The organism is Thiohalocapsa sp. (genome assembly GCF_022340605.1).
In the GTDB taxonomy this organism is placed as follows: Bacteria; Pseudomonadota; Gammaproteobacteria; order Chromatiales; family Chromatiaceae; genus Thiohalocapsa.
On sequence record NZ_JAJDNQ010000047.1, the window covers coordinates 1 to 50,088 of the forward strand.

Annotated in this window: 41 protein-coding genes and 1 pseudogene; 26 read left to right on the forward strand and 16 right to left on the reverse strand. The window is 69.2% G+C overall.

The genetic code is table 11. From position 1 onward, the window contains the following. From LJE69_RS05975 to LJE69_RS06000, 6 genes are all read right to left on the reverse strand, one after another. A partial coding sequence (locus LJE69_RS05975) for a glycosyltransferase (RefSeq protein WP_296922623.1) occupies positions 1-1,574 on the reverse strand: 1,574 nt, incomplete at its 3' end. Between the two features lie 137 nt (positions 1,575-1,711). Then, complete coding sequence (locus LJE69_RS05980) at positions 1,712-2,062, reverse strand: hypothetical protein (protein ID WP_296922626.1); 351 nt, start codon at positions 2,060-2,062, stop codon at positions 1,712-1,714. Between the two features lie 187 nt (positions 2,063-2,249). Beyond that, positions 2,250-5,273 carry a hypothetical protein gene (locus LJE69_RS05985; RefSeq protein ID WP_296922629.1) on the reverse strand — a complete coding sequence of 1,008 codons (3,024 nt, stop codon included), beginning with the start codon at positions 5,271-5,273 and terminating at the stop codon, positions 2,250-2,252. An 88-nt stretch (positions 5,274-5,361) separates the two neighbouring features. Then, a complete protein-coding gene (gene argA, locus LJE69_RS05990) occupies positions 5,362-6,705 on the reverse strand; it encodes an amino-acid N-acetyltransferase (RefSeq protein WP_296922632.1) in 1,344 nt (447 codons plus the stop codon). Between the two features lie 125 nt (positions 6,706-6,830). Further along, positions 6,831-8,282, reverse strand: a complete 1,452-nt coding sequence (locus LJE69_RS05995) for a sigma-54 dependent transcriptional regulator (protein ID WP_296922634.1) — start codon at positions 8,280-8,282, stop codon at positions 6,831-6,833. 195 nt (positions 8,283-8,477) lie between these two features. Beyond that, positions 8,478-10,142: an ATP-binding protein gene (locus tag LJE69_RS06000; protein ID WP_296922638.1), complete on the reverse strand. Its 1,665-nt coding sequence runs from the start codon at positions 10,140-10,142 to the stop codon at positions 8,478-8,480. A 103-nt stretch (positions 10,143-10,245) separates the two neighbouring features. On the opposite strand from LJE69_RS06000, the gene sucC reads away from it, so the two are divergent. The 3 genes from sucC (at position 10,246) to LJE69_RS06015 (ending at position 13,013) form a co-directional block, all read left to right on the forward strand. Continuing rightward, positions 10,246-11,415 (forward strand): ADP-forming succinate--CoA ligase subunit beta, encoded by a 1,170-nt coding sequence (sucC, locus tag LJE69_RS06005; protein ID WP_296922641.1) that lies wholly within the window; start codon positions 10,246-10,248, stop codon positions 11,413-11,415. A gap of 165 nt (positions 11,416-11,580) precedes the next feature. Further along, entirely contained in the window at positions 11,581-12,453 is an 873-nt protein-coding gene (gene sucD / locus LJE69_RS06010; protein ID WP_296922645.1) for a succinate--CoA ligase subunit alpha, read from the forward strand. A gap of 221 nt (positions 12,454-12,674) precedes the next feature. Then, a complete protein-coding gene (locus tag LJE69_RS06015; protein WP_296922647.1) occupies positions 12,675-13,013 on the forward strand; it encodes a P-II family nitrogen regulator in 339 nt (112 codons plus the stop codon). A 332-nt stretch (positions 13,014-13,345) separates the two neighbouring features. Here the strand turns inward: LJE69_RS06015 and LJE69_RS06020 are convergent, their stop codons facing one another. Next, on the reverse strand, positions 13,346-14,164 hold the full coding sequence (locus LJE69_RS06020) for an outer membrane protein assembly factor BamD (protein WP_296922650.1): 819 nt from the start codon (positions 14,162-14,164) through the stop codon (positions 13,346-13,348). Between the two features lie 132 nt (positions 14,165-14,296). Between LJE69_RS06020 and rluD the strand changes: the two genes are divergently transcribed. The 4 genes from rluD to gshA all read left to right on the forward strand — a co-directional run bounded on the left by rluD (position 14,297) and on the right by gshA (position 20,067). Continuing rightward, the gene (rluD, locus tag LJE69_RS06025) at positions 14,297-15,220 is read left to right on the forward strand and encodes a 23S rRNA pseudouridine(1911/1915/1917) synthase RluD (RefSeq protein WP_296922727.1); all 924 of its coding nucleotides are present in this window, start codon (positions 14,297-14,299) and stop codon (positions 15,218-15,220) included. Then, the gene (gene pgeF / locus LJE69_RS06030; RefSeq protein WP_296922653.1) at positions 15,207-15,971 is read left to right on the forward strand and encodes a peptidoglycan editing factor PgeF; all 765 of its coding nucleotides are present in this window, start codon (positions 15,207-15,209) and stop codon (positions 15,969-15,971) included. The genes rluD and pgeF overlap by 14 nt, the downstream gene beginning before the upstream one ends. A 182-nt stretch (positions 15,972-16,153) precedes the next feature. After that, positions 16,154-18,397 carry a carboxy terminal-processing peptidase gene (locus LJE69_RS06035; protein WP_296922656.1) on the forward strand — a complete coding sequence of 748 codons (2,244 nt, stop codon included), beginning with the start codon at positions 16,154-16,156 and terminating at the stop codon, positions 18,395-18,397. Between the two features lie 2 nt (positions 18,398-18,399). Further along, positions 18,400-20,067 (forward strand): glutamate--cysteine ligase, encoded by a 1,668-nt coding sequence (gene gshA / locus LJE69_RS06040; RefSeq protein WP_296922659.1) that lies wholly within the window; start codon positions 18,400-18,402, stop codon positions 20,065-20,067. A gap of 323 nt (positions 20,068-20,390) precedes the next feature. Here the strand turns inward: gshA and LJE69_RS06045 are convergent, their stop codons facing one another. Together LJE69_RS06045 and LJE69_RS06050 are read right to left on the reverse strand one after the other, a co-directional pair. Next, positions 20,391-21,257 carry an SDR family oxidoreductase gene (locus LJE69_RS06045; RefSeq protein WP_296922662.1) on the reverse strand — a complete coding sequence of 289 codons (867 nt, stop codon included), beginning with the start codon at positions 21,255-21,257 and terminating at the stop codon, positions 20,391-20,393. A 2-nt stretch (positions 21,258-21,259) separates the two neighbouring features. After that, complete coding sequence (locus tag LJE69_RS06050) at positions 21,260-21,736, reverse strand: YbhB/YbcL family Raf kinase inhibitor-like protein (protein WP_296922664.1); 477 nt, start codon at positions 21,734-21,736, stop codon at positions 21,260-21,262. A 91-nt stretch (positions 21,737-21,827) separates the two neighbouring features. Between LJE69_RS06050 and LJE69_RS06055 the strand changes: the two genes are divergently transcribed. From LJE69_RS06055 to LJE69_RS06095, 9 genes are all read left to right on the forward strand, one after another. Further along, complete coding sequence (locus LJE69_RS06055; protein WP_296922666.1) at positions 21,828-22,202, forward strand: FmdB family zinc ribbon protein; 375 nt, start codon at positions 21,828-21,830, stop codon at positions 22,200-22,202. A gap of 173 nt (positions 22,203-22,375) precedes the next feature. Next, entirely contained in the window at positions 22,376-24,154 is a 1,779-nt protein-coding gene (gene aspS / locus LJE69_RS06060; protein ID WP_296922669.1) for an aspartate--tRNA ligase, read from the forward strand. Positions 24,155-24,260: 106 nt separating this feature from the next. After that, positions 24,261-24,413, forward strand: coding sequence for a hypothetical protein (locus tag LJE69_RS06065; RefSeq protein ID WP_296922671.1), 153 nt, complete (start codon positions 24,261-24,263; stop codon positions 24,411-24,413). Positions 24,414-24,446: 33 nt separating this feature from the next. After that, positions 24,447-24,929, forward strand: coding sequence for a dihydroneopterin triphosphate diphosphatase (nudB, locus tag LJE69_RS06070; protein WP_296922673.1), 483 nt, complete (start codon positions 24,447-24,449; stop codon positions 24,927-24,929). A 41-nt stretch (positions 24,930-24,970) separates the two neighbouring features. Then, positions 24,971-25,366 (forward strand): DUF1640 domain-containing protein, encoded by a 396-nt coding sequence (locus tag LJE69_RS06075; RefSeq protein WP_296922675.1) that lies wholly within the window; start codon positions 24,971-24,973, stop codon positions 25,364-25,366. A gap of 67 nt (positions 25,367-25,433) precedes the next feature. Further along, on the forward strand, positions 25,434-26,603 hold the full coding sequence (locus LJE69_RS06080; protein WP_296922678.1) for an efflux RND transporter periplasmic adaptor subunit: 1,170 nt from the start codon (positions 25,434-25,436) through the stop codon (positions 26,601-26,603). 200 nt (positions 26,604-26,803) lie between these two features. Next, positions 26,804-27,517, forward strand: a complete 714-nt coding sequence (locus LJE69_RS06085) for an ABC transporter ATP-binding protein (RefSeq protein WP_296922681.1) — start codon at positions 26,804-26,806, stop codon at positions 27,515-27,517. 661 nt (positions 27,518-28,178) lie between these two features. Continuing rightward, positions 28,179-30,815 (forward strand): SUMF1/EgtB/PvdO family nonheme iron enzyme, encoded by a 2,637-nt coding sequence (locus tag LJE69_RS06090; protein WP_296922684.1) that lies wholly within the window; start codon positions 28,179-28,181, stop codon positions 30,813-30,815. A 387-nt stretch (positions 30,816-31,202) separates the two neighbouring features. Next, the gene (locus LJE69_RS06095) at positions 31,203-31,565 is read left to right on the forward strand and encodes a hypothetical protein (protein ID WP_296922687.1); all 363 of its coding nucleotides are present in this window, start codon (positions 31,203-31,205) and stop codon (positions 31,563-31,565) included. A gap of 118 nt (positions 31,566-31,683) precedes the next feature. On the opposite strand, the gene LJE69_RS06100 is transcribed toward LJE69_RS06095, so the two are convergent. Further along, positions 31,684-33,759, reverse strand: coding sequence for an acyltransferase family protein (locus tag LJE69_RS06100; protein WP_296922730.1), 2,076 nt, complete (start codon positions 33,757-33,759; stop codon positions 31,684-31,686). Positions 33,760-34,028: 269 nt separating this feature from the next. Here LJE69_RS06100 and LJE69_RS06105 point away from each other — a divergent pair, with 269 nt between their 5' ends. The 7 genes and pseudogenes from LJE69_RS06105 to LJE69_RS06135 all read left to right on the forward strand — a co-directional run bounded on the left by LJE69_RS06105 (position 34,029) and on the right by LJE69_RS06135 (position 38,709). Continuing rightward, on the forward strand, positions 34,029-35,234 hold the full coding sequence (locus LJE69_RS06105; RefSeq protein WP_296922689.1) for an ABC transporter permease: 1,206 nt from the start codon (positions 34,029-34,031) through the stop codon (positions 35,232-35,234). Between the two features lie 133 nt (positions 35,235-35,367). Continuing rightward, positions 35,368-36,576: an ABC transporter permease gene (locus LJE69_RS06110; RefSeq protein WP_296922692.1), complete on the forward strand. Its 1,209-nt coding sequence runs from the start codon at positions 35,368-35,370 to the stop codon at positions 36,574-36,576. A gap of 1 nt (position 36,577) precedes the next feature. Further along, entirely contained in the window at positions 36,578-36,793 is a 216-nt protein-coding gene (locus LJE69_RS06115; RefSeq protein ID WP_296922694.1) for a hypothetical protein, read from the forward strand. 226 nt (positions 36,794-37,019) lie between these two features. Next, the gene (locus LJE69_RS06120; protein WP_296922697.1) at positions 37,020-37,805 is read left to right on the forward strand and encodes a hypothetical protein; all 786 of its coding nucleotides are present in this window, start codon (positions 37,020-37,022) and stop codon (positions 37,803-37,805) included. Positions 37,806-37,881: 76 nt separating this feature from the next. Then, positions 37,882-38,175: a hypothetical protein gene (locus tag LJE69_RS06125; protein WP_296922699.1), complete on the forward strand. Its 294-nt coding sequence runs from the start codon at positions 37,882-37,884 to the stop codon at positions 38,173-38,175. Then, a pseudogene (locus tag LJE69_RS20950) lies at positions 38,172-38,294 on the forward strand (Uma2 family endonuclease); the annotation flags it as partial. The gene LJE69_RS06125 and the pseudogene LJE69_RS20950, both read left to right, overlap by 4 nt. A gap of 229 nt (positions 38,295-38,523) precedes the next feature. After that, positions 38,524-38,709: a hypothetical protein gene (locus tag LJE69_RS06135; RefSeq protein WP_296922701.1), complete on the forward strand. Its 186-nt coding sequence runs from the start codon at positions 38,524-38,526 to the stop codon at positions 38,707-38,709. Between the two features lie 39 nt (positions 38,710-38,748). Here the strand turns inward: LJE69_RS06135 and LJE69_RS06140 are convergent, their stop codons facing one another. From LJE69_RS06140 to LJE69_RS06150, 3 genes are read right to left on the reverse strand one after another with little or no spacing between them, the layout of a single operon-like run. Beyond that, positions 38,749-39,003 carry a type II toxin-antitoxin system Phd/YefM family antitoxin gene (locus tag LJE69_RS06140; RefSeq protein ID WP_296922704.1) on the reverse strand — a complete coding sequence of 85 codons (255 nt, stop codon included), beginning with the start codon at positions 39,001-39,003 and terminating at the stop codon, positions 38,749-38,751. A 25-nt stretch (positions 39,004-39,028) separates the two neighbouring features. Beyond that, complete coding sequence (locus tag LJE69_RS06145) at positions 39,029-40,447, reverse strand: DUF58 domain-containing protein (protein WP_296922706.1); 1,419 nt, start codon at positions 40,445-40,447, stop codon at positions 39,029-39,031. After that, a complete protein-coding gene (locus LJE69_RS06150) occupies positions 40,447-41,448 on the reverse strand; it encodes a MoxR family ATPase (protein ID WP_296922707.1) in 1,002 nt (333 codons plus the stop codon). Before LJE69_RS06150 ends, LJE69_RS06145 begins: the two co-directional genes overlap by 1 nt. A 472-nt stretch (positions 41,449-41,920) precedes the next feature. Between LJE69_RS06150 and prpB the strand changes: the two genes are divergently transcribed. Both prpB and LJE69_RS06160 read left to right on the forward strand, forming a co-directional pair. Beyond that, a complete protein-coding gene (prpB, locus tag LJE69_RS06155) occupies positions 41,921-42,808 on the forward strand; it encodes a methylisocitrate lyase (protein WP_296922711.1) in 888 nt (295 codons plus the stop codon). A gap of 361 nt (positions 42,809-43,169) precedes the next feature. Then, positions 43,170-43,811, forward strand: a complete 642-nt coding sequence (locus tag LJE69_RS06160; protein WP_296922713.1) for a TusE/DsrC/DsvC family sulfur relay protein — start codon at positions 43,170-43,172, stop codon at positions 43,809-43,811. 400 nt (positions 43,812-44,211) lie between these two features. On the opposite strand, the gene zwf is transcribed toward LJE69_RS06160, so the two are convergent. The 3 genes from zwf to glgX form a co-directional block, all read right to left on the reverse strand. Then, positions 44,212-45,756 carry a glucose-6-phosphate dehydrogenase gene (zwf, locus tag LJE69_RS06165; protein WP_296922715.1) on the reverse strand — a complete coding sequence of 515 codons (1,545 nt, stop codon included), beginning with the start codon at positions 45,754-45,756 and terminating at the stop codon, positions 44,212-44,214. A 314-nt stretch (positions 45,757-46,070) separates the two neighbouring features. Beyond that, entirely contained in the window at positions 46,071-47,084 is a 1,014-nt protein-coding gene (gene gnd / locus LJE69_RS06170) for a phosphogluconate dehydrogenase (NAD(+)-dependent, decarboxylating) (RefSeq protein WP_296922718.1), read from the reverse strand. A 91-nt stretch (positions 47,085-47,175) separates the two neighbouring features. Beyond that, the gene (gene glgX, locus LJE69_RS06175) at positions 47,176-49,248 is read right to left on the reverse strand and encodes a glycogen debranching protein GlgX (protein ID WP_296922721.1); all 2,073 of its coding nucleotides are present in this window, start codon (positions 49,246-49,248) and stop codon (positions 47,176-47,178) included. Between the two features lie 262 nt (positions 49,249-49,510). Between glgX and LJE69_RS06180 the strand changes: the two genes are divergently transcribed. After that, on the forward strand, positions 49,511-50,088 hold a 578-nt coding region (locus LJE69_RS06180), incomplete at its 3' end, for an NUDIX hydrolase (protein ID WP_296922724.1).

The window sequence follows — 50,088 nt, forward strand, 5'->3', positions numbered from 1 at the left end:
CGTGGAATGCCATAGCGGCGCATGAGGGTCAGCGCGGAGTCCAGCCGCCGGCCGGTGGCGATGCCGAAGCTGGTGCACTTGCGGTTCTCGCGGATGACGCGGATGAATTCCGCCAGGGCGTCCAGATCGCCAAGCAGGTTCTGGTCCAGGTCGGTGAAGATGGCCCGGTCGTGGTAGAGCATGGGCCGGCGCGTCACCGGCGCCCGCGGCGGCGGTTCCACCCGCTCCAGCAGCGGCATCACCGCCGCCATGTAGCTCTCCGCATGGGCCGGCCACGAGTAGTGCTTCTTGACCCCTTCGATGCCGTTCTTCGCGAACTGGCGCCAGCGGTTGCGGTCGCTCAGCACCTTGAGCAGGGCCTTGGTGATGTCCTTAGTGTCCAGCGGGTCCACCAGGATGCCGTTGCTGCAGTGCTTGACGATGTCGATGGGGCCGCCGTCCTCGGTGGCGACGATGGGCAGCCCGCTGGCGGCAGCCTCGATGAGCGTGAGCCCGAATGGCTCGGTGAGCGCGGGATTGATGAATACACCGCGGGAGGCGGCCGCCAGTTGGTAGAGCACCGGCACCTCGTCGGCGGTGTGGTGCTTGGGGTAGGCGACGCGGCCGTAGAGGTCGTAGAGATCGATGAGGATCAGGATGTCCGTCAGCACCTGCTGTGCGCCCGCGTCCAGCTCGCGGATGTCGTCGCGGTTGCCGGCGACGACGACCAGATTCGCCGCCCGTTGCAGCTCTTCGGACTCGCCATAGGCATCGATGAGCGTGGCGATGTTCTTGCGCTCGTCCGGCCGCGACAGCGCCAGCACCATCGGCTTGCTCGGCTGGTGCAGGAAGCGGCCCAGCTCCTGGGTCATGGCGGCGCGCTGCTCGCGCCCGTCCGGTGGATGGAAGCGCTTCAGGTCCGTGCCCGGCGGGATCACGCTCATGCGCTCGGGCTGGTAGTGGTCGTAGAGCCCGTACTGCTCCTCGATCTCCTGCGTGGTGCTCGTGATCACCAGCGCGGCGGCGCCGAGGGTCTCTTCCTCCGCGTTGATGCGCCGGTCCATGTTGTAGCGCGCGTCGATGGTCTCCTGCTTGATGCCGGAGGCGAGCAGGCGCTGGCGCTTCACGCGGCCCAGGGAATGCCCCGTGTGCACCAGCGGCACCCCGAGCTGCGCGGTGATGCGCGTACCCACGTAGCCGGCGTCGGCGTAGTGGCTGTGCACCAGTTGCGGGAAGGCATCCTGCTCGCGCAGGAAGCCGAGCATGTTGTCCGAGAAGGCGTCCAGGTGGTCCCAGAGCTGCTCCTTGGGCAGATAGCCCGCGGGCCCGGCCTCGATGCGTACGATGCGTGCCCCGTCGCCGAGATCCTCGACGGGCTCGGCGTAGTCGCCGCTGACGTTCGGGTCGTCCACCAGCCGGGTGAACAGGTCGACGCGGTCCACGTCGGGCCGGGCCGCCAGCGCCCGGGCCAGCTCCACCACGTAGAGGATCTGCCCGCCGGTGTCCGCATCGCGGCCGAGCTCCAGGTTCTGCCCGCGGATCAGGCCGTGGACGCTGATCAGGGCGAGGTATGAGGCCGGGGCGGGGTTGGTCATGAGCTTGCCGGGTTGCAGTCGCAGGCCACCAGCCTACCGTCTGCGGGCTCCCGGCTCCAGTCGTATGGCCCACGCAGCCGCTGAGTCGCCGGTCCGGACGGTCGCCGCGCGCGACCGCGACAGGGCGCTGCCGCGGCTCAGACCGTTGCGAAACAGCGCTCCGGGTCCAGGCCGTGACTCACCAGGTGCGGCGCGGACAACAGCGACTGCATTTCCTCGGCCACCCGCCGGTAGCTGAGATACTGCGCGCCGATACGGTAGTTCTGCTGCACCTCGATCTCGGGATGGCGGAAGTGCGCCTCGGGGATGATGTGGCGGCGCTCGGGCGGGCGGTCGTCGCAGAGCCCGGCGATGTAGAAGCAGCGGTGGCCCATGGCCTCAAGCACGGCTGCCCATTTTTCGATTTCGAGGCTGACACCGTCGGTGCCCCTGATGCGGGTGGACACGAAGCCGATGCGCTTCGGGCCGTTCTTCTTGCGGGTGATCATCTGCACTGAGGCCCATTGCAGTGCCCGGCGGGGCCGCCGCCGCGGGCGGGCAGATGCCGCTGTCAGTTCCCGAGTGGATAACTGGGTGGCGCCGCCGCGGTGCGGAGTGTATGCCGGATGGCTGGGTTGCGACAGCGGTGACGGGCAGCAGTCTCGGCTGCCTATGCAACGTCCGGGGGAACGCTGGTCAGGGGCCGCCCTCGGCGAACGGCGCAAGCGAGCCGGCAATGGCCGGCTCGTGTCTCCGGTGGTGCGCCTCGGCGCTTGGCCGAGGGCGCAGTGACCGGTGCGCGTCCGTGCGCGGCATGGCCGTAAAGCTGCCGGCCTCGCCAACGGCCGGGATCTCGCCGGGTGCGGCGGTCGGCATCTCGGCCAGCGCTGGGATTTGCGCCCGCAGCACTGCATCGGCCGCAGCCGTTGCTGTAACCCCACCGGCGTCGGTCGGCCTCGATTTGTGCTCAGGCATGGCCACCCTCATCAGTGCGCCCTCACTGCGTTGTGACAGGGTGCCGGTTGCATCGAGCCGCCCGGCGACGACCTCGATCGGCGGCGAGGCTTCGCCGGGGCGATAGGCATCGAACTTGGCCCGTGCATCGAAAATGTCGAAGCGCCGCTGGTCCCCGCGCACTGCAAGCAGGCCCGACAGGCGCCGCCAGCGCGCGTAGAGGACGCCCTCGTGCCCCGCGGGCTCGGCGACGCCTTTGACGCCCAGGTTCAGCTCCTGGCTGCCTAGCATGGCGTGGGACACCAGGCTGCGGCTGCCGTCGAGCGAGAGCTGGACGTGGCCGGCGATGTCGTGCACTTGGTTCAGGTTGTCGATCCAGCCATGGGTGCCGCGCAGGTTGTCGATGATGGGGACGAGGGGGCGGGCGTCTTTGATGGTGACGTTCGCGCTGGCCGCCAGCGTCAGGGGCTTCTGCCAGTCCACCCGCGCGTCCTTGAGCTCCAGGCGTGCGTGCCAATCGGGGTCGGTGGCGTCGGCGACGGCGCCGTCCACGCGCACCCGGTCCAGCACCAGGGCGGAGCCCGTGATGTCGAAGGCGAGGTCCTCGGGCTCGCCGCCGTGGACGGCGATCTCCGCGCGCAGGTCGCCGCGGATGGCCTCGCCGCCGGCTGTCGCCCGCAGCCCCTCGGCTACCAGCAGGAGCTGGCCGGTGGCGGCGTCGGGCTGTAGCGCGAGGTCGGCGGTCAGGTCCGCGGTGCCGGCGGTGAAGGCGACGCCGCTGTGCGCCGGCAGGTAGGCGTTGAGGCCGGTGAGATCGCGCAGGCGCGCCCGCGGGATGCGCAGGTCCGCCTCGGTGACGGCCGCCGCATCGGCATCGAAGCGGGCGCGGGCGGCGACCTCGAACCGGACCTGGTCCACCAGCGCCTCGGCCTCGTCGCTGCGGCGTAGCCGGCCGTCGTCGATGGCCGCGAAGAGGTCCAGGTCCGGCCGCGCGTCGCCGCGCGCCACGGCCAGCTCCAGCCGGCCGGCACCGGTGGCGACGTGCTCCAGCAGGGTTACTGTAAGCTCACCTGGCCGGCCGACGAGGGACGTGCCCGCGGCCGCTAGGCCATCGGCGAGCCGCAGATCCAGATCCAGCTCGCCGCCGCCGGTCAGGCTGAGGCCGAAGGGTCGGTGCAGCAGGCGCGCGATCCAGTCCAACTCCGAAACCGAGAGACGCGCGTCGAGTCGACCGTCGGCCGCCGCAAGCAGCGCGCCGAAGCCGTCGCGGCCGACCCGCCGCGCGAGGTAGAGCATCGCCCCGTCGGCGGCCGATGGCGGGGGTCTGCCGGCGTCCTGGTTCCCCGCGCCCTGATCCTCGGGCCGTGAGGCATCGGCGCCCGGTAGCGGCACCGCGAAGTGGCCGTCAGTGATAGCGAGGCGAGCATTCCAGACGGTGCCCCGGCCAAGGTCGTCGGCGACGGTGACATGCGCGCGGTCGAGCCTGAGATGACTGCCAGCTAGGTCCAATGCGGCGCCGCCAGCCTCGTGGCCATGTGCCCGAAGTCTGAGGTCGAGGTCGCTGGCGAAGCGCACATCGCCGTGGGCGAGGTCGGCGTCGCGGGAGGTGACCCGCAGATCAAGCGCCAGGGCCTCACGGCTGACGCTGGCGTGACCCGTGAGTCTGCCAGTGCCGCCGTGCACCCGAAGGCCCCACTTGGCCGGCAGCAGCCGCTCCAGCGCGGCCAGGTCCGGCACCTGCACGGGCGGGATGTCGAGGATGAGCCGGGTCGCTGCGCGTGCGGATGCCTCGGGGCGGACCTCTTCCGGCAGGTCGATCATGAGCGCCAGATCGCGGCCGCGGAAGAGCGGCTGCGGCGCTTCGGTGTCGGCCCGGTGCACGAAGGCATCCACCGCCGCGAAGCGGATGGTCATGTCGCCGGCGTCGTCGGGCTGATCCCGCAGCTCGATGGTGCCATCGCCGTCAAAGCGCAGTCCGCCCAGGTGCACGCCGAGGGGGTCGGCCGTGACCGTCAGGGTCGTGTCCCGGCGCAGGTCGCCGCGGGTCAGGTGCAGCCGGCCCCGCATGCGGCCGCGGCCGGACAGTTCCAGGTCCTGCGCCGCGCCGTGATAGAGGTTCAGGAAGTGCAGGCTTGCCAGCGGCAGGTCCATCCGCGCGTCGACGGACAACGCCTGCAGTAGCGTGACGCCGTCCAAGGCGTCGAGAGCGACATTGGGCAGCCCCGCCTCGCCGCGGAGCCAACCCGCGTCGGCCACCGGGGGCTCGTCTGCAATGGCGAGCCGCCGGAGCTTCAGGTCCAGATCGGCGCCAGCGATGGTCAGCGTATTCCTGTTGGTATCGATGTCGAGCGACCAGCCGAGCCGGCCGTCGAGTGCTGCGCGCAACTGTGCCAGCCAGAGCGTGATACCTCCCTCGATACGGATGTCGTCGAGGACGAGCATGGGTGTGGGGCTGCCCGTCACGGGCGGCCCCGCGGGTGCGTTTGGGTCGCGGTTGCGGATCACCGGATAGAAGTCCCGCAGGGCACGGGCCGTCGCTGCATCTTCGCTCTGCGTCTGCAGTCGGGGACGCAGGCGCAGATCGGGATTCCGCAGCCGGATGTGGTGCAGGTGCACTGTTCCGCGCAGCAGCGCCCAGGGCGACACCGACGCAGCGACGTCCGGCGTGTCCAATTGCCATTGGAGATCCGGGGTTTGCCCGTCCGCGGCGAGCCCGCGGATCTCGATGTGCGGGGGGTACCAGGACCAGGCGCGTTGCCAGGTCACCGCGAAGCGCTCGGGTGCGATGGCGTTGAGCCTGGCGTGAAGGCTCGGCAGGTTAAGCGCAGCGTTGTCGGTCTGAGGCAGGGCCTTGCTAGGTATGGCCGCGCAGATCCTTGAGATAGACCTGGGAATTGCGCTTCGCGTTGTAGGCGGCGCGCCGGTCGGGCGGCAGGGCATCCACGGTGGCCGGCTCGAAGCCGCGCTCGCGGAACCAGTGCGCGGTCTGGGTGGTGAGCACGAAGAGCCGGCTCAGGCCGCGCTCGCGGGCCAGCGCCTCCATGCGCGCCAGGAGTTTGTCGCCGCGCCCACGCGCCCGGTAGTCCGGGTGCACGGCCACGCAGGCGAGCTCGCCGATGCCCTGCTCGGGCCAGCAGAACAGGGCCGCGCAGGAGATGACGGTGCCGTCGCGCTCGGTGACCGAGAAGCGGTCGATGACGGGCTCCAGGTCCTCGCGCGGGCGCGGCACCAGCACGCCGGCCTGCTCCAGCGGCTCCAGCAGCGCGCGGATGCCAGGGATGTCGTCGATGCGCGCGGGGCGCAGTTCCTCGAAGGGCCGGTCGGAGATCAGGGTCCCGGCGCCGTCGCGGGTGAACAGCTCCTGTAGCAGGGCGCCGTCCTGGCCGCGCGGGATCAGATGCACGCGGCGGATGCCGCTGCGGCAGGCGTCGGCGCCGGCGCGCAGCGCCTGAGCCAGCTCCTCCGGTGGGTTGGGGTCGGCGGCGAGCAGGGCGTCCACGTCGGCGGCGAGCAGGTTGGACGCCGGCGCGTCATCGGTGCCGGTGATGCCGTCGCCCTCCACCAGAAAGATGAGCTTGTCCGCGCCGAGCGCCACCGCGGCCGCACGCGCCACGTCCGCCGCGGCGAGGTTGAACACCTCGCCGGTGGGGGAGTAGCCGATGGGCGGCATCAGCGCCACGGCGCCGGCGTCCAGCGCGGACTTGAGCGTGTCGCGGTCGATGCGCCGCACCTTGCCAGTGTGCATGTAGTCCACGCCGTCGAGCACGCCGATGGGGCGGGCGATGACGAAGTTGCCGGAGGCCACAGGGATGCGCACCCCCGCCATGGGCGAGTTGGCGAGACCCATGGACAGGAGCGCCTCCAACTCCACCCGCGCGCTGCCGGCGGCGTCCTTGACACAGGCGAGCGCGGCATCGTCGGTGATGCGCAGATCACCGGCGTAGCGCCATTCCGTGCCGCGCTCGGCCAGTCGGCGCTCGATCTGCGGGCGGGCGCCGTGCACGAGTATCAGCCGGATACCGAGGCCGTGCAGCAGCGCGATGTCGTGTACCAGCGCCGGCAGTTGTGGGTCGTCCAGGGCCTCGCCGCCGAAGGCGATGACGAAGGTGCGGCCGCGGTGGGCATGGATGTAGGGCGTGCACTGGCGAAACCAGTGCGCGAAAGGGGAGGCGGCGGGGAGGCTGGTGGCGGCTGACACGGCTCGGGCACCCGGCGGTTGCGGCTGAACGGCTGCCGGGCGATGCGCATGCCGGCAGCACCCGTGCCGGCTCCGTGGCGGCACCCTGGAGCGCGGCTGCGCGGTGAAACGGACGCGTTGGGCGTTCAGTCCAGCCCGAGCTTGCCGAGGCGGTAGCGCAGCGAGCGCGGCGTCATGCCGAGCAGCTTGGCCGCGGCGGTGCGGTTCCAGTGGGTGGTATCCAGGGCCTTGAGTATGGCCTTTTTCTCGATCTCGTCCAGCTTTGCCTCCAGTGGGCGGTCGCCGATGTCGATGTCGGCGCCGCTCGCGCCCTGCGCGGTGGGCTGCTCCGCAGCCGTCTCCGTTGCCGGCGCCGCGCGCTCGGGCGGGTCGTTGCCGGCGGCGCCGGCCTGCGCATGGCCCTGCGGCGGTGCCTGCGACGGTGCATGCAATTGGGGCAAGCGCAGGTCGGCGACGTCCAGCACGGGCGCGTCGGACAGGGCCGTGGCGCGTTCCAGGATGTTCTCCAACTCACGGACGTTGCCGGGGAAGTCATGGCCATGCAGCGCCTGGCGCGCCGCCTCGGAAAGGCGTTGCGGCTCGCCTCCGCCCTGCCCGGCGATGCGCCCGAGGATGTGCGTGGCGAGCACGTCGATATCCTCGATGCGCTCGCGCAGCGGCGCGATGCAGAGCTCGATGACGTTGATCCGGTAGAAGAGGTCCTGGCGGAAGGCGCCGCGGTCAACGGCTTGCTTCAGATCGTGGTGACTGGCGCTGATGATGCGCACGTCCACCGGGATCTCCTGCTCCGCGCCCACCGGGCGGACGCTCTTCTGCTGGATGGCGCGCAGCAGCTTCACCTGCATCGGCAGCGGCAGGTCCGCGATCTCGTCCAGGAACAGGGTGCCGCCGCGGGCCGCCTGGAACAGGCCCTGCTTGTCGGCCACGGCCCCGGTGAAGCTGCCCTTGCGGTGGCCGAAGAGCTCACTCTCCACCAGCTCGCCCGGAATCGCGCCGCAGTTGACCGGCACGAAGGATGCCTCGGCCCGCGGGCCGAGGGCGTGGATCAGCCGTGCCGCCAGCTCCTTGCCGGTGCCGCTCTCGCCACCGATGAACACCGGCGCTTGGTTGCGGGCGAGCTTGGCGACGAGCGCGCGGATCTCCTGCATGTGCGCCGAGGTGCCGAGCAGGCCGCAGTCACTGCCGTCGGCGCTGGTGGCGGCGGACGGCGCGTGCAGCCTGAGGGCGGCGCCGATGAGGTCGCGCAGCACGTGTAGGTCCACCGGCTTGGCGACGAAATCGAACGCCCCTGCCTTCATCGCGGCGACGGCGGACTCCATGTTGCCGTAGGCGGTGATGACGGCGACCGGGGTCTCCGGGTGGTGCTCGCCGATCTCGCGCACCAGCTCGATGCCGTCGCCGTCCGGTAGGCGCATGTCTGTGAGGCAGAGATCGAAGCTGCGCTGCGCCAGCAGCGCGCGGGCCTGGTTCAGGTTGCCGGCGGTGGCGGCGTCGACGCCAAGCCGCGCGCAGGTGATGCTGACCAGTTCCAGGATGTCGGGTTCGTCGTCGACGATCAGCGCTGTGGCTCGGCTCATGATGTCGGTGCAGGTGTCTTGCGACCGCTGCCGGCGCCACAGCCGGACCGCGGTCGAAACTGAGACATGATGGATGATGCCGCGATGCGATGGTCGTCCCAGCCGGTGATGGTGTGCGCCCGCGTGGCCGCGGTGCCGCAGGCGAGCCCTGTTGGCGGCCCGAGCTGCTCTAGGCGGCGGCTTCAGGTGGCTGCTTCAGGCGGTCGTGTCCGCCTCCGGCGAATCCATGAGTACTGGTCCAAACGTCAAGCGAAAGCGGCCTTCCGTCGGCTCTTGGACAATATACTCCAAGCGCACGCCATTCGCTTCCGCCAACTCCCGCGCGATGTACAAACCGAGACCTGTGCCACTTGTCGACGTGGTGAAGAAGGGCTCGAACACTTGTCGGCGGTTCTCCTTCGGGATGCCCGGTCCGTCGTCCACGACCTCCAGGTAGGTTGTTCCGGATTGTGCGTCGCGCCCGGCGCGCAGCACCGTCTGCGCCGGCATGCCGCCGCGCGCGCCGTGCTTGAAGGCGTTGTCGCAGAGGTTGCGCAGGATCTGGCCCAGATGCCGCGTGTCGATGCGCAGCTGCAGCGATGCCACGTCGGTACGCACGTGCAGGCGATCAGCGCAGTCGGGGTGGTTGTCGCGATATTCGTCGGCAAAGCCTTCGAGCCAGGTGGCGAGGTTGATGTCGGTGCGCTCGGCGGCATGGCGCCGGGAGAGCTCCAGGATGCTGGTCACCGTCTCGTCGATGCGTAGCGCATTGCGCTCGAGGATGGCGAGCAGATTGGCGTCCGCCTCGGAGATGGTGTCGGATTCCGCCAGCAGCTGCGCCGCATGGGTCACCGACGACAGCGGGTTGCGGATGTTGTGGGCGATGCTGGCGGTGAGCCGGCCGAGGGCGGCGAGCTTCATCTCTTGTGCCTGGCGCAGCAGCTCGCGGTGATCGCGCAGGTAGATGAGTGCGCCGTTGGCGCGGCTCTCGCCGAGCAGCGTGAGGCTCGGCAGCACCTCCGAATCGCCGAGCTGCACCAGTTCGTCCTCATCCGCGCCGCGGCCGCCGTCGCGCAGCCGGCGCAGGAACCAGTCCCGCAGCGCCGGGGCGAGCAGGAACAGGCTGTCGCCGGGCTCCGCCTTTGGCGCGCCCAGCAGTTGGCGCGCGGCGTTGTTCAGCAGCAGCAGCCGGCGCTCGCCGTCGATGGCGACGACGCCCATGGCCATGCGCTGGATCACGTACTCGTTGAGCCGTGACAGGTCGGCGATGTCGAGCTTGCGCCGCGCGGCGATGCGCTCGGTCTCGCGCAGGCGCCGCGTCATCACGTGCGCCAGCAGGGCCACGGCGAAGTAGGTCAGCCCGAGCAGCCCCGCCTGGGTGTAGGTGCCCGCCTGGGTGCCGACATAGAGCTCCGAGTAGACCTGCTGGGTGATGACGGCGAGCGTCGCCAGTGATGCGAACAACAGCGACAGTCGGCCCTCCATCAGGATGGCTCCGGCGATGACGGCAATGGCCGGCAGCAGGCCGAGACCGCTCGCGACGCCGCCGGCGAGATGCATCAACAGGGTGTAGACGACGATGTCCAGGAAGATCGCGAGCTGGATCTGCTGCTCACGCATCGGCCGCGCCGCGCCCATCATCAGGCCGCCGACCAGGATCGACAGGCCCTCCAAGGCGAGGAGAATGCGCGCAGGGGTGGTGGTGGCCTCTGTCCCCAGCCAGGGCTGCTCTTCCGGATAAGAGAACAGGAGCGCGAGCAGCGCCGCCAGTACCAGCCGGTACAGGAACAGCCAGGTCAGGGCGCTGTCCGCGCGGAACACCCGTTGGGTCGGGTCGCCACGGTTTTGCCGGTGGCCGATCCCGGCAGGGTTGCCGGTCATGCTCCGTGACAAGATTTCGCTCGCCTTTGCCAGTTGCCGATGGGTTGGCACAGAATAGCCGGATGAGCACTCGGCCCCCAGTCCATCGTCAGCGGACCCACCCATGAACCTGCATGAGTTTCAGGCCAAAGCGCTGTTGGCGCGCTACGGTGTTCCGGTACCGCCGGGACGGGTGGCGCGCGGCGCCGACGAGGCAATGACGGCGGCCCGGGCGCTGGGCGGCTCGGCCTGGGTGGTGAAGGCCCAGGTACACGCGGGCGGTCGCGGCAAGGCGGGCGGTATCCGGCGCTGTGTGGACATCGCGCAGGTGGGCGCCGCCGCCGAGGCGCTGATCGGTTCACGGCTGGTCACCCATCAGAGCGCCGCGGACGGGCTGCCGGTGGTGCAGGTGCTGGTGGAGACGGCCACCGAGATCGAGCGGGAGCTGTATCTCGCCGCACTGGTGGACCGCGCCGCGGGCCGGGTGGCCTTCATGGCCTCCGCCGCCGGCGGCATGGACATCGAGACCGTTGCCGCCGAGACACCGGAGCGCCTGTTGCTGACCCGCGTGGACCCCGTCATCGGGCTGCTGCCCTGGCAGGCGCGCCGGCTCGGCTACGGGCTCGGGCTCGACAAGGCGCAGGTGGGCGAGCTGGCCAAGCTGATGCAGGGCATGGACCGGCTGCTGCAGGCGGCCGATGCGAGCCTGGTGGAGATCAACCCCCTGGTGGTCGCGGCCGACGGTGCGCTGCTGGCGCTGGACGCCAAGGTCAACCTCGATGACAACGCCCTCTACCGCCATGCCGACCTTGCCGCGCTGCGCGACCCGGCGCAGGCCGACCCGCGCGAGCTCGCGGCAGCCGAGCACCAGCTCAATTACATCGCGCTCAGCGGCGACATCGGCTGCATGGTGAATGGCGCCGGCCTGGCCATGGCCACCATGGACCTGGTCCAGCTTCACGGCGGTGCGCCCGCCAATTTCCTCGACGTCGGCGGCGGCACCAACGCGGAGCGCGTCGCCGAGGCCTTCAAGCTGATCCTCAGTGATGGCAGCGTGCGCGCGGTGCTGGTGAACATCTTCGGCGGCATCGTCCGCTGCGATCTCATCGCCGAGGGCATCATCGCCGCCGCCCGCGAGGTGGCGCTGGACGTACCGCTGGTGGTGCGCCTGGAGGGCACCCGGGCCGCCGAGGGGCTGGCGCTACTGGCCGCCAGCGGCCTGGCGCTGACCACCGCCAGCAGCCTGGCGGAGGCGGCCCGGCTCGCGGTCGCCGCGGCGCGCGGACCCGCTTAGGCGCTGCGTGTTGGTCAGGTCTGTCAAGATCGATGCCGATTTCGATCCCGATTCGGATTCGGATCGGTGCGTTTTTCGTGCGTCAGCGTTGCCCTGGCAGGCTTTCTGCCTAGCGGCTCACGCTGCATATTTCTGCGTTTTTGGGCTACATCCGGGAGCACCGACATGGGTGTGCTGGTCGACGCCGACACCAAGGTCATCTGCCAGGGCTTCACCGGCAAGCAGGGCACCTTTCATAGTGAGCAGGCCATCGCCTACGGCACGCGGCTGGTGGGCGGGGTCACGCCAGGCAAGGGTGGTCAGCGTCACCTGGACCGGCCGGTGTTCGACACCGTTCACGATGCGGTAGCCGCCACCGGTGCCGATGCCAGCATGATCTACGTGCCGGCGCCCTTCGCCGCGGACGCGATCATGGAGGCAGCGGACGCGGGAATCCGCGTCATCGTGTGTATCACCGAGGGCATTCCGGTGCTGGACATGCTGCGCGTGCGCGCCGCGCTCAGCGGACGCGACTGCGTGCTGATTGGCCCCAATTGCCCCGGCATCATCACCCCGGGGGCGTGCAAGATCGGCATCATGCCGGGCCCCATTCACAGCCCGGGGCGTGTCGGCATCGTCTCCCGGTCGGGCACGCTGACCTACGAGGCGGTGCACCAGACCAGTGTCGCCGGTCTCGGCCAGAGCACCTGCATCGGCATTGGCGGCGACCCGATCGGGGGGCTGGACTTCATCGACTGCCTGGCGCTGTTCGAGGACGACCCGCAGACCGAGGCGGTGCTGCTGGTGGGGGAGATCGGCGGCGATGCCGAGGAGCGGGCCGCCGCCCACATCGCCGAGCGGATCACAAAGCCAGTGGTGGCCTACATCGCCGGTGTCACGGCACCGCCGGGCAAGCGCATGGGCCATGCCGGGGCCATCGTCAGCGGCGGTGCCGGCACCGCCGAGGGCAAGTATCGCGCCCTCGACCACGCCGGCGTCACCACGGTCCGCTCGCCGGCGGAGATGGGCGCGGCGGTCGCCGCGGCCTTGAGCGGCTGATTATGGGCGCGGCCCGTGCGGGAGCGGCTTGTGGGAGCGGCACTCTCGGTGCCGCGACCGGCGCGCCTTGAGGAACTGACCCACGCCGCCGGCGGAGCAGCAGGACTGGAACAACCCGGTTCGAGCTTGTGGAAGCCGGCGTGGCCTGCGGCTGGTGCCGACGGCGGTGCGCTCTTATACTTCGGTTCGTTGCCTGTCCAGATTTCCAGCCGGAGGACCCGATGAAAAAAGTCGAAGCCATTATCAAGCCATTCAAGCTCGACGACGTGCGCGAGGCGCTGTCACAGGCGGGCATCACCGGCATGACTGCCATCGAGGTCAAGGGCTTCGGCCGCCAAAAGGGCCACACCGAGCTCTACCGCGGCGCCGAGTACGTCGTGGATTTCCTGCCCAAGGTGAAGATCGAGCTGGTGGTCGCCGACGAGCAGCTCGATGTCTGTGTCGAGGCGGTCACCAAGGCGGCCCGCACGGGCAAGATCGGTGACGGCAAGATCTTCGTCAGCAGCGTCGACCGCGTGGTGCGCATCCGCACGGGGGAGGAGAACGAGGCCGCCGTCTGAGAGCCGCGACCGCCGGCCGGGGTTCGGGCAGCTTAGCTTATCCGGCCGTTTGGACTCGACGGCATCCCCAACTTGCCCGCCTGGCTCGCCCGCCTGGCTCATCCGCCTGGCTTAGCGGCCCGGCTGATCGTCTGGCTCACCCGGCCAGCTCAGCCCAGCCGCCTTGGTCCAGCCGGCCTGGCTCACCCACCCGGCAGCTCACCGGCCCCGTTCAGCCTGACGGCGCACCGGCGCATGGACCTGCGTCGGTGAATCCGGGCCGGCCGGTCCGGGGCATGGCGGCGGCGCGGGGTGTCTCGCCGGCGCCGGCGCCGGCCCGGATGTGGCCGGCATTAGTTCTCGTCCAGTCCCAGATAATTCCAGAGGCGCCGGCTCAAGCTGACCTCGCCCGGCGGGGTGGTTTCCTTGACGAACCGCCCCTCGCGGCGGTTCAGCTCCAGCACGCGGGTGGCATCCGCCGCCAAGTCTTTCTTGCCGAGTCGATCGTAGGCATCGATCAGTACCTCCAGCGCCTCCTCCACCGCGGGCGTGCGCTGGAAGCGCTCGATCACGTACTGCGCCCGGTTGGCGGCCGCCAGGTAGGCGCCGCGCTTCATGTAGTAGCGCGCTACGTTCACCTCGCTCTGGGCGAGGTTGTTGCGCAGGTAGAGCATGCGTTGGCGTGCGTCCGCGGCATACTTGCTGTTCGGGAAGCGCCGCACCAACTCGGCGAAGTCCTCGAACGCGTCTAGCGCGGAACCCGGATCGCGCTGTGACTGATCGGTTGGCAGGAGGCGGTCCACGAAGCCGACGCTGCGGTTGTAGTTGACGATGCCTTTCAGGTAGTAGGCATAGTCCACGTACGGATTCTGCGGATACAGCTTGATGAAGCGGTCCGCGGCGGCGATGGCCTCCTCGGGCTCTTCCGCCTTGTAGTGGGCGTAGGCGACATCCAATTGCCCCTGCATCGCATAGCGACCGAAGGGGTAGCGGGTCTCGAGCTTCTCGTAGAGCTCGATCGCGCGTTTGTAGTCGCCCGAGTCCAGTTCCTTGGCGGCCTTGTTATAGAGCTCGGCGGCGCTCCAGCCCTCGGTCTCATCGTAGTCTTTGCCGATGATGCCGCAGCCGGAAAGACCGATAGCGAGCAGAAAGATTAGCAGGGCTGCGCGCATCGACGCCCCGTGGCAGGTTGCAACAAAGCCCAGCATTGTAGCGAATCTTAGGTGAGTGACACAGAACAGCTATCCGTCGACGGTGACGACGCCGACTTGACGGACACGGCGTCCGACACGCGAGGCACTTTCATCGACAGGGTGCTCAGTATCGCCCCGTCGCATGCCGGCCAGCGTCTCGACCAGGTACTGGCCGGGCGTCTGCCGGATTTCTCCCGCGGGCGCATCCAGGGCTGGATCGACACCGGCATGGTAGAGCTCGATGGGCGGCCGACCAAGCGCAGCGCCCGGGTCCTCGGCGGCGAGCGCGTGCGCATTCGCGCCTGGCTCCCGGACCTGGAGGCGCACGCCCCCGAGGCCATGGACCTCGATGTCGTGTACGAGGATGCGCACCTGTTGGCCATCGACAAGCCGGCCGGGCTGGTGGTGCACCCGGCCGCCGGCAATTGGTCGGGCACCCTGCTGAACGGGCTGCTGCACCACGCGCCCGCGCTGGCCGCGCTGCCGCGCTGCGGCATCGTGCATCGGCTCGACAAGGATACGAGCGGTCTCTTGGTGGTGGCGAAGACACTGCTGGCACACAAGTCGCTCGTGGATCAGCTGCGCGAGCGCACCGTCGTCCGCGAGTATCGTGCGCTGGCGGTGGGCGAGCTCAGCGCCGGCGGCACGGTCGATGCGCCCATTGGGCGCCACCCGGTGCGGCGGACGGCGATGGCGGTGGTGGGCTCGGGCAAGCCTGCCGTCACCGACTACCGGGTGCTGGCGCGCTACGCCGGCTACACGCTGCTCGCCGTGCGCCTCAAGACCGGGCGCACCCATCAGATCCGGGTGCACATGGCCCACATCGGTCATCCGCTGGTGGGCGATCCGGTGTATGGCAGACGTGCCGTGGCTGGCAACGCCGCGCCGCACTCCTTTCCGCGCCAGGCATTGCATGCCATCCGGCTCGGCCTGGTGCATCCGCAGACCGGCACGCCCATGGCCTGGGAGGTGCCGATGGCGGCCGACCTTGCGTCGTTGCTGACCGTGCTCGAGGCCCGCCATGACCACCGATGAGCTCATCCTGCCGGACTGGCCGGCGCCCGCCAACGTCCGCGCCTGCACCAGCACACGCCGCGGCGGGGTCAGTGGTGGCCCGTTCGCGTCGCTGAACCTCGCCGCGCACGTCGGCGACGACGCTGCGGCCGTGGCTGCCAACCGACGGCGTCTGCGTGCTGTGCTGGACCTCCCGGCCGAGCCGCTGTGGCTGTCTCAGGTGCATGGCTGCGAGGCGGTGTCGGCGGACCGCGGCCCTGCCGCGGCCCGCGGTGAGCCGCCGGTGGCCGACGCGGCGGTGAGCCGGGCGCCTGGCCGTGTGTGCGCCGTGCTCACTGCGGACTGTCTGCCGCTCCTGCTGTGCGACCGCGCTGGCACCACCTGCGCGGCGGTGCACGCCGGCTGGCGGGGGCTGCATCGGGGGGTTATCGAGGCGACACTGGCGCGGCTCGGCGTGCCCGGGTCCGAGCTTCTGGCCTGGCTCGGCCCCGCCATCGGTCCGGCGCGCTTCGAGGTTGGGCCGGAGGTGCGCGCGGCCTTCCTGCAACAGGACGCGGCGGCCGCGTCGGCGTTCCGCGCGGGTGCCGGCGATCGCTGGCTTGCGGACCTCTACGCGCTGGCCCGGCTGCGGCTCTCCGCGGCGGGGGTCAGCGCCGTCAGTGGCGGCGACCTCTGTACCCTGAGCGATCGGGAGCGCTTCTTCTCGTATCGGCGCGACGGGCGCACGGGGCGCATGGCGACGCTGATTTGGCTCACGAGGAGCGCCGGTTGAAGGTGCGGGTGCGCGGAATTCCCGGGCTCGCCGGCGGTCAAAACCCGGCATTTACTCCCGGCGTGATCGGCGGATAGCCCGCTGTGTCGTTGAACTTATTGGGATCTATCGTTACTGTCGGTGCTTGGACGGTGCTTCCGACACTGCCGTCCACGACGCCCGAATCCTTACCGAGCCCATCGATGGCTGAGACAAGCATGCTGCGATTCTTCTCCTTTCCCGGTCGCTCCGCCGCCGGCTACCCGCCGGTCCACCACAACGCCGGTGCAGGCGGCACGCGAGACACCTCCACCGCGGGCGGTCCGGGGTCGCGCTGGCCGCGCCACCGGCGCTTGGGCGTCCTGCTGGTGCTGGCAGCGGTCTGGCTGTGCGTCTCCTGTGCCGCGGTGGCGGAGTTCACGCCCGTCGGCATGTCCGAGCTGTTCCCGTCGGAACGCCAGGCCAAGACCACGCTGGTTATCAATAAGGTCCTGGAGCGGTTCCACTACCGCAACTTCCATCTCGACGACGACTTTGCGCGGAACACACTGCTCAATTATTTCGAAGACCTCGACCCGAACCGCTCCTTCTTCCTCGACCGCGACGTGGAGCGCTTCACCCGCGGCGCGGACCGGCTCGACGACGACCTGAGCCAGGGTCGACTCGACGTTGCCTTCGACATCTTCCGCGTCTATCGCATGCGCGTGGACAGCCGCATCGAGTACGCGCTGTCGCTGCTGAGCCAGAAGTTCGATTTCGATCGCCCGGAGACCTACCTCTTCGACCGCGAGCACGCCGACTGGGCCAAGAGCGACGCCGAACTGGACGCCATCTGGCGCAAGCGTGTCAAGTACGACTTTCTGACCTTGAAACTCGCCGACGATCCGGACGACCAGATCCGTGACCAGCTGCGCAAGCGCTATGAGGGCATTTCCCGGCGCATCCACCAGTTCACAGCCGACGATGTCTACGAGGCCTTCGTGAATGCCTACACGCGCACGCTGGAGCCGCACACCAGCTACATGTCGCCGAGTACGTCGGAGAACTTCGACATCAGCATGCGCCTCAAGCTGGAGGGCATCGGCGCCGTGCTCAGCGCCGAGAATGAGTACACCGTCATCCAGCGCACCATTGCCGGCGGGCCCGCCCGGCAGAGCGGCCAGATCGGGAGCGGTGACCGCATCGTCGGCGTCGCGCAGGGCCACGACGGCGAGGTGGAGGACGTGATCGGCTGGCGCCTGCAAGACGTGGTGGACAAGATCCGCGGGCCGAAGGGCTCAGTGGTGCGGCTCGAGATCCTGCCCAAGTCGGCGGGTTCCGGGGGACGCACGCGCGAGGTCGAGCTGGTGCGCAACGAGATCAAGCTGGAGGACCAGGCCGCCCACTCGTACGTCATCGACGATCTCAAGAACGCGCCGTCGCTGCGCATCGGGGTCATCGTGGTGCCCGCCTTCTACCGTGACTTCCGTGCCGAGTCCGAGGGCAGCCGCAATTTCACCAGCACCACCCGGGACGTGCGCCGGCTCATCAAAGAGCTGCAGGTGAAGGGCATCAGCGGCCTGGTGATCGATCTGCGCGGCAACGGTGGGGGCTCTCTGGCGGAGGCGACATCGCTCACGGGGCTCTTCATCGACCAGGGCCCGGTGGTGCAGGTGAAGGACGCGCTCGGCAAGGTGGACGTGGAGACGGACCCGGACCCGGGCGTGGTCTACTCTGGGCCGCTGGCGGTGCTGGTGGACCGCAACAGCGCGTCCGCGTCGGAGATCTTCGCCGGCGCCATCCAGGACTACGGCCGTGGCCTCATCATCGGTGAGCCAACCTTCGGTAAGGGCACGGTGCAGACCCTCATCGACCTCGACCGCTATGTGCCCGGCAACGCCGAGGAGCTCGGCCGGTTGCGTCTCACCATGGCGGAGTTCTTCCGCGTCAGCGGCGGCAGCACTCAGCTCAAGGGGGTCGAGCCGGATATCCGCTTCGACCTGGGCCCGGAGACGGACGACCAGGGCGAGCGCTCGCTGAAAAACGCCTTGCCATGGGACCGCATTCGCCCGGCGCGCTATGCCAAGTACAAGCCGGTAGACGTCGATTGGCTGCGTCAGCGCTCGGCCGAGCGCACTCGGCAGGACGACGGTTTCCGCATGCTGTCGTCCCGCGGTCAGTTGCTCAGCGAGATCAACGGTGAAAAGGAGGTGTCGCTGCAAGAGAGCCAGCGTCGCCGCGAGTCCGAGCACCGGGACCAGGTGCTGAAGCAAGAGCGTGATCGTTTCCTCCTCGCGCGGGGCATCAAGCCCGTGGACGAGGACGCGGACAACGTGGATGAAGACGCCCTGGAGCGCCAGCAGGACGCCATCGACCGCATCCAGTCAGAAGAGGCCGCGCGCATCCTGGCCGACGAGATCGTCGCGAGCAACGCGAGCGAGCGCCCGCGGGCAGCCATGCGCGACTGAATATGCATCCCAACCTCGTCTGCGCGCTGGCGCCGGGGGTCCTCGACGCGTTCACCGACGCCGAGGGCCGCGCCATCCTCGCCGGCGGCCGCGTCGGGCTGGAGAAAGAGGCGCTCAGGGTCACCGCCGACAGCTCGGTGGCCACAACCCCCCACCCGCCGGCGCTCGGCTCGGCGCTCACCCATCCCTGCATCACCACGGATTTTTCCGAGGCGCTGCTGGAGCTGGTGACGCCGGCGCTGGCGTCCTCGCAGGAGGTGCTGGCGCTGCTGGACGACCTGCACCGCTTCGTCTACGGTCGGATCGGCGACGAGCGCCTGTGGGCTACCAGCATGCCCTGTGTGCTGCATGGCGGCGCCCAGATCCCGCTCGCGCAGTACGGCAGCTCCAATGCCGGGCGCATGAAGACCGTCTACCGCCGTGGGCTGGGCAACCGCTACGGGCGGGTGATGCAGGTCATCGCCGGCGTGCATTTCAATTACTCCGTTGACGACCGGCTGTGGCAACGGCTTCCGGGACTGCCCGGCTTTGCGGCGCGTGCGGACGCCCGCCCGGGCGGGGCCGATGCCGGCGGCGAGCAGGCGCTGCGTGCCGACGGCTACATGGGCATGGTGCGCAACCTGCAGCGGCTAGGCTGGCTGGTGCCCTACCTGTTCGGTGCCTCGCCCGCGGTGTGCAAGAGCTTCGTGCAGAACGCCGCGACGGACCTGGAATCCTTCGACGCCACCACCTTCTTCTACCCCTATGCCACCTCGCTGCGCATGGGCGACATCGGCTATCAGAACCGCCAGGAAGCCGGCACCGGCATGAAGGCCTGCTACGACAGCCTGGATGCCTACATCAGGAGCCTCACCTGGGCCATCGAGACGCCCTGCCCGCAGTACGAGACCATCGGCGTCAAGGTCAACGGCCGCTACGAACAGCTCAACGACCATGTGCTGCAAATCGAGAACGAGTACTACAGCACCGTCCGCCCGAAGCAGCTCACCGACTGGATGGAGCGCCCGACCCTGGCGCTGCGCCGCCGCGGGGTGCTTTACGTGGAGCTGCGCTCGGTGGACGTGAATGCTTGCCACCCGCTCGGCATCGACGCGGAGCAGATGGGCTTTCTCAGGCTCTTCATGCTCTACAGCCTGCTGGCGGACGGCCCGCGCATCGACGCGCGCGAGCGCCGTGCCATCGACGCCAACCAAGTGCTGGCCGCCCACCGCGGCCGGGAGCCGGGGCTGCGACTGCGGGCGGGGGCCGATTCACTGACGCTGCGCGACTGGGCACTGCGGGTGCTGGACGCCATGCAGCCGCTCGCGGAGCTGCTGGACGGTAGCCTAGATGACGGGCGTGGCGGCGACTATTGCCGTGGGCTGGCCGCGCAGCGGGCCAAGGTGCTCGACCCGGAGCTGACGCCGTCCGCGCGCATGTTGGCCGAGATGCGCGAGCGCGGCGAGGGTTTTGCGCAATTCGCGCGCCGGCTCACCGAGCAGCACCGCAAGACCTTTCTGGCCGCGCCGCCGTCGCCGGAGCGGGTTGCCTGGCTCATGGACTTGGCCGCCACGTCGCTGGATCGCCAGCGTGCCATCGAGGCGGCCGACGACATCGACTTCGACGAGTTCCTGCGCCGCTACTTCGCCCAGAGCGAGGCGCACCCGGTGGAACTGGCGGCGCCGGTCTGAGAGGGCGTGAAGACAACCGCTCGCGAGGCGCTGCCTCAAGACCGACAACGGCATGAGGCGGCGAATGCCGCGTCGATCGACTCCCGGCATGCAACAAGGGCCTATTGGAGCGTTTCTCCCAACTTTGCTTTCGTTGTCGTTGTCGTTGTCGTTGTCGAGTATCCGGTCACGACCACGACAACGACCACGAGCAGAGACTTCGACCCGGTTCCTCGGCTCCGCCCTCACCCGGGTTGACTCCTGCAAAATTGGCTGAAACGGGGCACTAGTTCCATCCGGCGCTGTGTCGGGCTGCGTTCCTCAGCCCGATCTGGGCAGGTGCGTCAGCCGCGCCCGCCGCGGGCGATCCGCTTCAGCGCCCGGTCCAGCGCGCCCGTGCCGAGCACGCGCCGCAGGGTGCCCATCAGGTAGGTGGGGAAGGTCACGTAGTAGCGCGGTCGCGGCCGCGGGCTCTCCAGGGCATGGACCAGTTTCTTCAGCACCGCCTCCGGCGGCAGCGTGAAGGGCTGCACCGGACCCTCCATGGTGAGCCGCTGCACCATGCGCTCGTAGGTGGCGCGGTGGACACTGTGCTCGGCGTCGATGGTGTGCTGGTACACGGCATAGCCGTTGTCGCGGAAGCGGCTCAGGATGGGCCCGGGCTCGATGAGCGACACCCTGATGCCGCTGCCGGCGAGCTCCAGCCGCAGCGTATCGGTGAGTCCCTCCAAGGCGAACTTGCTCGCCACGTAGGCACCGCGATAGGGCAGGGCGATGAGCCCCAGCACGGAGCTGTTTTGCACGATGCGCCCGTGCCCCTGAGTGCGCATGATGGGGATGACCCGGCAGGTCAGGTCGTGCCAGCCGAACAGGTTGGTCTCGAACTGGGCGCGCAAGACGGTCCGGGTCAGGTCTTCTACGGCGCCAGGCTGGCCATAGGCGCCGTTGTTGAACAGCGCATCCAGATGCCCGCCGGTGTGCGCGAGCGCGGCGTCGAGCCCGGCCTGGATACTCTCCGGGTCGTCCAGGTCGAGCTGGACGGCGGTGAGACCCTCCGTCCCCAGCCGCTCGACGTCCTGCGGCTTGCGCGCCGAGGCGATGACTCGCCAGCCGCGCGCCGCCAGGCCGTGGGCGCACGCGTGGCCGATGCCGCTGGAGCAGCCGGTGATCAGGATGCTGCCCGGCGTCCCCGTGGGTTGCGGCTGCCGCATGCTCAGTCGCCCTTCTGGTAGGTGCCCATCAGGGCCGTCTCGGCCAGCACGTGACCGGCCATGGCCGCCTCGAGCTGGGCCTTGGTGGGCCGGTCCAGCCCCTTCAGCACGGTGTCCAGGGCGTAGAGCTTGTGGAAGTAGCGGTGGCGGCCGATGGGCGGGCAGGGGCCGCCATAGCCGGGCCGGCCCCAGTCGTTCAGACCGGACTGGCTGCCTGCCGGCAGCTGATCGTTGCGTATTGCCGCGGGTAAGCTGCCGTCAGCGGGTGGCAGGTTGTAGAGCACCCAGTGGACATAGGTCATGCGCGGCGCGGCCGGGTCCGGTGCGTCTGGGTCGTCGACGATCAGGGCCAGGCTCTTGGCGCCTGCCGGGACGCCCTGCCAGTCGAGCTGGGGCGAGGTGTCGGCGCCCTCGCAGGTGTGCTCGCGCGGAATCCGCCCACCGTCGGTGAAGGCCGGAGAGGTAAGCTTGAGGTTCATGATCGCCTCCGTCGTGTTCGGGACATTGAATCGCTGCGCGCAAACCGTACCATGGGAGGGTTGATCGATTTGCCCTTTTGAGGACCCGACCATGCCTATCTATGCCTATCGCTGCGAGGCCTGCGGCCACGAGTTGGACGCGCTGCAGAAGCTCAGCGATGCGCCCCTGACCGACTGCCCTGCCTGTGGTGAGGCCGCGCTGAAGAAGCAACTGACGGCCGCCGCTTTTCGGCTCAAGGGCGGCGGCTGGTACGAGACCGACTTCAAAAAGGACGGCAAGAAGAACCTGCACCAGACGGACGACAAGCCCAAGGAGAAGGTCGCTGCCGCCGATAAGGGCGGCGACAAGTCCAAGGAAGCCGGCCAGGCCGCGGGCGCACCCAAGCCCGGCGGCGACAAACCGTCCGCCGCGAAGCCGGCGTCCGAAGCGAAGCCATCCGCGCCGAAGGCTGCGGCTCCGGGCTGACCCCGGGTTGACCCCGGGTTGACCCCGGTCGCCGAGCGCTTGCGCCACTCTCGGCGCAGCGCTATCTTGGTTCGTTTTTTCGGCCGGCCCTATGCCGCCCGAAACCTTCCTCCCGAAGCGTTTTTCAACCCGTGTGACGCGGCGGGCGTCGACGGTCAAGGGGATCGAACACCATGCGCAGCCACTATTGCGGCGACCTCAACGCCGGCCTCATCGACGAGACGGTTCGGCTCACCGGCTGGGTGCACCGCCGGCGCGACCACGGCGGCGTGATCTTCGTGGACCTGCGCGACCGCAGCGGGCTGGTACAGGTGGTGTTCGATCCGGACCGCCCCGAGATGTTCGCGCTCGCCGAGCAAGTCCGCAGTGAGTACGTGCTCGCGGTCGAGGGCCGCGTGCGCCGCCGCCCGGCCGGCACCGAGAACCCGAACATGGCCACCGGCGAGGTGGAGGTGCTGGCCCTGGACCTGACGGTGCTGAACCGCGCCGAGACGCCGCCCTTCCAGCTTGAGGACTACCACACCGATACCTCCGAGGAGGTGCGGCTGCGCTACCGCTACATCGACCTGCGCCGCCCGGAGATGCAGGAGCGCCTGCGTATCCGCTCGCGCGTCACCGCCGCCCTGCGCGCCTTCCTCGATGCCGAGGGCTTCCTGGACATCGAGACTCCCATCCTCACCAAGTCCACCCCCGAGGGCGCCCGCGATTACCTGGTCCCGAGCCGCGTGCATCCGGGCGAGTTCTACGCCCTGCCGCAGTCGCCGCAGCTGTTCAAGCAGCTGCTGATGATGTCGGGCTTCGACCGCTACTATCAGGTCGCGCGCTGCTTCCGCGACGAGGACCTGCGCGCGGACCGCCAGCCCGAGTTCACCCAGCTCGACATCGAGACATCCTTCCTCGACGAGATGGCGCTGACCGGCCTGATGGAGCAGATGATCCGGCAGTTGTTCAAGCAGGTGCTCGACGTGGACCTGCCGGAGCCCTTCCCGCGCATGACCTACGCCGAGGCCATGCGTCGCTATGGCTCCGACCGCCCGGACCTGCGCGTGCCGCTGGAGCTGATCGACGTCGCCGACCTGATGGATGAGGTGGAGTTCAAGGTCTTCGCCGGCCCGGCGGCGGACCCGGAGGGCCGCGTCGTGGCGCTGCGCCTGCCCGGTGGTGGCGAGCTGACCCGCAAGGAGATCGACGACTACACCAAGTTCGTCGGCATCTACGGGGCCAAGGGGCTCGCCTACGTCAAGGTCAACGATTGGTCCGGGCAGGGCCGCGAGGGGCTGCAATCCCCCATCCTCAAATTCCTGCCCGATAGCGCCGTCAACGGCATCATGGAGCGCACCGCGGCGCAGGACGGCGACCTGGTGTTCTTCGGCGCCGACAAGGCCGAGGTGGTCAACGAGTCCATGGGCGCGCTGCGCACCCGCCTCGGCCACGACCGCGGCCTCGCCGAGGATGGCTGGCGCCCGCTCTGGGTCGTGGACTTCCCGATGTTCGAGCACGACCCCCACACCGGCCGCTGGGTGGCGCTGCACCACCCCTTCACGGCACCCAAGGAGGACCAGCTCGATCGGTTGGAGTCCGACCCCGGCGGCGTCGAGTCGCGCGCCTATGATCTGGTGCTGAACGGCACCGAGGTGGGCGGCGGCTCCATCCGTATTCACCTGGAGGAGGTGCAGCGGCGCGTGTTCCGGTTGCTCAAGATCACCGACGAGGAGGCCGATGTCCGCTTCGGCTTCCTGCTCAAGGCGCTCAAGTACGGCTGCCCACCCCACGGCGGCATCGCTTTCGGCCTCGACCGCCTGGTGATGCTGATGACCGGCAGCCACTCCATCCGTGACGTCATGGCCTTCCCGAAGACCCAGACGGCGTCCTGCCTGCTCACCGACGCCCCCTCCGCGGTGGACGAGGCGCAGCTGCACGAGCTGGCGCTGCGGATCAGGTTGCGTGCCTAAGAAGTGCGAAGTGCGAAGTTCGGGTCGGCTCCTCGGTGCCCGGCCTCCCCACCGAACCCGGCATTGGCTGCGCTCATGTGCACTGAGGATCATCGGGGTGGCGGCGATGCGCGACATCGAAGACGTGGATGCCTGGCTGCATACGCCCGAGATGCGCGAGCGTCTCGAGGCTGCCGATGCCTGGATGGCGGCGAATCCGCCGGCGGAGACCGACTTGGATGCTCTCGCCAGGCGGCTCGAGACGCAGGCCGAGGGCTGAATAGCCGCTTGGGCTCGTGCCTGGTGTTTCAAGATGACCCCTGAAAGCGTCGAGGATCTCGCGTTGGCGAAAGCGGGGCGGAAACGCCCCATCTCCGTCCTCGTCGTGGTCTTCACCTGGGCCGGCGAGTTCCTGCTGCTGGACCGGGTGCAGCCGCCGCACTTCTGGCAGTCGGTCACGGGCAGCCTGCGGCCGGGTGAGACACCGCGCGCTGCCGCGCTGCGGGAGCTGCGCGAGGAGACCGGGCTCATCGGTGGCGGCGATCTGGTCGATCTGCACGAGAGCCGGCTATTTCCCATCAAGCCTGCCTGGCGGGCGCGCTATCGGCCTGGCGTCTGTTTTAACCGCGAGCACTGGTTCGCGCTGCCGCTGCCGGCGCGGCGCTGCATCCGCCTCGCGCCCGGCGAGCACAGCGGTTACCGCTGGCTGCCCGCGGCGCAGGCGGCGCGGCTCACCGGCTCCTGGACCAATCGCGATGCTATCCAGCTCCTGGCCAGCCGCTACACCGGCCGTTGATTGTGCTTGCCCGGCCCGCGTGCCGGTGGCAGATTGGGTGCATGAACTCCGCCGTTGAGCTTTACGAGGCGCTGACCTCGGCCCCGGACGACAAGACCCGCGCCCGACTCATCGCGGAGGCGTTCGAGCGCCTGGAAGAGCGCTATCCACATCTGCCGGACCTGGCGACGCAGGCGCACCTGCGTGAGACGGAACTGCGCTTGCAGCGCGACATCGAGCGGGTTCGGGCCGAGCTCATGGCCGAGATCGAGCGTGTGCGCGCGGAGTTGAATACCGAGATCGAGCGTGTGCGCGCGGACTTGAAGACGGACATCGAGCGCTTGCGCGCCGAGCTCAAGACCGACATCGCGCAGGTCAAGGCCGATCTCCTCAAGTGGCTGGTGCCGCTCATGTTCGCCCAAGTGGCCGCCATCGCCGCTTTGGTGGAGATGCTCTAGCCGGTCGGCTGTACCCGGCGCACCGCCCGCGGCCGACCGCAGTAGCAAGGCCACCCCTGGCGACCCCATGCGCATCCCCGTCGGCCCACTGCTGATCCTGCTGCTCGCCGCCGGCGCTGCCGCCGCGTGGTGGTACGCGACACGCCCGACGCCGGTCGAGGTGCGGGTCGCGCAGGTGGAGCGCGGCCGGGTGGAGGAGATCGTCGCCAACACCCGCGCCGGCACCGTCAAGGCGTGCCGGCGGGCGCGGTTGGCGCCCGGCATCGGTGGCCAGATGGCCGAGCTCAAGGTGCATGAGGGCGACCGCGTCGAGGCCGGCCAACTGCTGCTGGCGCTGTGGAATCGCGACCTGGTCGCGCAGCTCGAGCTGGCCGAGCGCGAGGCCGAGGCCAGCGCCGCCAGCGCCCGCGCCACCTGCCTCAACGCCGAGCAGGCCGCCCGCGAGGCGGCGCGGCAGGAGAAGCTCCAGCAACGCCGCATGGCCAGCGAGGAGGCCGTGGACCGCGCCCAGACCGCCGCCGCCGCCGGCCGCGCCGACTGTGAGGCCGCCAACGCCAAGGCCCGCGTTGCCGCCGCGCGGGTTGGCGTCGCCCAGGCCGAGCTGGAGCGCACCCGGCTCACCGCGCCCTTCGCCGGTGTCGTCGCCGAGGTGTCCGGCGAGCTGAACGAGTACGTGACGCCGTCGCCCCCCGGCATTCCGACGCCGCCGGCGGTGGACCTCATCGACGACAGCTGCTTCTACATCTCCGCGCCCATCGACGAGGTGGACGCCGCCCGCGTGCGGCTGGGCTTTGCAGCGCGGGTGACCCTGGACGCCTATGCGGGGCGCGAGTTCGCCGGCGTCGTGCGGCGCATCGCTCCCTATGTGCTGGACCAGGAAAAGCAGGCCCGCACCGTCGAGGTTGAGGTCGTCATTGCCGATCCGCCCGACGATCCGCCGCTGTTGGCCGGCTACAGCGCCGACGTGGAGATCGTCACCGCCGCGGCCGACGACACCCTGTCCATCCCCACCGCGGCCATCCGCCCGGGGTTTGATGACGTGCCCAGCTCGGTGCTGGTGCTGCCGCCGGACGGCGTGCTCGCGTCCCGCGACATCGAGACGGGCCTTGGCAACTGGGAGCGCACCGAGGTGGTATCGGGCCTGAAGGCTGGCGAGCGAGTGGTGCTGTCCCTGGACCGCGACGGCGTTGAGGCGGGTGCGCCGGCAGTGGCTGACGATGGCCAAGGCAAGGATTGAGTGCCCACCCTCGGGTTCACGCGGGTCGCCATGGAGCGCCACTCCCGGGCAGCGCCGGCAAAGTGGCGCCCGCCAGGGCGACACGGATTTAAGGTCAAGACTCGACGTCACAGCCGGACTGAATCCGTCCACGTGGTGGCGTCACCACACCAGTCCTGCTTCTTATTGTTGTGCTTCGTGATGCAACGGCGGACTCCAAGGTGATCCAGCTCATCGGCGTCGAGCGCAGCTTCCAGGTAGGCGACCAGACCGTCCACGCCCTGCGCGACGTCAACCTCACCATCGGCGATGGAGCATACGCGGCGGTGATGGGCCCGTCCGGCTCCGGCAAGAGCACGTTGCTCAACATCTTGGGCCTACTGGATCGTCCCGACGCCGGCAGCTACCAACTCGATGGCATCGAGACGACGACCCTGCCCGAGGAACGCCGCGCAAGGCTCAGGCGCGAGCGCATCGGCTTCGTCTTTCAGGCGTTTCATCTGATCCCCCGGCTCACGGCCGCAGAGAACGTCGAACTGCCGCTGATCCTCGCCGGGCACTCCGTCCGCGAGCGTCGTCGGCAGGTTGCGGATGCCCTGGACGCGCTGGGCATGACCCCGCGCGCCGATCACCGCCCGGACCAGCTCTCCGGCGGCCAGCGCCAGCGCGTCGCCATCGCGCGGGCCGCCGTCACCCGTCCGCGCCTGCTGCTCGCCGACGAGCCTACCGGTAACCTCGACCGCGCCAGCAGCGACGACGTCATCGGCGCCCTGGAGGCCCTCAATGCCCAGGGCCTGACGCTTATCGTCGTCACCCATGACCAAGCCCTCGGCGAGCGTGCCCACCGCCGCATCCGCATGGACGACGGCGCCATCCTGCAAGCCCCCGGGGCGCCGCCGGGGGCGGCGAGCTCCGCTCGGCCCGGCCGCTGCTAGGCGACCCCGCGCGACGCGTGGCCCAACAGCGATGGCGGGAAGGTCATCTGCCGTTCCCGGGCATGCGCCGACTGAAAGTCGGCGCCCCCGGCGGCGAGCGGACGCTGCCACGCGCGCCCGCAGGTCGTCTTCTTATGCCGAGCGCCGTTCCGTGCGCTCCGCCCATCACTGTATCTCCGCGTAGCCCGCGTCACCGGCCATCGGGTATGCTCGCTGCTTGCCGCTGAAGTCTGCGACGTCTGGTGGTATTACGGAATTTGTGCTAAGGAGTCCTTCGACGGGCCGATCAAGAGCACGCCGGCGCGCGTATCCGACATTGTCGGGGTCTCGTCGAAGAGCTTGCTCAAGCCGGACTCTTAGGGTGCAGAATGCGCCTGGGCGTCACGCCAGTGAGCTTCGCGAACGACAGCCGTAACGTCGCGCCCATGGGCCGGCGACGAACCTGACGTGGGGGGCGGGCTCGGCGCGCGACTCGTGATCGATGGGTTGCGGAAGAACGCCCAAGCGTACCCCAACGGGCCGGCGCGCATAGTTGGGCGCGCAGACTGGCAGTCCCTCTCTGCCGGTTGCCCTCGGAAGCGCAGTGGGAGCGCGCCGGTCGTGCAGGGGCGCAGACGCCCCGCGCGCCGGCGACCCACGCCGCGGTGCAATAGAGCACGACATGGCCGACCTACCTGACTTCGACGTCTTCCTCAGCTACAACCCGCTCGACCATGCCGCGGTTGGGCACCTCGCGCGCGCGCTCGAGGACCGCGGTCTCAAGGTCTTTCTCGATCGCTGGGAGCTGGTGCCGGGAAGCGCTTGGCCGGAGGCGCTGGCGGGGCATCTCGCCCAGTGTCGAGCCGCCGCCATCGTGCTCGGCCCCCACGGCATGGGTCCGTGGCAGCAGCGCGAGCGCACCCTGGCGCTGGACCGCCAGGGAAGGAACCCCCGCTTCGGTGTTATCCCCGTGCTGTTGCCGAACGCCGAGCCCGCGCTCGGGTTCCTCACGCTGAGCACCTGGGTAGATCTGCGTGCCGGCGTGGACGACACCGATGCACTTGACCTGCTCGCCGCCGCGGTCCGCGGGGAGCCGCCGGCCGCGCTGCTGGAGCGCACGCGCCAGACCGCCGCCCGAGTCTGCCCATACCGGGGTCTCGAAGTCTTTCGCGAAGAGGATGCGCCCTTCTTCTTTGGCCGCGAGGCTTGCACCGAGGCGTTGCTGAGGGCCGTCGCCGCTCAATCACTGGTGGCTGTTGTCGGGAGCTCCGGCAGCGGCAAGTCCTCGCTGGTCCGCGCCGGGCTGGTGCCCGCGCTGCGCCAGCCGGATGCGGATACGATCTGGGAGGTCGCAACGCTGCTGACCGGCGCACGGCCGCTGCATGCGCTCGCCGGCGCGCTGTTGCCCTTCCTTGAGCCCGAGGCGGGCGCGAGCGACTGGCCGGAGCAGATCGAGCAGCTTGCCGGGCGCCTCGCCGCCGGCGAGGTGACGCTGGCAGCGGTGATCGAGCGTTTGCTGGCCAGGCAGCCCGGCACGGACCGTCTTCTGCTCGTGGTCGACCAGTGGGAAGAGCTCTACACCCAGGCCGGCGACGACGACACCAAGGCGCGCACTGCTGGCTTCATCGATGTCTTGCTCACGGCCGCCGACGCGGCGCCGCTCACCGTCGTGCTGACCTTGCGGGCCGACTTCTACAACCAGGTGCTGGACCACCGGCGCCTGGCAGACCGACTGCAGGCGGCGCAGATCAACCTCGGCCCCATGAACCGCGAGGAGCTGGCGGCGGCGGTGACCCGGCCCGCAGAGCAGGCTGGCCTCCAGTTCGAGGATGGCCTCCCCGAGCGGCTGTTGGACGACGTCGGCGACGCGCCCGGCAACCTGTCGCGATTGCAGTTCGCGCTTGAGGCCTTGTGGGCTGGCCGTCGCGGTGATCGATTGCTGCATGCCGTCTATCAGAGTACGGGCGGCATCGAGGGTGCCGTCGCCCAGCGCGCCGAGACGTTCTATGGCGGACTCGATCCGGCCGGGCAACGGGCTGCCGAGCAGCTCTTCACCAAGCTGGTGCGCCCCGGTGAAGCGACCGGCGACATCGGCCTGCGCACCGGTCTCGGCCAATTGGATGCGGCTGAGGCCGTACTGGCTCGGGAACTGGCGGACCAGGATTGCCGGCTGCTCGTTACCGCCAGAGACCCGGTTTCCGGCCGTCAGACCGTGGCATTGGCGCACGAGGCGCTGATCGGTGCATGGAGCCGGCTCGGCGCCTGGGTCGATCAGCTGCGTCAGACGCGCAAGGATCAGCGGTTGCTGGATGAGCTCGCCGGACAGTGGCGCGAGCAGGGCAAGCCGCGCCGGCGGGGGCTTGCATCCGGGCGCACCCTCAAACGCTTCGCGCATGTGGGGGCCGCCTCCGAGCTGGCCGGTGAATACCTGCGCGCAAGCCGCGCCCAGCGCAAACGCCGCCGGCTGTTGGTGGTCGTTGCCATCCTGGTCGTCGTCGCCGCGTGGCAGGGGCTCGCCTGGCTCGGTGCTCGCGGCCTGACATTGCGCCATCCGTTGGCGGCGGTGCTCGATGCGGCTGGACTATGGCAGCCCATCGAGCCCGAGATGATCACGATCTCCCAAGAATCCGGGCACCCGATGCGCTTCGTAATGGGGCTCGACAGTTCGAAGGCGTCCTGGCTCGGACCCGGACATGAAGTGCGGATTGCCCATGCCTATCGCATCGGCCGCGACGAGGTTACCTTCGCGGAGTACGACCGCTTTGCGCTCGCGACCTGGCGCAAGCTGCCGGATGACAAAGGCTGGGGCCGGGGCGACCGCCCGGTGATCAACGTGTCTTGGCAGGACGCCGAGGCCTATACCGACTGGCTGTCCGGCAAGACCGGAAAGCGGTACCGGCTGCCCAAGGAAGCCGAATGGGAACATGCCGCCCGCGGCGGCACCAATACCGCGTATTGGTGGGGCGATGACGTCCACGAGGGTGATTCGGTTTGGGCCGACTGTGACGGTTGCGGCAGCCCATGGGACTTGCGGCAAACCGCGCCGGTGGGCAGCTTCCAGGCGAATGCTTTCGGTCTTCGGGACACGGCGGGCAATGTCTGGGAGTGGGTCGAGGACTGCTGGCATGGCAACTACGCCGGCGCGCCGAATGATGGCTCCGCGTGGGGCGAGCCGGACGATGCCGACTGTCGCCAGCGCGTGATGCGCGGCGGTTACTGGGGCGGTAAGCCGGACCTGCTCCGCTCGGCCTTCCGCTTCAGGGGCAATGCCGCGTCTCGGACCGCCAGCGTCGGCTTCCGGGTTGCCCAGGACCCCTGACGGGCTGCGCCGCGCCCTCTTACCCTTCCCCCGGGGGTCCGCGACGCGGTTCCCCGGTCGCCGCGAGATTGCGCATCACCTGAGGCAGAGCCCGATTGTTGGCCAGGGGGGGCGAGCATGGGACCCTGGCCAATAGTCGGCGTTTCCCTGGCCTGCCAGGCGCGGTCTTCCTAATCGGGGTAGTGCCTGCCCGCCGGCTGCTTCGAGGACCTCCCGACGCCCTTTTCCGAGCGCACGCTAACGGGTGATAAGCCCGAGCTCAGTAGCCGTGTGGGCGGGTCTCCGCGAACATACGTCCAACTCCAGACGGACGAGATCCGCGGCTTTGTCGGCGTCGATGAGCGGCACATCATCAGCGTTGCGCACTATCACCTCGAAGGCATCGAAATGAGCTTTCCTGACATTCTCGGCACTGGCGCCTATGCGGACTTGGTGGCGTTGTTCCGCTCGCTAATCGCAACCACACAGGTCTTCATCTACGGCATGATCGCGCTCGGCTTGGCGGTGTGGGCATGGCGCGGGGTCTTGTGGGGTTACCCCAGAGTCCTTGACCGATTTCCAACTGCGCACATGCTGCCCGCCGTTTTGAGTCTTGCGATTGCAACCCTTGTGGTGCAGATGTTTGGTGTCTACATGCTGGTGACATCATCGGGCTGTGTGATCATGGCGATCATCCTCATCGCCTTCATGGCGGTGGTGCAAAGGGGCATCGTGCGCGGTGCACTCCGCGCACTGCGAGCAGAAACCTGAGCTGACCAATCTATGGGGCACGGCGCCGGCGGCGCGCTTTCCGGTGCCATATCACCGCTGTCCGGCGCAGCGCGAGCGGCGGCGTACGCGCCTTTTCTGATCGCTGGATGCGAGGCGGTCAGAGCCGTGTCTCGTTGTCCGAGATATCGCCAACCGTGCTTCCCACGTCGATCTCCCGGTCCCTCAGCAGTTCCCGAGCCAGGGGCTCCGCCAGCGTACGGCTGTAAGGCACCGACATGTGCGAGCTATCGCGGAAGAGGACCTGTCCAGCGCGCAACGAGCTGCATGGGGGCTGCGGACAAATGACATCGCCGAGATCGATCGTGCGGACGTTGCCGATTGCGGCTGACGCGTCACGCTCCACGTGCCAGACGTCGTCCTGATCCGGCGGGATCACATGCAGCACGCAGGCGTCCTCCGGGTCCTTGCCGCGCCAGCGCGCCATGGACAGGCAGCGCGGCGCGCTCAGATAGGGCCGTGGCGTGTCCCTGAGCAGGACAACCGAGCTGGCGGCGGACTCGAGCGCGGCCAGCGTGCGCTCGGTGGCGGCCTGCCATTGTTGCAGCATGGCCTCGTTCCCGCCGTAGACGTAGCGGTTGGAGTTCGTCACGATCACCGAGTCGGGGCGGATTGCCGCGATGCGCTCGATCGTCGCCGTCCGCCAGGCCGTGCACTCGGTATATTGGCGGCCGAGTGCGGGGTTATACAGTTCGTAGTCAACCGACGGGCAACCGGACTTTGTGAACGCGTACAATCGCCAGCGCCGGCTCTCCACCAACTCGCGCAGGGCGGGAAACCACTGCGCCGCGTGTGAATCACCGAACAGTACCAGCGTCATCGCGCCGTTGCGCTCCCCGAACAGGCACTCCGGTTGCTCCACGTCGAGAAAATCGGCGTGGCATCCGTCGTCGTAGACCGCGGGGACTCGTCGGTGCGCGTCCAGGAACAGTTGCTGCGCCGGCTCTTTGAGCGCCCGCGCGGCGAGACTCTGCACCCCGAGCGCGATTGCCGCGACGATTGCGGTCAGCATCGCCCCGGCGGCCAACCCGCGTGTCGCGCGGGCGGATAGACGTCGATTGAAGCGCACTGGGTTCTCGACGAGGACCGCGGTCAGCCACGCCAGAACAAATACGCCCGCGATGCTCAGCAGGCGTTCGTTCAACGACAACTCGCCGAGCCAAAGCATGGCGAAGATGAAGACCGGCCAGTGCCACAGGTACAGGGAATAGGAGAGGTCGCCGATGAACTGCATCGGGCGCAGCGCGAGAAAGGCACCGACCCCGCGCCCGCGTAGCCGATCCGTCTGCGCCCCTGCAATGATCAATGCTGCGCCCAGGACGGGCGCCAAGGCCGACCACCCGGGAAACGGCGTGCGCTTGCTATACACCAGGGCCGCGCCCATGACCATGACCAGCCCGAGGGTCCCCAGCGCGATGGAAAGCCGTGGCCCGATCGTGCGGCCATGCGCGAGCCAAAGCGCCAACAGGCCGCCGACGGCGAATTCCCACGCCCGGGTCGGCGAACCGAAGAACGCCCAAGGCTGGTTGTAGTCGGTGAGGAATACGGCGCCGGCGAGCGATACGACGATTGTCGCGCAGAAGGCCAGGAGCAGGCGGCGCGCGAAACCGGAGCGCGCACCCAGATGCAGGACGGCAAGCAGCAGGAACGGCCAAACCAGGTAGAACTGTTCTTCCACCGCCAGCGACCAGGTATGCAGCAACGGGTTCGCATCCGTATTCTCGGCCAGGTAGTCGGTGGATAGATGGGCAAACCAGAGATTGCTGAGATAGGCGGCGGTGGCGAGAGCGGAGCGCGAGAACTCCGTGAGCTCCAGCGGCGAGTATGCGTACCAGGCAACGGCGATGGTCGCCAACAGCACCAGCGACGCGGCCGGCAGCAACCGCCGCATCCGGCGGGCATAGAAGCCGCCCAGCGAGATGCCGCCGCTGCGCCCGATCTCGCGTAGCAACAGCCCGGTAATCAGGTAGCCGGAGATGACGAAAAAGACATCGACGCCGACGTACCCGCCTGGCAGCCCTGGCAGGCCGCTGTGATAGAACACCACGAGCATCACCGCGATGGCGCGCAGACCCTGGATCTCGGGCTGGTAATGGCTGGCCGGGGAAACGCTGTGCATGGACTTCAGGCGGGATGCTTTGCGGAAAGGTGGAACCCCGTCTGGTAAACAGCTCACTATCAATCATTCGGGCTGCCAGAGTCTATCCAGGATGCCGAGGGAATGACTGGCGGGCGTTCCCTGGCCCAGCATGGGAGAACCCGGGTGGCGAAATTCCCTGCTGACGCCTCGGCCAATCGATCCCGTGGTGGTTGGCGATCCCGACATCGGCGTCGGCGCCGCTTCGCCACCGGAGACAGCCGCATCATTGGCCGTGTCCGTGCACGACGCTTCGCGCCTCCGCTGCTGACGGCCGTCGCCGCGTCCACGTGTCCCGATCGAGGCTCATGCACCCCACCGACACCCTCACCAGCGCCGCCCGTGCCCTGACCGCGCACCTCACCCGCACCTGGCTGACGCTGACGGCGATGGCCTTCGCCACCGCGGCGGTGGTGCTGCTGTCGTCGCTGGGGGAGGGCGCGCGGCGCTACGTGCTGAACGAGTTCACGCAACTCGGCACGCATCTGCTGATCGTGCTGCCGGGACGCAACGAGACCGCCGGCGGCGCGCCACCGCTGCTCGGCGAGACGCCGCGGGACCTGACGCTGGATGACGCGCTGGCCCTGCTGCGCTCGCGCTATGTGGAGCGGGTCGCGCCCGTGTCCATCGGTGCCGCGGAGGTGTCCGTCGGCTCGCTGTCGCGGGAGGTGACCATCCTCGGCTCCACGACGGAATTCCTCGACGTGCGCCGGCTGGACATGGCCGCCGGGCGCTTCCTGCCGCCCGGGGACCCGGAGCGGGGCGCGCCGGTGGCGGTGATGGGGCAGACGCTGGCGCGGGAACTGTTCCGGGGCGCCAACCCCATCGGCCAGCGGGTGCGCATCGGCGACCGGCGCTTCCGGGTCATCGGGCTGCTGGCCGAGAGCGGCGTTTCGCTGGGCAGCAACTTGGCGGACGTCGCCTTGATCCCAGTGGCCAGCGCCCAGGCACTGTTCGACAACCCCGGCCTGTTCCGCGTGCTGGTGCAGGCGGGGGGGCGCGAGTCGCTCGACGTGGCCGCCGACGACCTCCGCCGCATCATCCGCGAGCGCCACGAGGGCGAGGACGACGTCACGGTCATCACCCAGGATGCCCTGCTCGGCACCTTCGACCGCATCCTCGGTGCCCTGACTCTGGCCGTCGCCGGCATCGCCGCCATCAGCCTCGCCGTCGCCGGCGTGCTGATCATGAACGTGATGCTCGTCTCCGTGTCCCAGCGCACTGCCGAGATCGGCCTGCTCAAGGCCCTTGGCGCCCGCCAGCGCGACGTGCTGGGGCTCTTCCTCACCGAGGCGCTGCTGCTCGCCGCCGCCGGCACCGCCGCCGGCATCGCGCTGGCCTATCTCGGTGTCTGGATCTTCAACGCGCAGTTCCCGGCGTTTCAGCTCGTGGTGCCGGCCTGGGCGCCGTTGGCGGCCGCCGCGGTCTCCATCGGCGCCGGGCTGGTGTTCGGGCTGCTGCCGGCGCGCCGCGCGGCGCGGCTCGATCCGGTACAAGCCTTGAATAGAGTTTGAAGTGCGCAGTGCGGGACCCCGTAGGTCGGGCTGAGGAACGAAGCCCGACACCGCGCGCGACCCTCTGCGCACGCCGTACCACGCACGACGCACTCCGCACTGAAAACCCTGGCAGTAGAGACGAGCGGGACAGATGCGCCTCAGAGATATCGCAACCTATACGCTCGGCGCTGTTCTGGCCCGCCGCGGCCGCAGCGCGCTGACGCTCTCAGGCATCGCCATCGGCGTCGCCGCGGTGGTGCTGCTGACGGCCATCGGCGAGGGCGTGCGCAGCTTTGTGCTGGCGGAGTTCACGCAGTTCGGCACCAACCTGATCGCCGTGAACCCGGGCAAGACGACCACCATGGGCATGTCCGGCGCCATGATCGCGAGCGTGCGGCCGCTGTCGCTGGACGATGCCGGCGCGCTGGAGCGGGTGCCGGATGTGGAGGCCGTGGTGGGCGTCGTGACCGGCAATGCGGCGGTGGAGGCGGGCGGGCGCAGCCGGCGCACCATGGTCTTCGGCGCCGGCCCCGAGGTGCCGGCCATCTGGGGCATGCGCCCGGCGCTGGGGCGCTTTCTGCCGCGGGATGGGGCTGGCCGGGCGGTGGCCGTGCTCGGCGCCAAGCTGAATCGCGAGCTCTTCCAGGGGGGAACCGGCGGGGGCGGGGCGGCGCTGGGCGAGCGCATCCGCATCGGCGGCGAGCCGTTCCGGGTCATCGGCGTCATGGCGCCCAAGGGGCAGATGCTGGGCTTCGACCTCGACGACACGGTGTATATCCCGGTGCAGCGCTCGCTGGCCATGTTCGACCGCGAGGGCCTGATGGAGATCGACCTGCTCTACGACCGCGACGCCGACAGCGCGGCGGTCGCCAAGCGGGTCAAGGAACTCTTGATCCGCCGCCACGGCCGCGAGGACTTCACCATCACCACCCAGGACCAGATGCTGGAGGTACTGGGCTCGGTGCTGGATGTGCTCACCGCCATCGTTGGCGGCCTCGGCGCCATCTCCCTGGTGGTGGGCGGCATCGGCATCCTCACCATCATGACCATCGCCGTGGCCGAGCGCCGCGCCGAGATCGGCCTGCTACGGGCGCTCGGCGCGAGCCGCGGGCAGATCCTGGCGCTGTTCCTGCTGGAGGCGACGCTGCTCGCCCTGCTCGGCGGCGCGGCGGGATTCCTGCTCGGCGCCGGCGGCGCCTGGCTCATCGGCGCCCTCGTGCCCGCGCTGCCGACCCGCACCGCCTGGGACTTCGTGCTGCTCGCCGAGGCCGCGGCCGGGCTCATTGGGCTGGCCGCCGGCGTGCTGCCGGCGCTGCGCGCCGCGGCGCTGGATCCGGTGGCCGCGTTGCATGAGGAGTAGCGTGCCGGGGGGCTTGCGTGCCGACCAGCTCCAGTACCAGATGACCGTGTATTTCGACGACGTGATGCCGGCCCGCGGGCCGGAATCGCTGAACAATGCCGGCGAGCTCTTCGCGACGCCGTTGCACGCCCATGCCGAGGCATCGCGAGGGACGGGCACCCTCGGGTGTCGGGATTTTTTCACATTTTCGCCGCCGCCATCCGCCATATCTATCTGATAAATAAAATACTATCTGATCTTGCTGCGGAGATCGCGGTGCGTGCAACAGTGTCAAGAAACTTTACATTCGCATAGGCGTGCGTGCACGGGATGCGCTTTCCTCGGAAAAATCTTACGCTTTGTCAGAGATATACAGGAGTGGCGCAGAATATGCATATCGGGCGGCGGCGCCAGGAACCCCTGAGCGCGGCAACTGCAATGCACGGATCTAGGAGAAAGCACCAATGGCACTGAAGACATGGCAGCGGATGACGGCAGCGGGGCTGCTGATGGTCGGCGGCGGTGCGCAGGCGGCGCTGGTGGCCTATCAAGCCAACGGCGCCGATCTAGTCTACGACGACGACTACACGCCGGTGGGGGCGTCCAGTCCGGGCCTGACCTGGACGGCGGACGCGAACCTGTTCAAGACCCAGTACGTCGCCGACAACACGGTGGTAGATCAGATCATCGCCGCGGTACCGACCGTCACCGACAGCAATGGCGATCACCCCGTCGTGGCGAGCGACTTCAACACGACCGATTGGCGCATGACCTGGAGGGGCGCGACGGCGTGGGTGGAGTGGCTCGGGATCATCGCGTACGGCGGCGCCGACGATTGGCGGCTGTGGTCGGCGTTGAACGATGATGGCAGCGGACCCTGTGGCCCGGCTTATGACTGCGCCGACAGTGAGGTGGGGCATCTGTTTTACGACGAGGGCAACCTGACCGCGCGCCAGAACATTACCTCCAGCATCACCCTGACCGGCATCTTCATGAATGTTCAGAATACCGGATACTGGTCCGGTACGGAGAGCTCGGCCTCTGGCGGGTGGTACTTCATCACCAGCGATGGCTCCCAGAGCTACACCAGTAAGGGCCTCCTGAACCACGCCTGGGCAGTTCGCCCCGGACAAATCACCGCCGCCGCCCCGCTGCCCGGCACGGCGGGGCTGATGGCTCTGGGGCTGCTGGGGCTCGGGGCCGGCCGGGTGGGGCGGCAGGCGATCCTGGTTATTCGGTCGTTCGGCTGATTCGGCCCGTCGAGGGGGCAGGGGGCATTCCCCCTGCTCGTGTGCGCAGCGTGCGTGATGTTCTGGCGCGGCGGCTATGGCACGCTACGAGCCTCTACCGATTTATAGGCAGGGGATGGACGTGGCGGCGCATTTCGAGAAGGTGGTCGCCGGCTTCGCCCGCTACCACAAATCCACGCTCGGCACGGGGCTGCGGAATAAGAGCCGGGAGACCGTCGCGCCGATCATCCGCGCCAACGCTGAGCGGGATAAGGCGCCCAAGCTGGTGGAGCTGCGCGGACGGTTGGACGAGCTGTTCATTTTGAGCCTCCTGACGACCTTGCGGGCTGGCGCAAAGAACGTTTGCCGAAGCGCCCATCCGGGATCATGACGGTGCTGCCGGACTGGGTGTGCGAGATTCTCTCCCCCGGCCACGAGCGCAAGGACACCATCACCCATTTCCTGCAGCTGCAACGTGCAGGCGTGCCCTACTACTGGATCATCGACCCCGGGGACTGGGTCCTGATCGTCTACGCGCTGCACGACGGCCGCTACCGCACCGTTTTTACGGCATCGAGGCCCTGTCCGACCTGCGCCCGAAGGACATTCGGCGCGACGCGGTCACCACGCGCGGTGAATACGCCACGGGCGGCATGCCCGAGTACTACATCCTTTCCCACCGCGCGAGCACCAGGCCTGCTACACCCTGGAGGCATCCAGCCGCTACGTGCCGCTGCCGGTGACCGACGGCAGCGTCCGCTCGCGAGTCCTGCCCGGCTGGACCGCGGCCGAGCAACGCGCCGAGGCGGAGGTCGCACGCGCCGAGGCCGAGGCCGCCGCGCGCCAGCGGGCCGAAGCGGAACTGGCTCGGTTGCGCGCGCGGATCGTGCGCTTCACCGTCTTTCGATCCTGGTGCTGCCGGTAGAGGTAATCCGATCAGGCTGCCGGCGCCCATGCGAGGCATCTATTCATCGACCAGCCGGTGCTCCTCGACGTCTCCGGCTCGATACTGGGCGATGGAGCGGGCGAGATGGGCGGCTTTGGCCGACGAGCGCAGCAGGTGCACCGTCTCCATCAGGCTGTTGAAGCTGGCCAGGGACATCACCACCGCCGACTCGGCATCTCGCCGGGTGATCAGGGTGTAGTCCGCGTCTTCTGCGACACGGTCGAGGACCTGCTTGAGCTGGTTGCGGGCGTCGGAGAAGGTGATGGTTTCCATGAGCGGAAGACGAGTGATCAAGGGGTCAGCGCAGGCGTGCCAGTGCCGGTGCCGGATCATCGGGGTCCACCGGGATCAGGTCGGCGGCGGTATGCGCGTCGCGGTCGGCGATCAGCAGCAGCGTCACCGGCAGCCCCGCCCGCCGCAGCGCCGCGACCAGCTCGCGGCGCGGCGCGTCCCAGCAAAGCAGCACGCACAGGCAGGCGCTCTGCTGCGTGGCGCGGTTGGCGATGGTGTCGGCGAGGTGCGCGAAGCCGGCCGCGGGCTGCGGCTCGATGCAGGCGAGCAGTTCCAGCATGGCGGCGGTGGAGAGCAGCCCGCGGCCGGCGGTGAGGATGCGCACGCCGCCAGCGTAAAGGATGAGGTCCAGCAGACCGTCGGGGCCGTTGGGGTGCTCGGCCAGTGGGGCGAGCAGGGAGGCGGCGACGGAGACGGCGGTCTCGAAGCGCGCCGGGTCGTCGCCGGGGGCGGGGCAGGTGTCCAGCAGCAACGCCTGGCGGCTGAAGTATTCGTCGCGGTATTCCTTGACCACCGGCTCGCCGCAGCGCGCCCAGGCCGCCCAGTGGATGTGGCGCGGGGAGTCGCCGGGCAGGTAGTCGCGCAGGCCCATGAATTCGCGCGAGTCGCCCCGGCTTGCGGCCAGCTCGATGCCGCCCGGCTGAAGCCGCCGGCGGCCGGGCGGGCGCAGGGTCGGCACCGGGAAGCGGCGCGGCAGCACCAGCACGCGGCCGGCGTTGGCGGCGATGCGCTCGCGGCGCATCAGGCCCAGCGGGTCGATGCGGCCGAGCACCAGACCGTCCAGGTGCAGCCAGCCGCGGCGGGTGGGCGTGAGGGCTAGTTCCAGCGCCAGCTCGCCGCTTGGGCCGATCGCGGGGAGCGGCGCCGGTGGCTGCGGCTCCGCGCCGCGAGCGCTGCGGATCAGCCACTCCCAGCGCGGATAGCCGAGCAGGCGCTCGAAGGGGTTGAGCCTCGCCTCCACCGGCGCGCGGTGGTCGAGGAAGGTGTTCAGGCTCGGGCGTGGGTCCGCCAGGCGCTCGTGCAGGCTGAGACCGGCCGCCGTTCGTCTGCCGGAGTTCCGCACCTGGACCCGGAAGCGGGCGGGCTCGCCGACGGCGGCGCGGCTCGGCAGCCGGCGCTGCACCTGGACCTTGGGCAGCGGCGTCAGGGTGCCGAGCCAGGCGACGAAGAGCAGCGCGGCGCCGAAGGCGAACGCCTGATGCGCGGCGCTGAGGCGGGTGTCGATGCCGACCAGACCGGCGGCGAAGGTGGCGGCCAGCACGCCCTGGCCGGCCGGCGTGAAGTGCCGGCGCAGCCAGTTCTGGCCGGCGCTGGCGATGCGCAGGTTGAGCCAGCTCCAGGCCTTGATGACGCGCTCGGGGCGTTCGGCGATGGACCGGCGTGGTCGCCGACCATCTTTGCCGGCGGGGGTCGCGCGCCGCTGCATCACTCCGGCGGCGGCACCGCGGCCAGGCAGTCGCGCACGACATCGGCGGCGCTGCGGCCGGCGTAGCGGGCGGCGGGGTCCAGGCCGAGTCGGTGGGCGATGACGGGTACGGCCAGCTCGCGTACCGGCTCCGGCGGCAGGTAGTCGAGGCCGTCGAACAGCGCCAGCGCCTGGCCGATCTGCATCAGCATCAGCGACGCCCGCGGGCTGGCGCCGAGCGCGACGCCCTCCTGCCGGCGGCTGGCCGCCACCAGCGCGACGATGTAGCGGCGCATGGGCTCGGCGACGCGCACCTGCCGCACCGCCCGGCGCAGCGCGAGGATGTCCGCGACGCCAGCGCAGGGTTGGAGCCGCGCCAGCGCGTGGCCGCCGCGCTGGTCGTCCAGCAGCGCGGCCTCCGCGGCCTCGCCGATATAGCCCAGCCCGAAGCGCAGCGCGAAGCGGTCCATCTGCGCCTCCGGCAGCGGGTAGGTGCCGTGCAGCTCGATGGGGTTCTGGGTGGCGATGACGAAAAACAGCTCGTCGAGCGGCCGCAGCTCGCCGTCCACGCTCACCTGCGCCTCGCCCATGGCCTCCAGCAGCGCCGCCTGGGTGCGCGGCGAGGCGCGGTTGATCTCATCCGCCAGCAGGATCTGCGTGAACACCGGACCGGGCCGGAAGTGGAAGGCGTGCCCGGACGGGTCGTAGACCGAGACGCCGAGGATGTCCGACGGCATCAGGTCCGGCGTGAACTGCACGCGCTTGAAGGTGCCGTGGATGGAGCGTGCCAGGGCCTTGGCGAGGGTGGTCTTGCCGGTGCCGGGCACGTCTTCCAGCAGCACGTGCCCGCCGACCGCCACGGCGGCCAGCAGCCAGCGGATGGCCTGCTCTTGGCCACGCATTACGCGCGTGAGGTTGTCCTGGAGGCGCTGGTGGATCTCGCGGGCGGTGGCCATCGCCTCGGCGGTGGCGTGCGGGGAGTCGGCCCGGCGCGCTGCGGCACCGGCGGCGGAGGCTGGCATGGCTGTGCTTGGGTTGCGGCTGGCGTTCGACGCAGTATAGCGGGCGACCTCATCGGCGGAGTTGTCGCGGTCGTCGGCTGAGAGGATGCGAAAACAACCTGTCGCGGCTCGATTCAACGCGGTCACCGCAGGTCAGGCTTAGGAACGAAGCCCGACACCGCGCGCGCCAACGCCCGATCGTCGGGCCTCCTACCGTCGGCCCGACCTACATTGCCGAGCTCCGTAGGTCGGGCCGACGTTCAGGCGGTTACATGCGGTGCGGTGTCGGGCGTCGTTTCCCAGCGCGACCCACGGGGCTTCTTGACGCGCTCTGAGCGCAGTCGATGTCGCGCGGCGCGCGGCACGGAGAAGTCCGCTCGCGCCAATGACAAGGATTGCCGTTCTTCCGGCCACCGATGGCGCCAAACAGGCTACAGTGTCAGGTTTGCGCGGCTGCCGTCCGCGCATCGCTCGCGCAACCCGGAGGTGACGGATGAGCAACCACGAGACCCCCGGCGCCAAGCTGCGCCGCGCCGTGCAGGAAGAGCGCCCATTGCAGGTCATCGGCGCCATCAACGCCTACCATGCCATGCTGGCCGCCCACACCGGCTACCGGGCCCTGTACATCTCCGGCGGCGGCGTCGCCGCGGGCTCCCTCGGCGTGCCGGACCTCGGCATCTCCAGCCTGGAGGACGTGCTGGTGGATGTGCGGCGCATCACGTACGCCTGCGACCTGCCGGTGCTGGTGGACGCGGACACCGGCTGGGGCGGCGCCTTCAACATCGCCCGCACCGTGCGCGAGCTGAACCGCGCCGGCGCCGCCGGCTGCCACATCGAGGACCAGGTCGCCGCCAAGCGCTGCGGCCACCGGCCCAACAAGGCCATCGTGCCGCTCGCGGAGATGGTGGACCGCATCAAGGCCGCCGTGGACGCCCGCCGCGACGATTTCGTCATCATGGCGCGCACCGATGCCATGGCCGTGGAGGGGATCGATGCCGCCATCGAGCGCGCCGCCGCCTGTGCCGAGGCCGGCGCGGACATGATCTTCCCGGAGGCGCTGACGGAGCTTGCGCAGTACGAGCGCTTCACCGCTGCCGTGGACGTGCCCGTGCTCGCCAACATCACCGAGTTCGGCGCCACGCCGCTGTTCACCACCAACGAGCTCGCCGGTGCCGGCGTGTCGCTGGTGCTCTATCCGCTCTCGGCCTTCCGCGCCATGAACAAGGCCGCGCTCGACGTCTACCAGGCCATCCGCAAGGGCGGTACCCAGGCCGGCGTCATCGATAGCATGCAGACCCGCGCCGAGCTTTACGAATACCTCGGCTACCACGCCTTTGAGCAGAAGCTCGACGAGCTGTTCGCGCGCGACGGCGAGGGCTGAGCCGGCCGGTGCGCCGGCTTCGGCCGGCAATGAAAGAACGCCGAGTGCAACTCGGCGCCCCCACGCGGCGCCCCCTGGGGGCGCCGAGTTGCACTCGGCCCGGCCGCCGCGAGGCGGCCTCATGCGACCCCACCCACCAAGACCGCCCGACACGGCTTGATCCGAGTCAAGGCCGGTACCCCGCACCAGTCGTATCTAAGTAACCCATACTCAAGACAGCGAGCACTGCCCGCTCGACCATTCCGCGAGCACCGCCACGCCGTCCCAGCGCGGGCTGTGCCGTGGTGGTGCCCCGGCAGCGGCGTCGATGCACCGGGCAGAGCGCGCAACCTGACGGCGAAGTAAGCCGGGGAGGGTTACGATGATTACGGTCAAGGTCTTCATGCGAGTCACCGGCGAGCCGCTGAAGCGCACGCCCGTGGTGCTGGAAGTGGATCCGGACGGCACGCGCACCGCGGCCGTGGACACCGACCGCGAAGGCCGCGCGCGTTTCCCGCTCGAGGCCGAGAGCGGCAAGGTGCTGGTCTCGGGCATCGAGCGCTACCACGGCCAGTTCGCCGACGAGATCCCCATTGGGCTCTGGTCGGTGGTGGAAAGCGCCGCCGCTACCGCCGGCCATCCAGGTGAATTCCCGAGCGGCAGCAATGCCTACAGCGACATGGCTACGCGCACGCTCGAGGTGGACGGCCGGCAGGTCGTCACCGACGGCGAAGGCTATCTGGTGGACCCATCCGATTGGAGCGAGGCCTTTGCGCGCGAGTTGGCCGCGGCCGAGGGGCTGACGCTCACGGCGCGCCACTGGGCCGTTATCCGCTTCCTGCGCGAGCATTACAGCCGCCACGGCAGCCAGGCCTCGGTACGCGACATGGTCAAGCACTTCCGCGCCCAATGGGGCCCGCAGGAGGGTGGCAGCGCGGCGCTGCACCGGTTGTTCCCGCGCGGCGGTCCGCAGAAGCAGGGCAATCGTCTGGCCGGGTTGCTGCGCACCAAGGGCGAGCATTGAGAGGAGCTGACTGAAAGTCGGCGCCGCCAGGGGGCACTAGCCGCTCGCTTGGCGGTAAGGCCCCGTCGCCGTCCGACGGCCGCCTGGGGGCGCCGAGTTCCACTTGGCTCGGCCGCCCGCCAGGCGGGCTCGTGCGATACAGGCGCTGGGCGTATTGGGTGGGTCTAGTGCAGCGCTTCTCCTGATTTTGCGTTCGTGGTCGTAAGCGTGGTCGTGGTCGGATACTCGACAACGACAACGACCACGTATTGCTCGCAACGCCGAAAACCAGCGGATCGTAGGTCGGGCTAGCGATAGCGTAACCCGACAATCAACGGCTTACTGAGGCCCAGCGTCGGGTTACGCTGCGCTAACCCGACCTACACCTAACGATACGCGGCCCTCGGCCCTCGGCCCTTCTTCATCGGTGTGCTTTTGGCACCTCGATCCGCCGCCAGATCCGCCCGTCGCGCTTGGGGAGGTCGCCGGCGGCGGCGGGGCCCCAGGTGCCGGCGGCGTAGTTGGGAAAGTCGCGCGGGGGCAGCGCGGCCCAGACGTCGAGCACCGACTGGACGATCTCCCAGCCCTTCTCCACGGTGTCGGCGTGCTTGAAGAGGGTGGCGTCGCCCTTCATGCAGTCGTAGATGAGGGTCTCGTAGCCGGTGGCGGGCTTGTTCCCGAAGTAGTCCTCGTAGCAGAAGTCCATGTTGACGGCGCCGATGCGCATGGTGGGCCCCGGAATCTTGGCGCCGAAGCTCATCTGGATGCCTTCGTTGGGCTGGATGCGCAGCACCAGCATGTCGGGCTCGATCTCGTCGACGTCCGTGTCTTTGAACATGATGGTCGGCGCCCGCTTGAATTGAATGGCGACCTCGGTGTACTGCGCGGTGAGCCGTTTGCCAGTGCGCAGATAGAAGGGCACGCCGGCCCAGCGCCAGTTGTCCATGCCGAGCTTGAGGGCGGCGAAGGTCTCGGTATGGGAGTGCGGGTCCACGCCGGGCGATGCGCGATAGGCCATCACCTGCTCGCCGTTGGGCATCTTGCCGGGGCCATACTGGCCACGCACGGCGTGGGTGAGCACGTCCTCGGGGGTCAGCGGCGTGATGGCGTCCAGCACCTTGTTGACCTCGTCGCGCAGCGCCGTGGCGTCGAAGGAGTTGGGCGGCTCCATGGCGAGGAAGCCGAGCAGCACCAGGAGATGATTCGGAATCATGTCGCGCATGGCGCCGGCCTCTTCGTAATAGGCGCCGCGGTGCTCGACGCCGACGGACTCGGCGACGGTGATCTGCACGTGGTCGATGTGCTGGCGGTTCCACAGCGGCTCGATGAAGCCGTTTGCGAAGCGGAACACCATGATGTTCTGGACGGTTTCCTTGCCCAGGTAATGGTCGATGCGGTAGATCTGCTCCTCGTCCAGGTTCCTGTGCAGGTGCTTGTTCAGCGCAATGGCGGACTCGAGGTCGTGGCCGAAGGGCTTTTCGATGATGATCCGGCGCCAGTCGTCCTCGGTCTGGTGCAGCAGTCCGACGTCGCCGAGGTGATCCGCCACCTGAGAGAACAGGCTGGGCGGGATGGCCATATAGAAGAGGTAGTTGCCGTCGGTGGCGCGCTCGGCATCGATGCGGCTCAGGCGCTCGCAGAGCCGTTCGTAGTCGGTGCCGTTCAGCATGTCGATCTTCATGTACTGGAGCCGCTCGGCGAGGCGGTGCCAGACGGCGTCGTCGAAGGCTTCGCCGACGTGGTCCTTGATCTTCTCCGCCATCAGGGAGCGGAAGGCGTCGTCGTCCATGTCCATCCGGTCGAGGCCGAGCATGACGAAGCCGTCCGGCAGCAGCCGAGCGTTGCACAGGTGATAGAGCGATGGCACCAGCTTGCGCTTGGTGAGGTCGCCGGCGGCGCCGAAGATGATCATGACATTCGGCGGCGCCGGTGCGGCCTCGGTGAAGTCGGTCTGCATCAGGGACATGCTGTGTCTCCTCGTGCGCTGCTGATTCCGGTCTGTGCGGTTGAGACAGTGTCAGGGCTTGCGGGAGCAGCACGCTCGGTGTGGGAACGGCACGCTCGGTGCCGCGACCGAGCGGCCGGCGCGCCGACGCGAGCAACTCCCGACCACCGCGGGATGATCGCGCCACAAAAGGCAGTGGCGCTCCCACAACACGCCCCGCGGGAGCGGCGCGCTCGGTGTGGGAGCGGCACGCTCGGTGCCGCGACCGAGCGGCCGCAAGAAGATCGCGCCACAAAAAGCAGTGGCGCTCCCACAAGTCTCGCTCCCCCGCCTCGCTACTCCGACTTCTCCTCATGCCCCCCGAACTGATAGCGCATCGCCGACAGCATCTTGTTGGCGAAGTCCGCCTCGCCGCGGGAGCTGAAGCGCTCGAACAGCGCGGCGGTGAGCAGCGGCGCCGGGGTGCCGGTGTCGATGGCGGCCTGGCAGGTCCAGCGGCCCTCGCCGGAGTCCGACACGCGCCCGCCGTAGCCGTCGAGCTCCTTGTCGTGCAGCAGCGCGATGGCCGTCAGGTCCAGCAGCCAGGAGGCGACGACGCTGCCGCGGCGCCAGACCTCCGCCACCTCGGCGACGTCGATGTCGAACTGGTAGTACTCGGGGTCCGCGAGCGGTGCCGTCTCGGCGTCGACTTCCTGATCCTGGCGGCCGATGCCGGCGTGCTTGAGGATGTTCAGGCCCTCGGCGTAGGCGCCCATCAGCGCGTACTCGATGCCGTTGTGCACCATCTTGACGAAGTGCCCGGCGCCGCTCGGGCCGCAGTGCAGATAGCCTTGCTCGGCGGGGCTTGGCTCGCCGCTGCGCCCGCGCGTGCGCTCGATGTCGCCGACGCCGGGTGCGAGTGTCTTGAAAATGGGGTCCAGGCGCTGCACGGCGCCGGCGTCGCCGCCGATCATCAGGCAGTAGCCGCGCTCCTTGCCCCAGACGCCGCCGGAGGTGCCGCAGTCCAGAAAGTGGACGCCGGCATCGCGCAGGGATGCCTGGTGGCGCATGTCCTCGCGGTAGTTGGAATTGCCGCCGTCGATGATGGTGTCGTCCGCTTCCAGGTGCGGGCGCAGGTCCGCGATGACCTTATCGACGACGGCCGCCGGCACCATGATCCACACCGACCGCGGCGCAGTGAGCTTGGCGCAGAGGTCTTGGACGCTGTCGGCGCCGGTGGCGCCGTCGTTCACCAGCGCCTGGACGCTGTCGGGGTTCGTGTCGTAAACGACGCAGTCGTGCCCGGCGGCCATGAGCCGCTGGACCATGTTGGCGCCCATGCGCCCGAGGCCGATCATGCCGAGTTGCATCTGCTCGCTCCTTCAGTTTGCGGGTGGTGACTGGCCATATGAGGCCGACGGGCTTGACCGCCAGTGCCGCGCGGGGCGGTCGATCGGCTTTTCAGCGGCCTTCCAGCACGACCACGCTGCGCGGGCCGACGCGATAGCGGCCGTCGTGCACCGCGGGCTGTTGCTCGGACTCCCGCACGGCGGGTTGGCTGGCGGTGTCCACTGCCAGGTACCAGCGGCGGCCATCCAGCGGGGGCAGCGCAAACTCCAGCGCCCGGTCCCACATGTTCAGCATCACGTGCAGGTGCGGCTCGTCGTCGGCAAGGCCCGCCAGCATAAACGCCAGCGATTGGGCGTTGCCGTCGTCCCAGCCGGGGTCGTGCAGCTTCACGCCGTGCCAGGTGATGTCCGGCGGGGCGCCCTCGCGGTCCGGCTTGCCGGTCAGGAAGCGCCGACGGCGCAGGGTGGGGTGCCGCTTGCGAAACGCGATCATGCCGCGGGTGAAGTCCAGCATGTCGCGGTTGTCGTCGACTTCTCGCCAGTCGATCCAGGACAGTTCGTTGTTCTGGCAGTAGGTGTTGTTGTTGCCCTGCTTGGTGCGCAGCAACTCGTCGCCGGCGAGCAACATCGGTACGCCCTGGCTCAGCAGCAGGATGGCCGTCAGGTTGCGCGCCTGGCGCTGGCGCAGTGCGAGGATTTCCGGGTCGTCCGTGGGCCCCTCGACGCCGCAGTTCCAGCTCAGGTTGTGATCATGGCCGTCGCGGTTGCCCTCACCGTTGGCCTCGTTGTGCTTCTCGTCGTAGGAGACCAGGTCCCACAGCGTGAAGCCGTCGTGGCAGGTAATGAAGTTGATGGAATTGGCCGGCAGCCGCCCGCGCGCCTCGTAGAGGTCGCTGGAGCCGGCGACGCGCGTCGCCAGGTGCTGGATCAGCCCCTTGTCGCCGCGCACGAAGGCGCGCACCACGTCCCGGTAGTGGCCGTTCCACTCCGCCCAGCGGAAGCCCGGGAAGTCGCCCACCTGGTAGAGCCCGGCGGCGTCCCAGGCCTCGGCGATGATGTGCGCGCGGCCCAGCTCCGGGGACAGCTCGATGGACCAGAGCACCGGCGCGTGGTTTTCCGGCGCGCCGTCCTCGCCGCGGGCCATGGCGCTGGCGAGGTCGAAGCGGAAGCCGTCCACATGCATGTCGTGCGCCCAGTAGTGCAGGCTCGCGATGAGGTAGCGGGTTACCAGCGGGTGGTTGCAGTTGACGGTGTTGCCGCAGCCGGTGTAATCGCGGTACCTGCGCCGGTCCTCAGCGTCCAGGTGGTAGAAGATCTCGTTGCCCATCCCCTTGAACGCGATGGTCGGCCCGTCCATGCCGCCTTCGGCGGTGTGGTTGTAGACCACGTCCAGGATCACGCCGATGCCGGCCCGGTGCAGGGCCTTCACCATGTCGCGGAACTCGTCCCGGGCGCGCGCCGGGTCGCAGGCGTAATGCGGGTGCGGGGCGAAGAAGCTGTGGGTGCTGTAGCCCCAGAAGTTGGCCAAGCCGAGCTCCGCGGTGTGCGGCGGCACGTCCTGCAGGTCATAGGCCATCACCGGCAGCAGCTCCACGTGCGTGATGCCGAGGTCTTGCAGGTATGGGATCTTCTCGACCAGGGCGCGGAAGGTGCCGGGATGGGGCGTGTCCGCGGACGGGTGCCGGGTGAAGCCGCCTACGTGCATCTCGTAGATGATGGCCTCGGTCAGCGGCACGTGCCGGTGCGTGTCGCCCTCCCAGTCGTAGTCGTCGCGCAGCAGCACCGAGCGCATGGCGGTGGCCAGGTTGTCGCCCGGCCTGGCCGCCGCGTCGCGATCCCAGAGCCGGTCGTCCACGGCCGTGCACCAGGGATCCAGCAGGAGTTTGTCGCGGTCGAAGCGACAGCCGCTCTCGGCCGTGTTGGTGGGGCCGTCCATGCGCCAGCCGTAGCAGGTGCCCTCCGGTAGGTTCTCCACCAGCACGTGCCAGAAGAAGAAGGTGCGGTGCACGCGCGGGTCGAGCGTGATCACCTGGAAGGGGTGCGGGCTCGCGGGTTGTTCGAACAGCAGCAGCTCCACCGCCGTCGCATGGCGCGAGAAGCAGCAGAAGTTGACGCCACCGTCGATGAAGGTGGCGCCGGTGAGGTCCCAGGTGCCGGGTTTGGTGTTGTAAGTGGGGGCGGGCATCGGCCTCTCCGAGGCGGCTTGAATGGCGGACATAATGGGGGGTTCCCCGCGGCCGCACCACCGCCGGCAGTGTCGTCACCGCCGGCATCACTGGCGGCGTGACCGCACTGGCCCCATGTTAAGCCCGGCGGCGAGCGATCGCATGTCCGTATGATGACCCTGTGCTCACGTTGATCCCATGGCCGGCCTGCGCCCGGAAGCGTCCAGATCCAGTCGCCCAGATCCAGCCGCCCAGACCCAGCAGAGAGGAGCAACCGCGACGATGAACTTCTGCAGCCACTGCGGCGAGGCCGTGACCCTGCGCGTACCGGAGGGCGACAACCTGCCGCGGTATGTTTGCGACGCCTGCGGGGCGGTGCACTACCAGAACCCGAAGATCGTCGTCGGCTGCATCCCAGAGTGGGAAGACCGCATCCTGCTCTGCAAGCGCGCCATCGAGCCGCGCTACGGGCTCTGGACCCTACCCGCGGGCTTCATGGAGAACGGCGAGACGGTGCAGCAGGGCGCCGCCCGCGAGACCCTGGAAGAGGCCCGCGCACAGGTTGCAGTCGGCGGCCTCTACACCCTGTTCAACCTGCCGCACATCAGCCAGGTCTATATGCTGTTCCGCGCCCGGCTCGAAACCCTGGACTTCGGCCCCGGCACCGAGAGTCTGGAGGTCAGCCTCATGCGCGAGGATGAGATCCCGTGGGAGCAGATCGCCTTTCCGGTCATCGGCGAATCGCTGAAGCTCTATTACCGCGACCGTGCCGCTGGCCGCTTTCGGCTGCGCACCGGCCACATCGAGCGCCTGCCTGGGCCTGAGCGGCGCTTTCGGACGCGGATCTACACCAACGACGA

Bases quoted from the DNA above. Each gene is read 5' to 3' on its own strand.
- LJE69_RS05980 (WP_296922626.1), bottom strand. From the start codon at position 2,062: ATGATCACCCGCAAGAAGAACGGCCCGAAGCGCATCGGCTTCGTGTCC.
- LJE69_RS05995 (WP_296922634.1), bottom strand. From the start codon at position 8,282: ATGAGCCGAGCCACAGCGCTGATCGTCGACGACGAACCCGACATCCTG.
- LJE69_RS06000 (WP_296922638.1), bottom strand. From the start codon at position 10,142: ATGACCGGCAACCCTGCCGGGATCGGCCACCGGCAAAACCGTGGCGAC.
- sucC (WP_296922641.1), top strand. From the start codon at position 10,246: ATGAACCTGCATGAGTTTCAGGCCAAAGCGCTGTTGGCGCGCTACGGT.
- sucD (WP_296922645.1), top strand. From the start codon at position 11,581: ATGGGTGTGCTGGTCGACGCCGACACCAAGGTCATCTGCCAGGGCTTC.
- LJE69_RS06015 (WP_296922647.1), top strand. From the start codon at position 12,675: ATGAAAAAAGTCGAAGCCATTATCAAGCCATTCAAGCTCGACGACGTG.
- LJE69_RS06020 (WP_296922650.1), bottom strand. From the start codon at position 14,164: ATGCGCGCAGCCCTGCTAATCTTTCTGCTCGCTATCGGTCTTTCCGGC.
- pgeF (WP_296922653.1), top strand. From the start codon at position 15,207: ATGACCACCGATGAGCTCATCCTGCCGGACTGGCCGGCGCCCGCCAAC.
- LJE69_RS06035 (WP_296922656.1), top strand. From the start codon at position 16,154: ATGGCTGAGACAAGCATGCTGCGATTCTTCTCCTTTCCCGGTCGCTCC.
- gshA (WP_296922659.1), top strand. From the start codon at position 18,400: ATGCATCCCAACCTCGTCTGCGCGCTGGCGCCGGGGGTCCTCGACGCG.
- LJE69_RS06045 (WP_296922662.1), bottom strand. From the start codon at position 21,257: ATGCGGCAGCCGCAACCCACGGGGACGCCGGGCAGCATCCTGATCACC.
- LJE69_RS06050 (WP_296922664.1), bottom strand. From the start codon at position 21,736: ATGAACCTCAAGCTTACCTCTCCGGCCTTCACCGACGGTGGGCGGATT.
- LJE69_RS06055 (WP_296922666.1), top strand. From the start codon at position 21,828: ATGCCTATCTATGCCTATCGCTGCGAGGCCTGCGGCCACGAGTTGGAC.
- aspS (WP_296922669.1), top strand. From the start codon at position 22,376: ATGCGCAGCCACTATTGCGGCGACCTCAACGCCGGCCTCATCGACGAG.
- LJE69_RS06065 (WP_296922671.1), top strand. From the start codon at position 24,261: ATGCGCGACATCGAAGACGTGGATGCCTGGCTGCATACGCCCGAGATG.
- nudB (WP_296922673.1), top strand. From the start codon at position 24,447: ATGACCCCTGAAAGCGTCGAGGATCTCGCGTTGGCGAAAGCGGGGCGG.
- LJE69_RS06075 (WP_296922675.1), top strand. From the start codon at position 24,971: ATGAACTCCGCCGTTGAGCTTTACGAGGCGCTGACCTCGGCCCCGGAC.
- LJE69_RS06080 (WP_296922678.1), top strand. From the start codon at position 25,434: ATGCGCATCCCCGTCGGCCCACTGCTGATCCTGCTGCTCGCCGCCGGC.
- LJE69_RS06090 (WP_296922684.1), top strand. From the start codon at position 28,179: ATGGCCGACCTACCTGACTTCGACGTCTTCCTCAGCTACAACCCGCTC.
- LJE69_RS06095 (WP_296922687.1), top strand. From the start codon at position 31,203: ATGAGCTTTCCTGACATTCTCGGCACTGGCGCCTATGCGGACTTGGTG.
- LJE69_RS06105 (WP_296922689.1), top strand. From the start codon at position 34,029: ATGCACCCCACCGACACCCTCACCAGCGCCGCCCGTGCCCTGACCGCG.
- LJE69_RS06110 (WP_296922692.1), top strand. From the start codon at position 35,368: ATGCGCCTCAGAGATATCGCAACCTATACGCTCGGCGCTGTTCTGGCC.
- LJE69_RS06120 (WP_296922697.1), top strand. From the start codon at position 37,020: ATGGCACTGAAGACATGGCAGCGGATGACGGCAGCGGGGCTGCTGATG.
- LJE69_RS06125 (WP_296922699.1), top strand. From the start codon at position 37,882: ATGGCACGCTACGAGCCTCTACCGATTTATAGGCAGGGGATGGACGTG.
- LJE69_RS06140 (WP_296922704.1), bottom strand. From the start codon at position 39,003: ATGGAAACCATCACCTTCTCCGACGCCCGCAACCAGCTCAAGCAGGTC.
- LJE69_RS06145 (WP_296922706.1), bottom strand. From the start codon at position 40,447: ATGCAGCGGCGCGCGACCCCCGCCGGCAAAGATGGTCGGCGACCACGC.
- LJE69_RS06150 (WP_296922707.1), bottom strand. From the start codon at position 41,448: ATGCCAGCCTCCGCCGCCGGTGCCGCAGCGCGCCGGGCCGACTCCCCG.
- prpB (WP_296922711.1), top strand. From the start codon at position 41,921: ATGAGCAACCACGAGACCCCCGGCGCCAAGCTGCGCCGCGCCGTGCAG.
- LJE69_RS06160 (WP_296922713.1), top strand. From the start codon at position 43,170: ATGATTACGGTCAAGGTCTTCATGCGAGTCACCGGCGAGCCGCTGAAG.
- zwf (WP_296922715.1), bottom strand. From the start codon at position 45,756: ATGTCCCTGATGCAGACCGACTTCACCGAGGCCGCACCGGCGCCGCCG.
- gnd (WP_296922718.1), bottom strand. From the start codon at position 47,084: ATGCAACTCGGCATGATCGGCCTCGGGCGCATGGGCGCCAACATGGTC.
- glgX (WP_296922721.1), bottom strand. From the start codon at position 49,248: ATGCCCGCCCCCACTTACAACACCAAACCCGGCACCTGGGACCTCACC.